A 55269-nucleotide genomic window follows, 5' to 3' on the forward strand; every position below is an offset into this window, starting at 1 on the left:
TTGGCCACATGCGCAGGCTGTCGAAGCTGCCCGACCGCGTCCGCAGCTTCTTCGGGCACAAGACTTTCCGCTACGCCGCTTGATTCAAGATCGCCCAGGCCGGATCAATAACTCAGCATTGACAGCAGCGTCGCGGCCAACAAGCCAGATAGCCGCATAGCTGCACGCCGCGCAGCACGAAGACCACCATGGCGAAGACGAAGTCAAAAGCAGCGATGTCACCGCGGATCGCCTCTAGGGCAGCCGGGGTTGGTCGTTAATGTTCGCTTCCCTTCAGTGCCAGGCTCAGTTCCGGTCTCCGCCGGGAACGCCGAACAGGACGACGTCGTAGAGCTTGCCCGGCATATCCATCTCGGGCGAGGAGGGCGGCGTGCCAGGGGCGGAGAGGCCCCCCTTGGCATGACACGGACAACAACCTCGAACCCGGCCGCCCATATGTGGCGGACCCAGTCCTCGGAAGAGCGGTCACCGCAGCCTAACCGACATGCGGGCAGCGTGGCTGGACCAGACCGCCAGGTGCGCCGCAGAGTGCAACCCAGTGTCCAGGAAGCCGGGTGCGCTACAGGAGGCTGCCAGCTGAACCGCGAGATGGACGACCTGAGGACCAGCTACCTGCGGGTCCCAAGCTACTGATCTTCATGTACAAAGGCCGGGCCCGGCCGGGGTGACGGCCGCGAAGCAGCCGCCGAGGGAAATGCACCGCCCGCTCGGGCTCGGAGCATGGCGCAGAGATTGGAATGCCTGGCGAGTAGGCGTCGGGCGCTCAAAGGGCGCCGCCCCGGGTTTCGCGGCATGCTGACGGCGGAAGGCGCGCTAAGTCTTCAGCTCCGCTCCCGGGGAGCCTTCGGGAGCGGCCTGGGGCAGGTCGAAAGCCCCCTGGACGATCCCCTCCACCGCCCTGACCTCGTCGTCGGACAGGTCGCTGAACTCCTTGGCTCGGCGCCTCTTCGGCAGGACGCCGCCGTTCTGTCTCGCAAATAGAATCAGCAGCGACAGCCGCGCGTCCGACATGTCGAACAGGCTCAGGATCTCCGACTTGGCGCGGTCGTAGGCGCGCAGGTGCGCGATCTCGCGTGGCAAATCCTCCTCGACGGTGCGGGCGATGCACGCGCAGAGGAATTCGGCGAAGTCGGTCACATCGAAGAACGCGTACAGGTCGAAGGTGTCGTTGACGATCTCGACGTTGCCCCGTTCGGTCGGCCGCCACTCGATGTGGTCCATCAGCGGCCCGGAGTGCGCTCTGAGGAGGCGCACGTAGTCCTCGATGGCGTCGAGGATCGCGGTGGACACGGGGAACAGGATGCCCGGCGGCGAGAACCCGCGCTCCGCCAGGACGTGGTGGACGAGGAACCGGTGGAGGCGCCCGTTGCCGTCCTCGAAAGGGTGCACCATGACGAAGCCGAAGGAGAGCGCTGCCGCCTGGACCGCGGGGTTGAGGCGGTCCTCGGACATCCGGGCGTTCGCCGCGATGATCCCGTCCATCAGTCGGGGAAGGTCCTGCGGACGGGCGCCGATGAATTCGGGGACCGGGTTGCCGTCCGACATGCGGTCGCCGAGGAACACGCCTTCCGTGCGGATGCCGGGGGCGACGTGCCGCCCGTCCTCGATGATAACCGACTGGAGGCGCTCAAGCTCGGCGACCGACAGCGGGCGCTGCCCCGCCTGCATGACGGCCCGCCCCCACCTCTCGATGCGGTTCCTCGGGGGCCTCTCCCCCTCAATTTGGAAACTGGCTTGGCTATCGGCCAAGAGGAGAAAACTCGCGGCCCTGGCCAGCACCCGCCGGTCCGCCCGTCCGGTGATCTCCCTAGCTCGCTCCTCGAGCCTGCGGCCGATGAACTCCTCGAGCAGCGCCGTCCGGCGGATAATCGGGCAGAAGTCCGGGGTGCCGGGCAGGTTGTCCCGGATCCGGTGCCGCAGCGAGTTCCGGGGTCGGGCGGCGAAGTAAGCCTCGGGGTCGATGGCGTCGGCGTAGTTGCCCGTCAAGGCGTCCGGGAGGTCCAGCCGCCGTCCCGTGAGCCACTCGAACAGGAACCATGCCCGCCGGGTCCAAGCACCGGTCGGCGCCGACGCCACCACTTCCTCCATCTGCCCGGCCGGGATCGCGTCGAAGATCCGCTTGAGCAGCAGGAGATCGAGGGCCTCGTGCCTCAGCGCGAAGGTCAGGTGCCCCGCCAGGGTGGGCTCCGGCCGCATGCGCCTGCCGAAGATGGTCCAGTCGGCAGCTTCCTGGCGCCCCTCTTTGATAAAAATCGGCACCACGCACGAGGCGCGCCGGACGGGGGCGTCCACACTGTACGCTTGAACCAGTGCGGCGTAGCCCACAAGCTCCCCGGACGACGGCACGAGCCGCTCGCGGAAGACTCGGGGCGTGCTGAAAGCCGTGGGCATGGTGGAAAACCGATTACGACCGACGCATTTCGATTAGGATAGCGCGATCGGGCAGCAAATCCATTAAGCAACTGATTTTGCGAATTAATTTGAGATGCCCTGAGGCACACAAGGGGCAAGCCTCTGAATCCATTGATGACGCAAGCCGAATGCCTCAGCCCCCGAGGCCGCGGGTCACCATACCAATGACTTCGTTGCGGCCTCGTGCGGCCCCTCCGGGCCCACTGCCGCAGGATCAGCTTCGCCCTCCGCGCTAAGTTGAATCAAAGGGCACCAACTCGCTCCGGTGTTAACCTTCGTACAAGCGGCCACTGCCTTCAGTGGCGGGACCGACCTGGCGCGTGCGCCCCGACGGCCGCGAAGTACGCGTCCGCCAGGACCGAACCTGCTGACGCATCGCTGCAGAGGGCCTCCAAGGCGCGCAGCAGGTGCTCAGCCGCCTCCGTCTGCCCCTCCTCCAGGGCCCGCTCGAGCGCCGCCAGGATCTGCTCCTCCAGGTTCGGGGGTGGCGGCAGCTCCTCCTCCATCGTTCAGACCGCCGGAGACCGTGCGCCCTTCCCTCGTGGGAGGGTCAAGCGCCCCCGGCCCGGCGCCGCATACATACTTTGAAATACTCGGCGGTGCCGTCCCGGCTTGGCGTCCGGACGTTCGTAGTGGAAACCGTCCTCCCCGCGCCCCACCGGCAGCGCCGGGGACAGCGGCCAAGGAGACGCACCGAATGTTCGACACCAGGATCCTTCGCACCAGCCTCACGCTGGCGCTCGGCCTCTCCCTCGCGGCCTGCGCTCAGCAGCAGAGCCCGCCGCCCGCGCAGCAGACCGGCGGCATGTCGGGCACGGGCATGGCTGGGCACAGCATGTCCGGGATGTCCGGCATGCAGGGACACGACATGCGCGGAATGGACATGCAGCAGATGATGGCGCACTGCGCCCAGATGCGTCAGCAGATGCGCCAGGGCGCGAGCATGAACCCCGACATGCAGCAGATGATGGCCCACTGCGACCAGATGGACCGGCAGATGGGCGGCATGTCCGGCGCGCCCCGTGGCCCGGTCTCGCCGAACCGCTGACACGCGAGGACGGCACCCGCCTCACCATCGGCAAGGAGTCGGAGACGTGCTCGGGAAGCCATCCCTTCTCGTGCCCAGACGCGCTGGCGGCCTGACGCGGCGGCGCTTCGTGCTGGGTGCAGCCTCAGCCGGGACGCTCACGGGCCTCGGCGCGCTCGGCCCAGGTGCCGCACTGGCCGCGCCCGGCCAAGTGCCCACGCTGAGCGGCAGCCGGTTCGACCTCGCCGTCCAGCCGACGCCGATGAACGTCACCGGCCGCCAGATTGTGGCAACCGGCGTGAACGGGTCCATCCCGGGCCCAATCCTGCGCTGGCGCCAGGGCGACACCGTCACGCTGAACGTGACCAACCGGTTGAGCGTGCCGACCTCCATCCATTGGCACGGCATCCGCTCGCCGTCGAACATGGACGGCGTCCCCGGGCTCAGCTTCCGGGGCATCCCGCCTGGGGAAACCTTTACTTACCGCATCCCGCTGCGGCAGAGCGGCACCTACTGGTACCACAGCCACTCCGGCTTCCAGGAGCAGACCGGGGTCTATGGCGCGCTCGTCGTCGAGCCGCGGGACGGCTACCCGGTCGCGTTCGACCGCGACTACGTTGTGCTGCTCTCGGACTGGACCGACGACAACCCCGAGGTCATCGTCAGCAATCTCAAGTTCCAGAGCGACTACTACAACTTTCACCAGCGCACGGTCGGCACGTTCTTCGCCGACGTGGCGCGGCACGGCCTCAGCGCGACAATCGAGGACCGCCTGCAATGGGGCCGCATGCGGATGAGCCCCACCGACATCGCCGACGTGACGGGCTACACCTACACCTACCTGCTCAACGGCCAGCCGCCCGGCTCGAACTGGACGGCGCTGTTCCGCCCGGGCGAGAGGGTGCGCCTGCGCTTCATCAACGGCGCGACCATGACCTTCTTCGACGTCCGGATCCCGGGCCTCAAGATGTCGGTCGTCGAGGCCGACGGGAACAGCGTGGTGCCCGTCGAAATCGACGAGTTCCGCATCGGTGTCGCCGAGACCTACGATGTCATCGTCCAGCCCCGCGAGGACCGCGCCTACACCGTCTTCGCGCAGTCCATGGACCGCACGGGCTTCGCGCGTGGCACGCTGGCCACTCGCCCCGGCATCGCCGGGCCCATCCCGCCCATGGACCCCCGGCCGATCCGGACGATGGTCGACATGGGCATGGGCCGCATGGACATGGGCGGAGGCATGTCCGGCATGACCGGGCACGCTGACACGACGTCCCGCGCGGCGTCCGACCGCGCCGGCGGCGGCGCGAACGGCCAGCGCGGCGCCCCTCGCCGCCCGACCTCCGGCGACCGCGGAGGAGCCATCGGCCACGCCGCGGTGCCCGCACCGGCCATGACGCAAGGAAACACGGCGAGCGGCGGCATGCCCGGGATGGACATGGGAGGCGCCCCCACGCCCGGCATGGGGCACGGCTCGATGGCGGGCATGAACATGGGCGGCGGCATGCCGGGCATGGGCATGCCGCCCGACCCGACCGCCGCCCGGCTGCGGGGCCAGCCGGGGGTGGACAACGTAGCCATGATGCCGATGAACCGTCTTTCCGAGGCGGGCGACGGCCTCGACGGGAACGGGCGCCGCGTCCTAACCTACGCTGACCTCCGGGCCGTGATTCCGGGCGACGACCCGCGCCCACCGTCCCGGGAAATCGTCCTCCACCTAACCGGGAACATGGAGCGCTACGTCTGGGGCTTCGACGGCCGCAAGTTCTCCCAGGCCGAGCCGATCCGCCTCAAGCTCGGTGAGCGCGTCCGCTTCATCCTCATCAACGACACGATGATGGAGCACCCCATCCACCTGCACGGCCTCTGGAGCGAGCTCGAGAACGGCCACGGCAACTACCGCCCCTACAAACATACCATCGTCGTCAAGCCCGGCGAGAGGCTGAGCTACCTGGTGACCGCGGACGAGCCCGGGGCTTGGGCCTACCACTGCCATCTCCTCTACCACATGGAGATGGGCATGTTCCGCGCGGTGGTCGTGGAATGAGAGGCGCAAGGTCTCCGGCGGCCAAGCTCGCCGTTTCAGCCCTGGCCACAGTCCTCGCGGCCACGTTCATCCCCGCGGCCCACGCCCAGCAGGGCGGCACCGCGTCCCCGATCTACCTGGGCTCCATGATGGCGGCGAGCGGAGTGCAGCCGGTCACGGACAACCAGATCTTTTCCCACCTCCTGCTCAACCAGCTGGAGGACCGCAGCACCGGCTCCCGCAACCGCTTCCGGTGGGAGGGCCAGGGTTGGATCGGGACCGACTACGACAGGCTCTGGCTGAAGAGCGAGGGCAACGTCAACCGCACCGGCACCATGAGCGACGGGCGTCAGGAGGCCCTGTACGGCCGGGCGATCTCGACCTATTTCGACCTCCAGGCCGGGGTGCGCACGGACCTGGACTCTTCGCGCGGCCGGACCTGGGCGGCGCTCGGCGTCCAGGGCCTCGCCGTCTACTGGTTCGACCTGGAGGCCACGGTCTACGCGAGTGACAGCGGGCACTTCGCCGCGCGTCTGGAGGGCTCCTACGACTTGCTCATCACCCAGCGCCTCATCCTGCAGCCGCAGGCGGAGCTGAACTTTTACAGCAAGGACGACCGCGGTCGCGGCGTCGGATCCGGCCTGTCGAGCTTCGATACCGGCCTGCGGTTGCGCTACGAGATCAGCCGCAAGTTCGCCCCCTACGTTGGGGTCACCTACGAGGAGAGGTTTGGACACTCGGCCGACTTCGCCCGGCGCGAGGGCGAGCGAGCCCACGATCTGCGCTTCGTGTTCGGCGCCCGGATCTGGTTCTAGGGCCGATCCGAGGTCTCGCACCCCGTTCCAGCCCGCGCGAATCTACATCTTCTCCTTCACACCTTTACGGATGAGCCACCAGTTCACGGGATAGGAAGTGACGAAGCCGCAAACCATCGCAATCTGCATCATGAACCAGAACTCGACTGAGTTGGTCTCGAGCCGTACCCCAAGGAAGTGGCGGAAGAGATAGAAGCTGGCAAAGGCCATGAAGCCGTACATACCCCCTGCCACGCGGTCAGCGACAGGGTGTCCGCCTTGAGCGCCTGGACGAGTCCCTGGCCGACCGACAAATTCCGCATCGGCTTGATGGTGAAGAATTGGAAGGCGATGCCGAGCGCGAAGGCTAAGATGTAATCGGCCACCCAGACGGCGTACATCTTCTCGCTGAACAGGGTGCGCCAGCCGAGCCAGACGGCGACGGCGGGCACGAAGAAGACCAGCCATTCGGCGAGGATGTCGCCGAGCGCGCAGCCGCTTCCGCAATGGCTGGCGCCTTTGCCGACCATCACCGGTAAGGGCGTCTCCCGCTTGCTCGGCATCTCCTCGTGGCGCTCCATGGCTGCGTGCGCCCTCTCATGCGTAGCGAGGCGCCCGCAGGCGAAGTAGCCCCACAGCGTGACGACAGTCCCGAAAAGCGCCGTCACCGGCCAGACGACGTTCATGATGCCCATATGCTGGGGGTATCGGGCGACGTCGGCGATAATGATAGACGCGCAGATGGCCCCGATCACCAAGGCGCCGATGGAGAGGTCGTGAAGCCAGGCAGGAATCATGGCTCAGCAGCTACATCCGCAGCCGCCAGCCCTCGGCCCCCGCCCGGGCGACCCGCCCGGCTCCATGACAGCGCGGTACCCGGCCCCTGTCACGGCAACGAGCAAGTCCTCCAGGCAGGCACTGCCCAGTACCATCGCGCACCCCGCCGCAAGGTCAACCTCGACGCTGATGGTGCCGGGAACCCGCGAGAGCGCCCGGTGGACGGCGTTGGCGCAGTATCCGCAGGTCATGCCGCCAATGAAGAGGACCGTGCAATCTCGGTCCTGGCCGGACAGCGCCAGGCGTTCGGGTATCATGGCTTCACTCATCTTCGACCTCCTGAATGCAGATGCAACCGAGCTGGGGTTTCCCTCTATGGCAGAGGTCAACCCCCTGGGCGCAGTCCAGGCTGCCTCTATGCCTTTTCGAGTTCCCGAGTCTGTGCCTGGCTACCCATGCAGCCGACGATAGGTGCCTCACAGCCGCACCGCCCGCAGGCGCAGCGAGTTCCCGATGACGGACACCGAGCTCAGCGCCATGGCGAGCGCGGCGACAATTGGGCTGAGCAGGATGCCGAGGAACGGGTAGAGCACGCCCGCTGCGAGCGGGATTCCGGCCGCGTTGTAGACGAAGGCGAAGAACAGGTTCTGCCGGATGTTTCGCATCACCGCGCGCGACAGCGTCCGCGCCCGCGCGATGCCCGCGAGGTCGCCTTTCACCAGCGTCACGCCCGCGCTCTGCATGGCGACGTCCGTCCCGGTGCCCATGGCGATGCCGACGTCGGCCTCGGCCAGGGCCGGGCTGTCGTTGACCCCGTCCCCCGCCATGGCGACGACCTTTCCCTTCGCCCTGAGCTCCCGGACGATGCGGTGCTTGTCCTCGGGCAAGACGTCCCCCTGGAACTCGTCGATCCCGAGCTTCCGCGCCACGGCTTCAGCCGTCGTCCGGTTGTCGCCGGTCAGCATGACGATGTGGATGCCCTCGGCGCGGAGACTTGCCAGCGCGGCGGGCGTCGTCGGCTTCACGGGATCGGCCACCGCGATGACGCCGCCCGGCTTGCCGTCCACGGCAAGGAAAAGTGCGGTGCCGCCCTCGCGCCGCAGCTCGTCCGCCTTGGCGGCCAGCTCGCCCAGGTCCACCCCGAGCTCCTGCATCAGCCGGGCGTTGCCCAACGCGACCCGGCGCCCGCCGACCGTGCCGGTCACGCCCTTGCCGGTCACCGAGGCGAAGTCGACGGGTTCCTGCATCTCGACCCCGCGCTCTTTGGCCGCGGCGACGACCGCCGCCGCGAGCGGGTGCTCGCTCGAGCGCTCCAGGCTCGCCGCCAGAGGCAGCACCTCGGCCTCGGTCAGGCTGGACACCGGGACCACGGCCACGACCTTCGGCTTGCCCTCGGTCAGGGTGCCGGTCTTGTCCACGACCAGCGTGTCGACCTTCTCCATGTGCTCGAGAGCCTCGGCCGACTTAATGAGCACGCCCGCACCGGCGCCCTTGCCGACGCCGACCATGATGCTCATGGGCGTGGCCAAGCCCAGCGCGCAGGGGCAGGCGATGATGAGCACGGAGACCGCCACGATCAGGGCGTAGGAGAGCGCGGGGCTCGGCCCCCAGACCGCCCAAGCGACGAAGGCCAGCGCCGCGACCGCAATGACGGCTGGGACGAACCAGCCCGCCACTGTGTCGGCCATGCGCTGGATGGGCGCCCGGCTGCGCTGGGCCTCGGCCACCATGGCCACGATGCGCGAGAGCATGGTGTCGGAGCCGACCTTGTCGGCCCGCATGACCAGCGCGCCGGTGCCGTTCACCGTGCCGCCGATGACCTTGGAGCCGGGCGCCTTCTCCACTGGCAGGGATTCGCCGGTGACCATGGACTCGTCCACGGCGCCTCCGCCCTCCAGCACCGCGCCGTCCACCGGCACGCTCTCGCCCGGGCGGACGCGTAGGCGGTCGCCCACTTGGACGTCGGCCAGCGGGATCTCCTCGTCCTCGCCGTTCTCCTTGAGGCGCCGCGCCACTTTTGGTGCCATGTTCAGCAGGGCGCGGATGGCGCCGCCAGTCGCCTCGCGGGCCCGCAGCTCCAGCACTTGGCCGAGCAGGACGAGCACGGTAATGACCGCGGCCGCCTCGAAGTAGACGGCCACGGTGCCGTCCATGCTCCGGAAGCCCTCGGGAAAGACGCCGGGCGCGAGCGTTGCCACGACGCTGTACGCATAGGCGGCCCCTGTCCCGAGCGCGATCAGGCTGAACATGTTCAGGCTGCGGTTCACGACCGACTGCCAGCCGCGGACGAAGAATGGCCACCCGGCCCAGAGCACGACGGGTGTCCCGAGCAGGAACTGGATCCAGACCGACACTCTCGGCGAGACGAGGTGGTGGAGGCCGAGGCCGGGGATATGGCCGCCCATCTCCAAGACGACAGCCGGGAGCGTCAGGACCAGACCGATCCAGAAACGCCGCGTCATGTCCATGAGCTCGTGGTTCGGCGCGGCCTCGGCGGTGATCTCCAGCGGCTCGAGCGCCATGCCGCAGATCGGGCAGTTGCCCGGCCCCTGCTGCCGGATCTCCGGGTGCATCGGGCAGGTGTAGATGGCGGCCTTCTGCGCCGCGGTCGGCGCGGCAGCTTTCTCCGGCTTCAGGTACTTCTCCGGGTCGGCTTGGAACTTCGTCCGGCACCCGGCGGAGCAGAAGTGGAACGTGGTCCCGCCGTGTTCGATGCGGTGCTTCGAGGTGGCTGGGTCCACCTTCATCCCACAGACCGGGTCGGTAACCAAGGCCGCGTCGCCATGGCCGTGGCCCCCGGGGCCGTGATGGTGGCCGCAAGCCGGACCATGGTGGTGGTGCTCGTGTCCGTGGCCTGAGTGCTGACCGCTCATGCTGCCGTCTCCGCGTTGGTCCGCTTCGGCGCGGGCTGGTTCCGACGATGGGCGCAACGTGGTGCTTCCCACCGTGGGAGGGTCAAGGGCTTCATTGGAGGCGCCCACAGCCCCATATCGGCCTTGACCTTACCACGGTGGGAAACCCCACCTTGGGACAAAACCGCCCCCCGGGCGGCTCTGGACGGAGGCCAGCATGAACATCGGGCAGGCGTCGGCGACCTCGGGCGTGTCGGCCAAGATGCTCCGCTACTACGAGAGCATCGGGCTCATCCCAAAGGCGGTCCGCACCGAGGTGGGCTACCGGGTTTACACCGAGAACGACGTGCAGACCCTGCGCTTCATCCGGCGGGCGCGCGACCTCGGGCTCTCCATCGAGCGCATCAAGCTGCTGGTCGGCCTCTGGCACGACCGCGGACGGTCGAGCGCCGACGTGAAGCGGGTCGCCGCCGACCACGTCGCCGAGCTCGAGGCCAAGATCCTGGAGCTGACCGCGATGCGGGACACCCTGCAGGAGCTGGCGGACGCCTGCCACGGCGACCACCGCCCCGAATGTCCGATCCTGCGCGACTTGGCGGGCGGCGGGGCGAAGTCTCGCAGGGCCCCGGCGAGCCGCAAGGCGGCGCGTGCGAGCGTTCCCGCGGAGCACTGCTGAGGAGGCGGGCGGGCTGTGTGCCCGGGCGCGGTCGGACGGCTGGCCCGCCCGCCGCCAGGCAGGCCAGGAGCGACGAGAATGACGCGGGAGGATGATGCAATGAGTAGCGGAGATACCCTGAAGCCGATGGTGGGCAGGCGGAGCGCGCTCCGCTTGGCGTTGGCCGCCATGGTCACGCTCGGCCTGGCGCGCACGGCGCGGGCTGCCCCGGCCGTGAAAGTGGAGGTCTGGAAGGACCCGAGCTGCGGCTGCTGCGAGGGGTGGGTCCGGCACATGCGGGATGCCGGGTTCAACGTTACCGTCCGCGAGGTTGCGGACGTGCGGCCGGTCAAGGCGGCCAGCGGCGTCCCCGAGGCGCTGTGGTCCTGTCACACGGCCGTGGTGGACGGCTACGTGGTCGAGGGGCATGTCCCCGCGGCCGACGTCCGGCGTCTGCTGGCGGAGCGGCCGCGCGCGAAGGGGCTGTCCGCCCCGGGCATGCCGCCCTCTTCGCCGGGCATGGACATCCAGGGCACGCCCTACGAGGTCGTCGCGTTCGGGGCACCCGAGGCCGACTGGGTCTGGGCACGCCACTGAGCGCGGCGCCGGGTCAGGCGGCCATGCTGCGGATGGCCTCGGCGCAGGCCCGCTCGCAGCGGCGGCAGGACTCGGCACAGACCCGGCAGTGCTCGTGCATGCCCGCGTGGCGCTCGCACTCCTCGCCGCAGAGGCGGCAGGCCATCTCGCAGACTTTCAGCATCTGCCGAATGATCTCCTCATTCGAGCCGGTGCGCCGCGTTGCGATGGAGCCGGTGGCGGCGCAGACGTCCGCGCAATCCAGGTTCAGGCGAATGCACTGCGTGAGCTGCTGGACCATCTGCTCGCCGAGGCAGGCGTCGGCGCAAGAGATGCAGGTCTGGGCGCAGGAGTAGCACTCCTCCAAGCAGCGGATGAGCGCGTCGTTCGTGCTGCCTCTGACGTGGGGGTGCGTAGCGATCATCTGTTGGGCGCGCATGCGATGGTCTCCTTGCCGGGGCGACGGGGCTCCCGCGCGGCGAAGCCGCGCTCCACACGTCGCGGTGCAGAACACGCCCCTCGCAGGAGGGGTTCTGTCCGCGCGCCGTCCGTTGCGGGGCGCCGTCCGGCGGGCGCTTCGGCCGAGGCGCGCAAGCCACTGATCGCCTTGGCGTTCAGTTGGCGAGAAGCGCCAACGGCACCGGGCCTCAGCAATGAAACGTCACAGATCGTCGGCAGGTCTGCGGGCCAGGATTGATGCGAATCAAGGTGGCCACCGCCGACCGGGTCCACGGTGGGCGCAACGGAGGTGCGAGATGCACGACCAACCCCAGACACCTTGGTGGCGCACCCGGGGCGGCGTGGCCCTGCTAGGGTTCGGCCTCGTCGCCGCGTTCTACGTCCTGCGCGAGCACTACGAGCACGCGCTCGGCGCGCTGCCCTACCTGCTCCTGCTCGCCTGCCCGCTGATGCACCTGTTCATGCACCACGGCCACGGTGGGCACCAGGGGCACCATCGAGCGGACGGGCGTGCCGCGCAGGACGCCGAGGGGCCCGGGAGGGTCCAGGGCGGCGCGTCATGACGCACGACGCGCCCGCCTACGGGCTCTGGACGTTGGTCGTCCTGAACTCGTTGGTCTTCATCGTCTTCGCCCTCAGCTTCGGCAAGCCGCGGACCCCGCGCGACTGGCGCTGCTTCGGCGCTTTCAGCGGCTTCATCGTAGCGCTCTTCGCCGAGATGTACGGCTTCCCGCTGACCATCTACCTGCTCTCGGGCTGGCTGCAGGCGCGCTACCCGGGCGTGGACCTGCTGTCGCACGACGCCGGACACCTCTGGTGGACCCTCTTCGGCGTCAAGGGCGACCCGCACTCCAGCCCGCTGCACACCCTGAGCTACACCTTCATCGGCGGTGGCTTCCTGCTGCTCTCCTCGGCCTGGAACGTGCTCTACCAGGCCCAGAGGGAGCATCGGCTGGCGACGTCGGGGACCTACGCCCATGTCCGGCACCCGCAGTACGTCGCCTTCATCGCTGTCATGTTCGGCTTCCTACTCCAGTGGCCGACGCTGCTGACCCTGACGATGTTCCCGGTACTGGTCGGCATGTACGTCCACCTCGCCCACGCCGAGGAGAGGGAGACGCGCCGGGAGTTCGGAGCCGAGTACGACCGCTACGCGGCCCGGGTGCCAGCGTGGTTCCCGCGGCTAGGCAGCCCTACCGGGGCGGATCGGCCGACCTCCGGATGACGACATTGTCGGGGCTCACGAACAGGAAGACTCACACATGCGGCGTGTCTTCGTCCTCTTACGGTCCGCGGTCCTGGCCGCCCTCGTCGCCGGATGCGCGGGGATTTCGGAAGCATCGCGGAACTACCAATTCCAGGTGCTCGACCAGCAGGTGAGGCCGAGCACGAACGCGGAAGTCAGGGTGCTCCTGGTGCACCTCCCGGATGGCCGCCCCGTGACCGGCGCCGTCATCACCAACCACAAGTTCGAGATGTCCATGCCCAACGCCAAGATCATAACGACGCTAATGGTCGAGGGCGTCGGTACGCCGCCGGTCGCCACTGTCGAGGAGGACAACGGCGTCTACCTCGTGCATTCCGTGGTGCCCATGGCCGGGAGCTGGACCATGGTCCTTGAGGCCCGCGTGCCCGGGGAGTCGGTGTCGATCCAGGGCAGCGTGCCTCTCCGTGTTCGGAGCTGAGTGCCGACTGTGGCCGGGAGCTGGAATCGTCTCAGGCCGCGCGCCCGCGTAGAGAAGGCGCGTCCCGGCATTCCTGCACCTCGACCGTGACGTGCGCGATTCCAAGCTCCGCTGGGATCAGCGCCTTGTAGTGCTCCGGCAGGCGCGGCGTGTGCGTCACCACCCCAAGGGTGGCGGCGTAAGCGCCCGGCGCTACCGACCAGACGTGCAGGTCATAGAGCCGATTGTCAGCCACGCCCTCGATGGCCTCGCGCACCGCCCGCAGGACTGGCTCCGGCGCCTGGTGGTCAAGCAGGATGCGGCTGGTGTCCCGCAGCAGCCCCCAGGACCAGCGGGTCACCAGTGCGGCGCCAAGGAGGCCCATTAGCGGGTCCATCCACCACGCGCCGAGGAACAGGCCCGCCAGCAGGGCTGCGATGGCCAGCACCGAGGTCAGGGCGTCGGCCAGGACGTGGAGGTAGGCCGCGCGCAAGTTCAGGTCGTGCCCGTTCTCATGGCCGTGGTAGTGATGGCTTTCGTCGTGGTGGGCGTGGTGTTCATGGTCGTGGTCGTGACTGCCGCCATGCCCGTGGTGGTGGCCGTGGTCGTGGGCGCCGAGGATGAGGACCGAGGCTGCGTTGACCGCAAGGCCGAGGACCGCGACGGCGATGGCCCAGCCGAAGGAGATGGGCACCGGGGCGAGCAGCCGGGTGACGCTCTCCCAGACCATGGCCAGCGCGAAGGCGGCCAAGAGGACAGCCCCGGTGTATCCGGCGAGCGCGTTGACCTTGCCCGTGCCGTAGGCGAAGCGCGGGTCGGCCGCGTGGCGCCGGGCATACGCGTAGGCGAAGGCGCTGATGCCGAGGGCGGCGGCGTGCGAGCCCATATGCAGCCCGTCGGCGAGGAGCGCGACGGAGCCGAAGGCCAGCCCGGCCGCGACCTCAACCGCCATCGTGGCCGCCGTGAGGAGGAGCACAAGCAGGGTCCGCCGCTCACCTCCGCGGGGGCGGTCCTGGCCGAAGGTGTGGCCGTGCCGCCAGGTTTCCATCGAGTGTGTGTGCATGGAGGTTGCCTAACGCTGAAGCCGGGCTGGGTTCAAGGCGCCGCGGCGGCTTCACCGGGCTCAGCCCATGCCCTGCATGCCGCCCGGCGAGGTCGAGACCATCTCGGCGGCCGCCCAGAGCACCAGCAGGGCGACGACCGCCTCGGCTGCCACGGAGCGAGCCAGCCTCGCCCCCGCCCCCGGCGCGCGGGCCGCCAGCGCCGGGGTCAGCCGAAAGCGGTGCCACACCGCGAAGCCGAACAGGACCGCCACCAGGGAAACCTTGGAGAGGAGCGCCCAGCCGTACCAGGAGCCGAGGAGCTCGCCGACCCCGCCGAGGATCCGCAAGGCGAGCAGCAGGCCCGCAGCCACCAGCACCGGCACGGCCGCGGACGCAACGCGGGCCCAGTCCTCGACCAGGCGCGCCGCCCCCGAGCCGTCCCGCCGGGCCGCCCAGGCAAGCGGCAGCAAGCTACCGACCCAATAGGCGGCCACGAGAAGGTGGACCAGCAGCAGGCCAGAGAAGAGAGGTCGCGGGGCGAGCTCGGTGGTGTGGCCGAGGAGCGTGTAGCTGGCGCAGACCACGACGCCCCCGGCCGCCGCCGGGACCGTCCAGCGCGGTCCCAGGCCCAGCGACGCTACGAGCAGCAGGCCGACCCCGCCGAGGCCGTAGGAGGCGCCCGCGCGGGACGCGAGCACCACGCCCCAGACCTCGGGGTCGAGGAGGGTCTCGCCGCCCGTCAGCTCGCCCTCCTGCGCGGCCAGGACGCCGCCCCCCGCCACCAGGCCCAGGAGGGCGGCGCCCACCGCCCAGCGCCGCAGCCGGGCGCCGTCCACGGCCTCCCGGCGGGCACCGAACAGCAGGGCGAAGAAGGCGAGGCCCGCGCCGCCGAGGCTCCCCGCGTAGTAGGCGGCCCGCAGCGCCACGGCGAGGCCGCCCCAGCCGACCTCCCCCGTCCGTAGCAGGGCGAGGATCACCGGGCGCCGGGCTCAATGCGGAAGGCGACCGCGCCGCCGCCGACGTGGCCGTCCTCGGACGCGCCGCGCCACTCGACGCGGTAGCCGCCGGGCGCCAGGCGGTCCTGTACCGTGGCGCGGACCTCCTGCACCGCGGCGGTGCGCGCGCCCTCGCGGGCCAGCTTCCTCTCGTGCCCCGCCTCGTCCAGCAGCCGCAGCGTCATCACCCGCACCGGCTGGTGGAACATCAGGACGATGGCGGGCGGGGCCGAGCCGAGCACCGCGCCGTCGGCGGGCTCGGAGTGGTGAACCTCGGAATGCGCCAGCGCGGGGCCCACCACGGCGAGGCTCAGGGCAAGGGCGGACACGGCGAAAAGGACGCGCCGCCGGGGATGGAAACCAGTCATCTCGGACCTCGGTCTGTGTCGAAGGGCCGCCGCGCGACGCGGCGGTTCAGGCGATGGAATGGCGCCTGCCCAACGCGACGGGCAAGACGTGGAGGCCCGCCCTGCGGGCGCCAGCAATACTTCGAAATGCTGCTCCTGACGGAGCGTCGGCGCAGGCGGCGACGCGGCGCCGCAGCCTGTCGACCTCCGCCTCGGGGCCGAGCAGCGTCGGCACTGTCCGCAGCACTACCTCGGCGGTTCCGCGCCCCGCTTCGGCGACCTCGATCTCAAAGCGGGGCCTGCGCCGCCAGGGGGCCAAGCTCCCGGGCATCCCGAGCGCCGTGATGCGGATGCCCGTCCCGACGGTGTCCACCTCCAGCCGGAAGGGGCCGCCCGCGTATTCCTCGGCCAGGCAGGACGCCAGGCGCGGCGCACTGGCGCTGGCCTCAAGCACCGCGGCGAGCGGGCGGCCGCGCAGGTCGGGCGCCGCGCAGGCGCCCAGGAACAGCAGCGGCAGGAGCGCGGCGGCCCACCCCGGGGCGGGACGGCGCGTCAATGGACGTGCGGCCGGTCCGCCTGGGTGTGGTCGTGGCCGGACGGCGCAGCCGGTGCCGCGGAGGTGGCCTGGGGGACGCCTCCCAGGCCCCCGCCCGTGGCGTGGGCCGGAGCCGTGGCCCGCGACATGCCGCCCGGCGCCCCGGCGCAGGCCGCCAGCGAGACCGCCGCCGCGGCAAGGAAAAGCGTGGTCAACCTGCGCATGCGTCCTCCGTCGTCCGGCATGGGCCCGTGTTCGCAACGCGGCGCCCACGCCCAAGGCCCCCGAGGCCGTTTTACCCGTGGGTCGGCGCGCCGCCCTAGTGGCGCACCTCCGGTCCGCCGTCGCCGGAGTTGCCGACGATCATGCCGCCGGACGGACTGCCGAGGTTCGCGCCGCCCATGAGGCTGTGGTCCATCTCGTAGCCGTCGCCCTGCGCCGAGAGCGTTGGCGCCGCTGTCCCCGGGTGCTGCCTGGGAACCGGGGTGCCACCCATGAGGCCGTGGTCCATCTCGTAAGCGCCACCGCCCTGGGGCGTCAGAACGGGCTGCGCAACACCAGCGTGCGCGCCGAGCAGAAGGGCGACGCTGGCCGCCGCGGCGAGCACGGCGAACTTCTTAGTCATTGGGGATCTCCACTTTGTCGCGCACCGCAAGCCGGTGCGCCGCTCGAACAGGATTGGCCGCCCGACGACGTAGCGGCAACGGAGCTCCGCGCCACGGCAATGCTTTGTAAGGCGGACTGCCCCACGGCTCAGAAGAAGATGCGGATGCCCGCCACCACGGTTGACTGCGAGGGCTTCTCGCCGATGCGGCGGTTGAGGCCGGTCGAGCCACCGTTGAAGCTCTCGTACGAGTACCCGATGTACGGCGCGAACTCGCGGGTGATCTCGTAGCGCAGCCGCAGCCCCACCTCCGTACGGTAGAGCCCGGGCGCGATCAGCGCGTCGCGGTCCCAGCCGGTCGAGAAGTTCAGCTCCGCCTCGGGCTGCAGGATGAGGCGGTTGGTGATGAGCAGGTCGTAGGACGCGGCCGCCCGCGCGAGAAAGACGCCGCCCTCGCCGAAGAAGCCCTGCAGCTGCACCTCGAAGAAGCCCGGCGCCAGCCCCTGCAGCGCCACCATCCCGTAGGTCCGCGACGGCGTGCCCTGGGACGGGTTGATGCGGAAGTCGTGCCGCACGCCCCCCTGGATGTCCCAGTAGTAGCCGACCAGACGGGAGTAGAGCAGTTGCACCTCCGCGCGCTCCAACCCGCCGCGGTCGCGGTTGGTCTCGCCGCGCGTGTTGACCCAGGCCCGGTGGTAGTCCGTACCGTAGTAGGCGGAGCCCTCCCAGGCGTAAATGGGGCTGCCGCGGCCGTTGCTGCGGATCTCGTTCTGGTCGAGCAGGACGGCGCCGAAGTAGAGCGGCGGGTGCCCGGCGTCGATGCCGTGCGTCTCAGGAGCGAGGAGTCCTCCTCCCGGGGCGGGAGACGGGTTCGTAGCGGTCGCCGCGAGCGCGCCGTGATCGGCGTGGCCGCTTTGCGTCTGCGCCCAGGCCGAGCCGGAGGAGAGCGCGGCGGCGAGCAGGCCCGCCGCCGCGACCTTCAACGTGCTGGAGATCATGCTGGTCTCCCGCCGCTCAGTGGTCGTGACCAGCGGGCATGGCGACCGGCGTGGGCTGCTGTGCGGACGCGACGGGCGCGCCGTCGCGGGTGACGCGGAAGATCCGCATCATGCCGGACTCCATGTGGTAGAGCAGATGGCAATGGAAGGCCCAATCGCCTTCCGCGTCGACCAGCACGTCCACGTCGAGCGACGTCCCAGGCTTGATGTTGACGACGTGCTTGCGCGGGTTGAAGGCGCCGTTGCCGAGGTCAGGGACCATCCACATCCCGTGCAGGTGCATAGGGTGGTTCATCATGGTCTCGTTGGTGAAGCGGATGCGCAGGCGCTCGCCGCGCCGGGCGACGATGGGCTGGGCGCGCCAGAACTCGTTGCCGTTCATCGACCAGATGTAGCGCTCCATGTTCCCAGTCAGCCGCACCTCGATGATGCGGTCGTAGGGCCGCCACTCCGGGTCGGGGCGCAGCGGGCGCAGGTCGCGGTATGAGAGCACGCGGGCGCCGGGCGGCGCGCCGGTGTCCTGCACGACCGGGTCGGCCATCGCCATCCCGCCGTGCCCCGCGTGCGCCTGCATGCCGCCCGCGGTGGTGGTGGCCAGGGTGCCGGGGCCGTGCGCGCCAGCGGCGCCCGGAGAGCCGTGACCCATCGCCGCGTGGTTCATTCCCATGGGGGTGGATGAACCCGTGCCGCCGTGACCCATCGCAGCGTGGTCCATGGCTTGGCCGCCCGGGGGTGCCGCCTGTCCCTGCATCTGGCCGCCGCCGGTCCCGGACATGTCGCCGTGGCTCATCCCGGAGGACGGCCAGACATGCCCCGGCTGGTCCCGCTCCGGCCGCGGCGTGCCGCGGTCGAGGCCTGTTGGGCCGGGGTTCATGAACATGTCCGTCATGGTGAGGACCGGGCGCGGGCGGTGCTGCGGCAGGGGCTCGACCGGGGCGTCCATGCGCGGCGCCAGCCGCGTTCTGGCCCAGCCGGTGCGGTCCATGGTCTCGGCAAGGATCTGGTATTGCCGATCCTCGCGCGGCTCGACGATGACATCGTAGGTCTCGGCGACGGCGATGCGCAACTCGTCGACGACCACAGGGCGGATGTTGTTCCCGTCGGCCTGAACGACGGTCATCCTCAGCCCCGGGATGCGCACGTCGAAGTAGGTCATGGCCCCGGAGTTGATGAGCCGAAGCCTCACCCGCTCACCCGGGCGGAACAGCAGCGTCGCGGGCGTCTCCGGGCGGAAGCCGTTGACCAAGTAGCGGTAGGTCGCGCCGGTGATGTCGGCGATGTCGGTCGGATCCATCCGCATCTCGGCCCAGTCGAGCCGGTCGCGGACGATGGCGCGGCGCGCCTCGCCGCTCGGCGCCCGCCCTAGGTCGCGCAGCAGGTCGACCAAGGTGCGCCGGTTCCAGTTGTAGTAGCCGGGGTCGCGCTTGAGGTTCTGCAGCACGCGCGCGGGCCGCTCGTCGGTCCACTCGGAGAGCTGGACGACGTGGTCGCGGTTGTAGCGGAAGGGCTCGGGCTCGCGCGGCTCGATGACAATGGGCGCGTAGAGGCCGCGCTGCTCGTGGTCGAGGTTGTGGGCGTGGTACCAGTACGTCCCGGCCTGGCGGACGGGAAAGCGGTACTCGAAGGTCTGCCCGGGACCGACGCCCTGCGTAAAGCCCGGGCTGAAACCCGGGGAGCCGTCCATCGACGCGGGCAGGATCAGCCCGTGCCAGTGGATGCTGCTTTCCTTGTCCATCCTGTTCGTGACCCGGACCACCGCTTCCTCGCCCTCGCGCAGGCGGAGCAGCGGGCCGGGGAACTGGCCGTTGACCGTCACCGCCGGGCGGTCGGTACCGTCGACGTTGACCACCCGCTCCTCGAGCGTCAGGTCGTACCGCTGCGCCAGCGCGGGCGCCGCCACGGCCACCAGCACCGCCCCGGCCAGCGACAGCTGCCGCAACGCGGTCCAGAATCGCGAAATCCACATCATCCCGGCACCTCCGACCCCGGGTGGCGGTTTGGCCATCCGGGGCTTCCACATCAGCGCGGAAAGCTGGCCCGCGCCCTCCCCGCCCGCAACGCGCGAGCAGCGCCGGGACATACTTCGTAATGCGGCAGGCGCTGAGATCCGGGGTCGCGCGACACCGGTTCGGGGGCGGCACGTTGACATACTACGTCATAAACGCGGCCCGAACCTTGACGGGCACACCGTTGTTCTCGGCCCGCCGCGCCCCGCATAGCCACGGCCCCCAGCGCGGTCCCAGCACTGATCGGAGGAGCACAGCATGGCGGATGGACTGCTCGAACTGGCTGAACGAGTGCTGGGAGGCGGGACCGCGACCGAGCGGACCGAGCGCGAGCAGTTCTCGACCTCCTTCGTGGGCATGCCGGACCACCAGCTAGCCGTGGGCGGCAACGGGGCGGACAGCTTCGGCGGCACCGACGCGGCCGACCACTTCTGGGGCCTCGGCGGCGCGGACCAGCTCGGCGGCGGCCCGGAGGGCGACGTCCTGATGGGCGGCGAGGGGCCGGACCTGCTCTCCGGCGGCCCCGGCATGGACCACCTGCACGGTGGCGGGGGCAACGACACCCTCTACGGCGCCGCGGACGCCGACGCCCTGATGGGCGGGCCGGGCGACGACTACCTGGATGAGGGCCCCGGCCACAGCAGCATGGACGGCGAGGAGGGCAACGACACCCTCGTGGGCGGCCCCGGGCCGGACGCCTTCATCGTGCGCCACGGCTCGGGCGACGACGTCATTCGCGACTTCACCGCCGGACCCGGCGTCGGTGACCACATCGCCCTCGAGGAAATCCGCTGGGAAAACCTGACCATCAACGACACCGCCGCCGGGGTGAAGATCAGCTGGGACGGCGGATCCGTGCTGCTCGAGGGCGTGCAGAAGTCCGAGCTCTCGCAGGACGACTTCATGTTCTACAACGAGCCCGACTTGCCGCCGGGCGCCCGCGCGCCGGACAGGCCCGTCGAGGAGCGCCCGAGCACGAGCGTGCCCGGGCCGGAAATCACCGGTGCCCTGCCCGCGGCGGACCAGAGCCTGGTTCCCGGCCAGGGCGACCCCGCCCACACCATCGCCTTCGACATGTACGCGGCCGCCATAGGCACGGAGCATGGCGACCTGCTGGTCGGCAGCGGCGACTGGGACCAGATCTTCGGGCGCGGGGGGGACGACATCCTGCTCGGCAAGGGCGGCGACGATGTCCTCGACGGCGGCGAGGGCAACGACCTGCTGTCGGGCGGCGACGGCCCGGACCAGCTCGAGGGCGGCCAGGGCAAGGACACCCTGGTGGGCGGCGCCAAGAACGACGAGCTGATGGGCGGCGACGGCAACGACTGGCTCGCCGAGGGCGAAGGCCACGGCATGCTCAACGGCGGGAAGGGCGACGACATCTACCTGGGCGGCGCGGGTTCGGACGCCTTCATGGTCTCGCGGGACAGCGGCCACGACGTCGTGCTAGACTTCCGCGCGACCGGCCTGGCGCAGGGCCTCTTCGACCACATCGCCTTCATGGACGTCGACGCCAAGGACGTGACGGTCGAGGACACCGGCCTCGGGGCCAAGGTCTCCTGGGACGTGGACCACGTCGGTGGGGCGGACGGCTCGATCTTGCTCCTCGGGGTGGCCAAGGGGAACCTGCGGCAGAGCGACTTCATGTTCCCGACCCCGCAGTTTGTCGAGGGCATCAGCGACGTCGGGTCCTGGTACATCTTCGCGTAGCGGCCCGTGCGCCGGTCCGGGCCCCGCCGGACCGGCGCCCCGCCCGCAGCCGTGTCCCGCCGCGGTCGCCGCCCGAGTGGACCCCAGGGCGCCGCCGGAAATGCGACAAAACATGTACGAGGCGCCCTCGCCCCAGCGCCGAGCTTGACCTTCCCTCCATGGCAGGGTCCACCTCGAGGGCCGGATGGAGGTCGGCATGGTTGTCTTCAGGGTTCCGAACATGAGCTGCGGCGGCTGCGCCCGGGCGGTGCAGGCCGCCCTACGCACCGCGGCCCTCGGGGCCGAGGTCGAGGTGGACCTGCGGCGCCGGGAGGTCTCGGTGGCGGGCGCGCCGGACGCGGACGGCTTGGCCCGCGCGCTGCGCGACGCGGGCTTCGCGGGCGAAAGGCTCGATGTCTGATGAGGGCTGGAGCGAGGCGGCCTGGCCGGGCATGAACGCGGCCCGCAGGGGAGGCTCGCCCCCGGAGCCGCCCGGCCGACCCAGCCTGGCGCCGGAGGCGCACGTCCTCGTCGTCGAGGACGACGCGCCGATGCGCCACCTCATCGGCAGGCTCCTGCGCGAGAACGGTTTCCGCGCCACCGGTGTCCGCGACGGCCGGGAGATGCGGGAGACGCTACGGCACGCGGAGGTCGACCTCATCCTGCTCGACGTGATGCTGCCCGGCGAGTCCGGCCTCGACCTGCTGCGCGAACTCCGCAGGGAGCAAACCTCGCTGCCGGTGGTCATGGTGACCGCCAAGGGGGCGGAGGCGGAACGCGTCCTCGGCCTCGAGCTCGGGGCAGACGACTACCTGCCCAAGCCCTTCGGGCGGCGGGAGCTGCTGGCGCGCGTCCGCGCGGTGCTGCGCCGCGCCCGCCCGACGGCGGCCGGGCCGGAGGAGGCGGCGGCGCACCGCGGTGCCCGCCAACTGCGCTTTGACGACTGGACGGTCGACACGGCGCGGCGGGAGGTGCTCGCCCCCGGCGGCGCGGTGGTGGACTTCTCCGGGGCCGAGTACGACCTGCTGCTCGCTTTCCTGGAGCACCCGCATCGGGTGTTAGCGCGCGACCAGATCCTGGAGTTGTCGCGCGGGCGGCTGGCGGACCCGAACGACCGCAGCGTGGACGTGCTGGTCAGCAGGCTGCGCCGGAAGCTCGAGGGGGAGGGCGGGACCGCGATGATCAAGACGGTCCGGGGCTCGGGATACATGTTCCTCCCGCAGGTGGAGCGGCTCGCTTGAGGCAGGCACCGGGCTGGAAAAGGGCGCTGGTGTGGCTCTCGCCAGCGACGCTGGCGGGCAGGACCTCGCTCGCCCTCCTCGCCGGGCTATTGGTGTTCCACTTCGGGAGCGTCTGGCTGCTGGAGCGGGGGGTGCGCGACGCCCTGGAGGAGGCGCGCGAGGTCCACGTGGCCGACCATGCGGCGATGGCGGCCCGTGTCCTCGGCGCCCTGCCGAATGAGCTGCGCGGGGCCGCCGCGCGCGCTCTTTCCACACCCGCCTTCGAGGCCGACTGGAGTTGGCGCGCCGCCGCGAACCCAGCCGCGGACGACGCGGCCCTGGCGCCGCTCCGCGCCAGGCTGGTTCAGCGCGCGCCAGACCTGGCGGGCCTCCACCTCCGTCTCGGCCTCGCCCCGGCGGAGGACGGCGGGCCGCGGCGCATCCGGGGTGCGATGCGCCTCGCGGACGGCAGCTGGGTCTCCTTCGCCGCCCCGTCGCCTGACCTCGCGCCGGTCCCTACCCACGCGTCGGTCGCCTCGCTCACCGCGATGGCGTTCGGCATCGTGCTCGCCTCCGTCCTCGTGGTCCGCTGGATCACCACCCCGCTGCGGCGCCTGGCAAAGGCGGCGGAGGGTTTCGGCCGGGGCGCGGCGCCGGTGCCGTTGCCCGAGGACGGGCCGCGCGAGGTGTGCGAGGCCGCCCGGGCCTTCAACGCCATGCAGGCGCGCATCCACCGCCTCGTCGCCGACCGCACGCAGGCGCTGGCCGCCGTCAGCCACGACCTGCGCACCCCGATCCAGCGGCTGCGGCTGCGCGCGGGCTTCCTGGACGACGGGGAAGCGCAGCGGGCCATCGACGCCGACCTCGACGAGATGGAGGGAATGGTCGGCTCGACGCTCGCCTACCTCCGGGGAGAGACGGAGAGCGAGGAGCCGCGGCAGGCCGACCTCGCCGCCATCCTGCGCACCCTCAGCGACGATGCGTCCGACCGCGGCGCCTCGGTGACCTACGCCGGGCCCGACCGGGCGGTGCTGTCGCTCCGGCCGCTGGCGGCCAAGCGCGCCTTCGCCAACCTCATCGACAACGCGGTCAAGTACGGTGGCGGCGCGCGCGTCACGCTCTCGGACGTCTCGAAGGACGCGACGGTCTGGATCGAGGACGACGGGCCCGGCATCCCGGAGGCGGAGCAGGAGGCCGTGTTCGAGCCATTCCACCGCCTCGATGCGTCGCGGAACCGCGGCACCGGCGGCTCGGGGCTTGGCCTGACCATCGCCCGGCAGGTGATCGCCGCCCACGGCGGCACGGTGTCGGTCGCCAACCGGCAGGGCGGCGGCCTGAGGGTGACGGTGCGGCTGCCGCGGTCGGGCGCGTGCGCCGCAGGCGCCGAGGCCAAGACCGGGCAACGCGCGTGAACACACCCGCGCCAGGACCCGACAGACCCGATAGGAGGACGAGGACATGCTGCAGCGCCGCCACCTGCCCGTCGCTCTGGCCGCGGTGGGCACTCTTCCGTCGGCCGCCCTAGCCCAAGGCATCGGCAGCCCTGGCCCCGCCATGCCCGGGACGGGGCACGGCACGATGACGCCGCGGGACTGCGTCCTCGTCTGCGTCAGGTCCCACGCCATGTGCCTCGAGACGGCGCGCTACTGCACCGAGCAGACCAGTGGGCACATCGCGCCGGGCCACGTGGCGCTTCTCCAGGACTGCGCGGAGATGTGCCAGCTGACCGCCAACTCCCTGCTCCGCCGCTCGTCGCGGCACTCGGTGGTGTGCAACGCCTGCGCCGAGCTTTGCGAAACCTGCGCCAAGGACTGCGAGGCGTTCACGGGTGACGAGCAGATGAAGCGCTGCGCAGGGGTCTGCCGGGACTGCGCCGAGAGCTGCCGCGACATGGCGCGGTCGCCCGTTTGACGGGGTCGGGCGCTGGCGCCCGGCCGCGTTCCGGACGACGGATGGTTGGTCGCAGACTTGCTGTTGCGGGATGAAAACACCCCGTAAGGCTTCCGTCCTTCGCGCGTCTCACTCATCGCAGCGTTCGCGGTTCCGGACCCGGTGCCGAACGGACGCGGCGGACTGAAGGAGAGAAGGCCACCATGGCACTGACGATCACACGGCTCGCCGCCATCGGCGCACTGGCCGCCACGCTCGCCGCTGGCGCGGCGCTGGCGCAGCCCACCTTGTCACCGCAAGGCGGCAGCGCCGGTCCCGAGATGGACCACAGCCGCATGGGCGGCCAGGGCCAGGCCCAACGTCCAGGTGGACCGGCCCCCACGCTGACGCCGCAGGGCGGGAGCGGCAACGCCGAGATGGAGCACAGCCGGATGGGCGGCGCCAACATGGGCGGCCCCTCGGGCGGCAGGATCACCGGCAACACCGGCGGCGGCCCCGAGGTGCAGCACGGCCCCGCGCCGACCACCACGCCATCCCCCACGCAGCGGCGGTAGCCAGAGCGGCGCCGCGCCCGTCGCCTTCGTGGGCGGGCGCGGCGCTCAGTGGTGCTTGTACCAGCCGACGCCGCGGATGTTGGTCCAGGCGTCGGTCTGGTGGCAGAGGAAGCACTGATCCACGCTGGCGTGCTCCTGCCCGGTGATGGTCCGATCCATCATCTCGAAGTGCATCATGTAATGGCTCGGCGGCGCCTGGTGGCACTGCGCGCAGTCCCGCGAGCGCGGCGACGGGTGCCGGAAGCCGCCCACGCTCCAGGCCGCGGTGGTATGGCAGCCTTGGCAGTCGCGCCCGAACAGCGTTCGGTGGGGGTCGCGGTTGGCGTGGCAGCCCACGCAGTCAAGCCGGTTCGCCTCCCCCGCGGGAAGGTCGCGCGGCCACGGCGTCGACCCACCCAGGTCCGCGACGCTGCCGCCGAGCAACTCACGCAGGCGAGCCAAGGTGTGCTCGATGCCCTCCCCCCCTGCCCGCGCGTCGCGCGCCGATGCCTCCGCCACCCGGGCGTGGCCGGTGCCAACCAGCACAGTGTGATCCATGTTGACGGGCCGACGGCCGCGGCCCTGATGCTCGACATGGCAGCCGCCGCATTCGCCGATGCTGGCGTGGAACGCCGTCGAGGGCTTCGTCACCAGGTCGGGCGCCGCGGTGGCGTGGCAGGTCAGGCAGGACGCCGCCTCCACTCCGCGGGTCGGCACGTGGCAGGACTCGCACCGCGCGCCGAGGAACTCGTGGGCGGCGGAGAGAGGCCCCGGGCTGGCCGCGGCCGCCCAGAGCGGGACGCCATCCGACCCGGCGCGGTGCACCGCCACGGGCACCGCCACGGCCACCGCGAGGCCGACCACCGCCAGGGCGGAGTAGAGCAGGGTCGTGGCCTTCATGGGAGCCACCTGAGGCCGTAGTAGACCCCGCTCCAGACGTGCAGTGCGAGCAGCGGGTAAAGCGCGATCGCCGCCGCCACGTGCAGCACGGTCCAGCGCGAGAGGGCCCGCTTCAGCGCCTCGCGTCGGCCGATCGCGTGCTCCAGGTCGGCGATGGCCGCCACGAGGGCGCGCACCGAGACGTCGGGTAGCCCTGCCAGGGCGACCGAGCCAGCGGCACCCTCCGCGGCGAGCCGGTCGTAGCGGGTCCGGAGCGCCCCGAGCTCCAGCCGCTGGTCGCGGACGTCGGTCCCGACCTGCACAAGGTAGTAGCGGCCGACGAAGCCGCTCAGCACGACGGCCAGCATGACGGAGACCAACGCGATCCCGAGCGGGCTCCGGTAGTGGTGCCCGGTGTGGAGGATCCCGAGCGCCGCGCCGACCGCGCCCGCGTAGACGTGGAAGGAGAGCATCGCGCCCAGCGCGGCGCGCCGCCGCAGCCAGGGAACGCGCTTGGCCAGCGAGTAGGCGAGCAGCAGGAGCATGCCCATCGCACCGGCAATCCCGAGCATTCCTCCGGCCAGACTGCCCGGGAAGCGCGGCGCGGCGTGGAGCAGGAAGCCGGGCGCGAACAGCGCCACCATGGCCACCAGCAGGCTGACCGCGGGCCGCTCCCTGGTGCTCAAGTCAGGCCTCCACCTCGAGGTCGCCGACCGACTTCGCTTGGCAGGCCAGGATGACGCCGCGCGCCTTCTCCTCCGGCGGCAGCCCCTCCTCGACCTCCATCGCCACCGCGCCCTTGAGGAGCGGCACCCGGCAGGCGCCGCAGATGCCGACGCGGCAGGAGTAGTCGATCTCCACCCCGATGACCTCAGCCGCCTCCAGGACGGTCTGGTCTGGCGCCAGCGCCCCGGTCTTGCCCGACCTGGTGAACCGCACCTCGGCCGTGGCGACCCGCGGCAAGGCCTCCGCTGCGGGCGTGGGGGCGGGCCCAGGCAGCGGCGCCGGGGCGGGCATCGGCAGGGGCGCTTGGGTTCCCGGCGCGACGCCCCGGGCCGGGCCGAACGCCTCGGTCTTGACCTGATCTTTCGGCACCCCGAGTTCGGCGAGCGCCGCCTTCACCGCCTCCATCATCGGCGGCGGCCCGCACAGGTGGACGCGGCGCCTGGCTATCTCGGGGACGGAGCGCGCGATGAACTCCTTGGATATGGGCCCCGTGGCGCCCATCCAGGCAGTTCCCTCGGCGCGCGACATCGTCGCCGCCACGTGGAGGTTCGCGTGCCGCTTCTGGAGGTACTCGAGTTCCTCGCGGAAGACGAACTCGTCGGGGCTGCGCGCCCCGTAGAGGAAGAAGACCTCACAGGGGTAGGAGCGGTCGGTGAGGTAGCGGGCGACGCTCATCATGGGCGTGATGCCAACCCCGCCCGCGATCAGGACTATGCTGGCCTCCTCGCCCATGAAGGTGAAGACGCCCGAGGGCGCCGACACCTGCACGGCGTCGCCGACCGCGACGCGGTCGTGTAGGTGCCGCGAGATGAGCCCCTGCTCCTCGCGCTTGACCGTGACCTCGACGTGGCTCCGCCGGGTCGGCGAGGAAGCGATGGTGTAGGAGCGCCTGGTCGTCTTGCCGTCGAGCTCCGCCGAAACGGTCAGGAACTGGCCCGGCATGAAGGTGAAGGGGATGTCCCCGCCGCCGGGCTCCACCAGCCTGAACGTCTTGACCGTGGGCGTCTCGCGGAAGATGGCCACGACCCGCAGCGCGCCGGACCACGGCCGCCTCGCGGCGGCAATGGCCGCGGCGGGCGACGGCGCGGCGCTGGCCACGGCGGCTGGAGCGGCCGCCACCCTGGGCACTGGAAGGGCGGCGGATCCGGTGGCAGGCGGCGCGGGGCTGGGCGGCCCTCCGGAGATTGGCACCGGGCCCGGGGCGGCCTCGGCTACGGGCACGGAGAGTCGCTGGACCAGCGCGTTGACCCGCCGCATGCGCGTGTGTTGGATCAGCAGGGTCCCGGCCAGGAAAGCAACCAGGAACGCCATCGAGGTCAGGTGGTACCAGGACAGGCCCCAGGGGCCTCCGTCCACCGCTGTCGGCGCCAACTCGGCGAGCGACGGCAGGCTGAGCTGGTCCCTGAACCAGGTGAGGGCGAGCTGCCGCGGCGGCGTTCCCGCCTCGATGGCGCGCAGCGCCGCCGTCCCGCTCTCGAGCTGCAGCAGCCCCTCGCGTAGGCCAGCCGCGGCCTGCTGCATGGCCGTTGCGTCGTTCGCGGCCAGCGCGTGGTGGAGCCGCGCCTGGCCCGAGGCGATGGCCTGGGAGCCCCATCCGGTGCGCCGCTCAGCCTCGGCCTCGATGACGCGGCGCGCCTCGGCCGTGAGCGCGGGCATATCGAGGAGGGTGGCATAGAACGGCCGCCCCGGGCCGACCATGCAGCCCATCATGCCGCCGCATCCCGCGCTCGCCTGCGGAGCGGGCATGGACGGTGTTGCGCTCGCCGGAGGCGCGGGCGCGGCGGGCTGCCCCGGGTGGTGCGCGCCGTGGTCGCCGGGGTCGGTCTGCGCCACCGCGGTCCCGATCAGCGCCACACCGACGAACGCCGTGAGCCGACCAGCGCACTTGAGGCCCCACCACACGTCCTCAGAAGGCTCCGATGAAGGGCAGCATGGTGGCGGCAGCCGTACGCTTCTGGGCGTCGTCGAGCTGGCGGTAGAGCGTGTCGAACGCCATCCGCGTCATGTGGATGGCCTCGGTGCGCTCCCGCAGGTGGCTCTCGAACGACGCGAGCCGGGCCATGGGGTCAACAGCCCTGGAGCTGTCCTGCAGGGCGGCGCGGGCGGCGTCGAGGTGCTCGCGCCCGGCGCGGAGCGTGTTGGCGAAGGCGTCCCAGGCGGGCGCCTGCGTCTCCGTGATGCGGAGCTCCGTGCGGAGGAACGCGATGCGCCCCTCGAGACGCGCAGCGGAGCTGCCCATCGGCTGCGCCCCTCCAGACATCGAGCCGTCCGGCATCGCCCCTCCGGGCATCGGGGCCATCCCCTGCTGCCCGGAGCCCCGGCGCATTATGTCACGCATCATCGCCATCATGTCGCACCCGGTCATCGGCTGCTGCCCCTGGCCCATCGGCATTTGGGGTTGGGCCTGCCCGGGCGTGCCGCCGCCCATCCGCATCATGTCGTCCTCCATCGCACCGCTCGGCGCCATGCCCGGCATCGGCGCGGCACCCGGCGCGGCCCCACCCATCGGCATCATGTCCATCATGGCGAACCGGACGGGGGCGTCGCGGTCCGCCGCAGCCGCTTCAAACGGGAGGAGCGGCACGATGACCGCGAGCGCGACCGCGGTGAGTGTTGGCGGTTTTCTCGGCATGGCTGTGGTCCTTCCTCCGCTGGCGGCACCGGGCCGCCTCTCGACCATCAGGACGCGGAACCTCGGCGCGCCTTACAGCGGGAACGGCATAGGCAACCCGGCGCAACGGGCGCCGTCGCCAGAGAATTTGTGACAAAAGATTGCCTGAGCGCGCGCTGCTCCGGGAAAGGATGGCGCCCATTCCCGTGGGTACCTAAGCGCTGAGGGCGATCCCGCGGCCACGCCACCGCACATCCGGCGAGGAGTAGTCATGCGCGACCACGACGGCCCCCTCCCCTGCGCCGGGTCGGCCACTTCGCACGCCGCCGTCCGTGCCTCCATCGCAGAGGAGCAAGCCAAGCTGCGCGGCGTGGTCATCCGGCATCTGCACGGTGACCGCCACGGCGCCGAGGACGTCCTGCAGCGCTTCGCCCTGCGGGCGCTTGAGCGCGCTGGGGAGCTGCGCGACCCGGAGCGCGTCCACGGCTGGCTGGCACGTGTGCTGTCATCCACACTTGCCGATTACGGACGCGAACTCGCGCGCCGACGGGAGTGCTCGGAAGATCCCCAGGAATTCGCGGAGGTGCTAGTCGCCCCGGAGCCGGAAGCCGCAGCCTGGGTGTGCGACTGCATTGAGCCGCTCTTGGGCGCGATGCGGCCCGACCAGGCGGCCCTGATCCGGCGCCTCGACCTCCACGGCGAGTCGCGGGAGGGCGTGGCCGCGGAGCTCGACGTCCTACCGAACGCACTGCACGTGAGACACCACCGGGCGCGGCGGGCGCTGGCCACGCTGCTGCTCGCGGCCTGTGTCACCTGCCCCGCGGAGAGCTTCATGCACTGCGCCTGCCCGAAGCCGCCAACGGTGGAAGAGGCGCGGCGGGCACGCGTGACCGCGTAGGCGAACGCGCGTGGCGATCGAAGAGGCGCCGTACGGCCGAACCTTGATTTGGCTCAAAGGCGAAACGGCGCAGGGGCGACAGGATCGAGTGCGCCCGGGTGGGGCCGGATGCTGGAGGTGGCGCCGTTGCGCCACCACACCGCGGTTGCAGAAAAGCAACTGCATCGGAGAGAGGAGAACCGCATGACGAGACTTCGGAAGAGCACCGGGGTGGGCCTGGTGCTGCTGGCGGCGGGCTTGGCTGCCTGCGCACCGCAGCAACAGGTCACGCCACCGGCGGCCGTGGCCCCCGCCGCGGCCAGCGGTGCCACGACCGCCCCTCCCCCGGGTGATCACCAAGCGATGATGGCCCACTGCACCGAGATGCGACAGCAAATGCGTCAGGGCGCGCAGATGTCGCCGGACATGCAGCGGATGGCGACCTACTGTCAGCACATGGACCATACGATGGGCGCCCAGCGCGGCCGGTCCGGCCCGTACCCGTAAGCCGGTTCCGGCGCGGCCGGGCGAGGCCGCACCGTCCTCGATTTGGGTCTGCGCTGCGGCGCCCCTCAGACCAGCGCCCGCGAGATCGCTTGAATGGGCTTCATGCCGTGACCAAACTTGGCGATGGTTTCCCGGTGCGCCTTGAGCTCGCCATAGGGCAGATATCGCACCTTCAGGTCGGCCACCCGCGAGAAGGCGGGCCGTGCCAGTTGCTCGCGGACCTCGCCTTCGCGGCCGTCCGGCGCGACCAGGAACATGCCCTCGAGCGCGTGCGCCTCCGCCCCAAGGGCAAGATCGAGCATCCGGACGATGCCGGAGTAGATGGAGGTAGTGTGCTCTACCTCGTAGGCGGCGACGATGCGCCGCGTCCCTTTGTCCAACCACAGCACGTCGATCAGCCGAACGGCATCTGCTCCGGGCCCAGCGTCGAACCCTGGCAGGGCGCTGAGGCAACCGTCCCCGAGCTTGCCGCCGCCGAGCGGGCGACTGCGGTCGTTCGCGGCGATCCAAACGTCGTACCCCAAGGACAGGCCGAGATCGCGTAACCAGCCCTGCACCTCGGTGTGGGTGTGGTCAGACTCCCTAGCCTCAGCGAGCACCCTGGCGACCTTCGCACCCTCGTCGCGCACGCGAGCGAGGTCCGCCTCCCAGGCGGCCCGAGCGCCCGCGTCGTCCTCACGCGGCGGTGTCGGGTAGCGACCACTGCCGACGTCGAACAGCAGGCCGCCGACGGCGCCAAGGTCGTTTGAGAGCAGGCCGCGGTGAGCGGCGTTCAGCGCGAGGATGCCCTGCCGCATCGCCAGGTACTCGTCCCAGCGGCCGAGCTTCACCTTGGCGCCGGTCAGCGCGTTGTAGCCGTTTACGATAGCCGTGTTGAACGGCGGTACGATCGTGGGGTGCAGGAAGTAAAGCAGGTTTGCGACCGCCGGGCCGAGGCCCTTTATACCCTTGGCGTCGATCTCGCGGATAGCCGCGACGACCTGCTGCTCGACGGTGCAGCAGACGCAGGTGTCGAGCAGGCGGCCGAAGGCGAGCTGGTTGTCCGGGTTCTCATAGATGTCCGGTATGCGCAGCTTGGGCTTCCACAGGAAGGCGTGGTCCGCCCCTTTGAAGATCTGCCGCTGCTCGGCGATGGAGTGAACCACCGTCTCCAGCGACGAGCCGCGATAGGCGACACCAAAGGTCCCGGCCTTGATCTCGGCCACCACCTGCTGGATGCCGCGGCGAATAGAGCGGAAATTCTTGACCCGCTCCTCCCAAAGAAACCAGGTCCGGTACGTGCCGCCAGGATCGTCCCGCCACTTGTTCAGTAAGGCGGCTATCGGGCTGGGCGAGTTCGCAGCTGCTCCTCCAGGTGCCGATAAAGCTGTCGAGGTCTGCATGTCCTAGCCCTGGATCCGTGAACCGTTACTGTGGACGACGATGATGGCGCCCCCTGCTCGCCAATAGAGAGCAGCATGCCTGCTCGGAGAGCCACTAGCTCACCTTTCAGTACAGAGAGAACGGGTCGGGATATGGATAACGGCCACCTCGGGAATCTTCCGTCGCATCGCGGTCGCTGTAACCCGCCGCACAGGTCGTGGCAGAAGTTAGGGGCAATTTCCGCGATGTAGCCGCAACCGTCTCCGCCGCTGCCGGCAAGGAGGCGAGCCCGGCATCTTAGCACCTTAGCACCGAGCCTCGAAGTGCCGCTAGTCGGCGCTGTGAGCATGGCGTGTGTTCGGCGACGGCGCCTAGCGTGCGTGATGTCTGCCCCCCTTGAGGGTTGAGAGCTGAAGTGCGGCCGAGGTCGACCTCCACACCTAGCGTAGAAGCGCAGGGGCACGGCTTCCTCGCTGACCCTTCCGCCGCGGATGGTCCGCTCCGCTCACGCGCTTGGCAAGGGTACGCGCCTGCGCTTCTCCCTTGGAGGCGGCCGGGTTCCCGAGGCAAGCCATGCCTCGGCCTCTGTTCTGAAATGGAGGATAGCCGCCTCCAGATCGTCGTCGCGCAGGTCCAGTTGGTGCCGCAGAGACTGCTGCGCGATGCCGAACCGCTCCGCTACCTGTGCGACGGAGCGGAACTCATGGCCGAACGCCACCATCTGCGTACTGAGCGGCAGCTTGTCGCCGTGCAACGCCTCGATCTCCGGCCACACCGCCTGGACCCTCGCTAGCGTCCACGGCTTGCCACGTAGCGTCGGCAGGCCCAGGCGGTTCAGCTCGTCGGCAATCTCCCTTTGACTCGCCCTGTTGCCGCACATCCGGACGAAGACAGGCAGGATGCACTCCCTGACCATGTCCTCCCATGCACTCCGCTGCTCCGCTCGGTGGTCCCGTAGCGCGCGGTTCCACCCCGCGCGGGCGCAGTGCGGGCAGCCCGACATGGTTCCGGTCGTTCTAGCGGCAGGCGGCGCGTCCCACTCGTGGGTGGGATCGGCGCGGCAAATCCACCAAGCGGGGGCGTTCGAGGCGTAGGCGACGTCCTCGGGCGTGATGCCGCCGTTCCTGGTCGGATGCCACTCCGCCGCAACGTCGGGACGCCTCTCGGCGAGGCTCCCGCCCTCCCGCGGCTTGCGGAGGTTCTTCAGCAGCTCGAGGTAGCGTGCCTCGGCCACGAAGGCGCCGCCAGCGGCGTAGTCCTCCAACGTCCGCCTTGCGCCAGCAGAAAGCTCGGCGTGCGCCAGCAGCTTGGTGACGAAGGCCGCCATCTCTTGGAAGATCAGAAGCCTGCCCGACACGTGGACGTCCCGCTCGGACAGGAGAGGTAGAGGCCGCTCGCGCATCCGGAAGAGCAGGTAACCGTTCGAGGTGAGGCGTCTCTGCTTCTCGGCGTCGCGGGACGCGCCCTTGGGTCCACCATGGAAAAACTGACCGTCGTACTCGAAGGCAATCCGCAGATCCGCCACGAGGACATCAGCCTCGTCACCATGCACCGCCTCCCTGTGGCGCACGCCGGGCAAGAGGCACGACATCTCGGACAGGACGCGCAGCTCGTTCCGTGACGACTGGTAGAAGCAATGGGGGCACCCGGTTCGGTTTTTGCCGGTGCGGGCTGAGACGACTGCTGGCCACTCATGCTCGGGGTTCACTGGGCAGAGCCACCACACCTTCTTCTTCGAGCCCCTCGAGATTTGGCTCGGACGAAGGTCCCCGTTCCTCGTCGGGTGCCACTGAGCCGCAATGTCCGGCTCCAGAGCTTCGAGGTTCGTCTTGGGGGTCACTCGCTTGCCGGAGCAGAAGGGGCAGCCGGTGCCAGTGGTCGCCGTCATGTTGGCCACCGACGCAGGCCACTCGTGGCCGGGGTTCACGGCGCAGCGCCACCAGACTTGCTTCTGGGAACGCGGCCTGAGGTCCTCGGGCCGCAGCCTCCCGTTCTTGGTTGGATGCCACCGCACCGCAACGTCGGGCCGCAGATCCGCAATGCTTTCCCCGGCGGCGGTTCTCTTGCCGTTGCAGAAGGGGCACCCGTTCCGGGCGCTTCTTGTCCGGTCGTACACGGCCGCTGGCCACTCGTGGCTAGGGTTCGCGGCGCAGCGCCACCAGACCTCTTTGTTTGATTGGACTGTCACGTCCTCAGGGCGCAGGTCGCCGTTCCTCTCCGGGTGCCACTCGGCAGCCGCGTCCGGCCGCAGAGCGGCGAGGCTTTCCTCCGGCACCACGCGCAGCCCCCTGCAGAAGGGGCAGCCGCGGCTTTTGCGGCGATTGGCCACAATGGCGTCCCAGACGTGCCGAGGATTCGATGGGCAGACCCACCAGGCTTTCCGGTTCGAGTGAGGTGACACGCCATCGGCGCGAAGGTCGCCGTTCCGCTCTGGGTGCCACTGCGCGGCTAAGTCCGGATCGGCGGCGGCGAAACTCTCATCCGAGAGAACCCGTAGCCCCTTGCAAAAAGGGCAGCCGTCCTCCGTCGTGCTCAGTGTCCTCGCCCCTATGATCGCGTCCCAAACGTGGCGCGAGTCCTTGGAGCACGTCCACCACGCGCGCTCCTGTGAGCCTGGAGTCACATCCTTGGGGCGCAGACCGCCGTTCCTCGTCGGATGCCAGCGTGCCGCCACTTCGGGACGCATGGCCGCCAGGGATCCTGGTGGCGGGCTGCGCGAGACGTCGCTTGTTGCATCAAAGCAAAGGCCCAGCGACGCTTGCCGTTCGTCCGCCGGTCGGTGTGCCCTCAGGGCACGCCGCGCTGGGGCGGCCGCAGTCGCAACAAGGTCGAGTCCAAGCGTGGATTGGTTTAATGTTGCGGCCTGGCGTGGCAGGCGTTGGCGTCGGCGTCGGGACATTCGTACGACTGTTTGGATGCTCGAAGTTTACGCCGTCCCCGGCCGTGCCGAAAGCTGTGGAAGTCGGAGGCGTCGCGCCGCGAAAGCGCGTGCCGCCCGTTCGGGGTTTGACCGCGAAGAACTTATTGGGACCATGGGCGAGCGGCTAGAATCCGCTTTAGAATGAAAACGAAATGCCAAAGAGGGGCGGGAAGCGGTCCCTCGATGCGGTTGCCCCTCCCCGAAGGCCCCGCTCCAGGCCGCCCGTGCTGACACCAGCGAAACAGGCCTATGCGAGGCGACAAGTGTGCGGAGCAGACCGCCCCGCAGTCGAGGCGTTTGGTAGCGTTTCGACATCGATGGCCGACGGGGTCAGTGCCGCCAGACCTTCACCGCGGAGATCAGCAGAATGGCGGCCAACAGCGGCAGCAGCAGGCCTGTCGGCACGAGACCGAGTAACTGACCACCGATGAAGCTGCCGATGAGAGAGCCCATCGCCATCGCAACGACGAAGCGGGCGTGCCGCCCGAGCACGGCGAAGCTGCTGTCGCGGCTGTAGCGGGTGAAGCCAACGACCATGGTGGGCAGGCTCACCGCAAGCGAGAGGCTGCCCGCCAGCCTCGGATCGGCGCCGAACAGCAGGATCAGGGTTGGAATGAGCAATTCACCACCCGCGACGCCCATCAGCGACGCCACCATGCCGATCCCGAAGCCGGCAACCACGCCGGCCAGGATCTGCGCGACGCCTGTGAGCATGGCCTCGCCGGCCGTTGCATCGTGGCCGAACAGCAGCACGGCCGCGATCAAGGCCAGCAGCACAGCCAGGATCCGGTAGAGCGTCTGCGAGCGGAGACGCGTCGCCCAGCCCGCCCCGATCCAGGCCCCGAGCAGGCTCCCGGCCAGCAGGTTGAGGATGACGGGCCACTCCGCCGCCACGGCCTCGAATGGCACCCAGCTCATGCGGAATGGCAGCGCCGACGCGACCACAACCAGGCTCATCGCCTTGTTGAGGATGACCGCCTCGAGCGCCGCAAAGCGGAAGATCCCGATCAGCAGCGGCAGGCGGAATTCGGCCCCGCCGAGGCCAATGAGACCGCCGAGCGTGCCGATGACGGCACTGCTGCCGAAGGTTGCCGGCAGCGACCGTACCTTCACCTGCGTCTCATCTGCCTGGGTCATGCCGTGCATCTCGATATGGTCAAACGACCATAGCGCTCTTCCCGGCGACACGGCGAGAGAGGAGACTGCCGTCAGACTTTTGGACCGGTCTCGGGCAGCGCGCGGGCAGCGATGGCCACCAGGTCGTCGTGAGCCAGCGCCAGCGCCTCCCGCTCGATCCGCCGGTAGTGGCCGATGAGTTCGGCCCCGAAGGCCGTGAGGCGGGCGCCACCACCACGCGCTCCGCCCTGCGCCGCGCTAACGACCGGCGAATCGAAGGCTTGGTTTATGCTGTCGAGCAGCGACCAGGCTCGCTTGTAGTCCATCCCCATGTCGCGGGCGGCGGCAGCAATCGAGCCGGTGTCGCGGATACTCTCCAGCAACGCCGCCTTGCCGGGGCCGATCCGCGCCCCGGACGCGAGCAGAATGCTGATCTTGAGTGTTGCCATCACCGGACCTTACCGAACCTTCAGGGCTAGAGCGCGGTCCTTGACCACCACGGGCGCACCGGGACATGGGGCCGGCACCTGCCCATTGGATGCCGGGGCGTGGCTCGGGAAGCGGGAAGGTCTGCTCCGGGTCGGACCTTCCCGTTGCGCCGCTGGCCATGGTTCACAGGGAGCAGAGGCGGTCAGCGGCGGAAGGAACGGTCCAGCCTGCTGCCTCTAAGCCAGGACAGATCGCCATAGGGGGCTAACTTGTGCTTCGGCGGCTGCCGCGCCGGGACAGCGTACTCGGTGGCGGCCCCGTCCTCGGTAATCTGCGCCAGCTGGCGCCCGAACTCCTCCACGTCGCCGAAGTAATTCGGGTACGCCGCCTTCAGGCTTTGGATCTTGTCCACCTCGACTAACACCACCGTCTGCCGCTCGCCGGCCCCGAGCTGGTCGCCGCGGACCTCCGCGCTCTCGTAGGACGCCGTTGCCATGCGGGGCGCGCTGTGCGGCTCGACGCGCACCGTGGCCGTCGCGTGGTCATAGCGGATAAGGAAGTGCGTCGGCTTGTAGTTCGGGTCGAGGGCCAGGTCCGTCCCGCGCACCCCGTGGCGGATTTGTTCGAGGTGCCTCGGCGCGTCGAGCTCGGCCGCCAGGCGGCGAATCTCCGCTATCCGCTCGGCCTTGCCGGGGATGCCCGGCGTCGGGGGACAACCCTCGGCCTCCGCGAACTCCGCCGAGACGAACGCGAAAAGGCGGAGCCACTCCGCGCTCCCCTCGCGGTTCTTGAGCCCCTCCCCGCGGAACAGGCCCACGGCTTCGACGGCGGTCGCCCAGGCGTGCTGGAGGCGCGTCCTGATTTGCACCTCGACACGCCGCCCGTCATACCTGCGTTCGGCGCCATTCTTGGCGCGGAACGCGACGATCAGGTGGTGGCTCCGGTACCCGTCCGTCTTCGGCCCAGCGATGTAGTCATCCTCCCAATGAAGCTCATGCCGAAGGTCGGTGCGCAGAGCGGCGACGAGCTCGCGCACATCCCTGATGTCGTCGAGGATGGCGCGGCAGCCGGCGAGGTCTTGAAGCTGGTTGAGCTTGCGGGGCGCCCGCAGGAGCTTGCCGCGGATGGCCTGCATTCGCTTGAGGCGGGCGGCGGTGATGCCGTGCACCCCTGCCGCCTTCATGTGGTGGACGACCGAGTAGCGTACGCTCCGCATCGGAAAACTGTGAAACTCGCGCCAGCCGTGCGCGACCTGGAACGCCCGCCGGATGCGGTCCTCGGTGTCCGGCGACCAGGCAAGCCCGCTGGCGATGACGTCGCCGGCGCGCGCCACCTCCTTGCCGCTGTGCTCGAAGCCGGGTTGGCAGGCTGCGCTCGGGTTCATTCGCGGGTTGTGTCGCACGCGCTCCGGAAGCTCTGGGGTCCCGCAGCGAATCGAGTCGCCGCTGCTGGGCCCGTGAATGATAGCCCAAAACGGCGCGCCGCGCATCCTGGCGGCGAAGGCGCGCGGGCCCCGCACGTTAGCGCGTTCCCGCGGGCCTCCCCAATCCCTCTTTCCGCATCGGGTCGCACCCTGCGGCAGCGCCCGTCCTCACGGAGCTACGACGAGGGAGGGCGGATACCGGTCATTCCCGATCGGCTGCTCGGGCCATCTCATTGCGACACCATGACGCAAGGTTGCCTGCCGGAGTGCGTAGTCCCGGGTCTGGTGGCGTGTTCTCTCGTAAGCGGGAGAACGCTGAGGCCGAGGAAGCGATCGTGGCCGAGTTCCGCCAGAGGACCCTCCTGCTGCTCGATAACGTCCTGGGCAGCTTGCGAGAAGCAATTCCGAGCTTCAGCCGCTCGGCGCGATATCGCTCCCTGGTGTGCCAGACATCTCCCGCTTGCTTCGCGATGAGCAGAAGGCATCGGAACGCGGTCGCTTCGCCGAGCCGCCGCCGGGATTCAGCCCGGCGAGGCGACCCCGCCGTTAACCGCGTTCGGTGACCAAATATATCAGCGCCTCCGCGTCCGGGTCGGGGTTCTCTATAGCGTGCGCGACATCGGTTCGGCAGCTGCAGCTGTCGCCAGCCGACAGCTCCGCCGTTTCCTCGCCCACGGTGACGCACAAGCGGCCTTCGGCGACATGGACATGCTCGATCGTGCCGGCCGCATGGCCGGGCGAAACGCCAAGGCTCGTCGCGGGCGGAATTCGGAAGCGCATTAGCTCGATCCGGCTGTCCGGCAGCGCTGGGCCCAGCCGGTCCCAGGGCGCAGGACGCGCGCCGTGCGCCGTCGCGCCCTGGCGCAGCACGCCGATGCGGGAAGCGGCGCCGTCACCGCCTTCGACCAGCGCGGCGACGCCGACACCAAGCGCGCGCGCCAGCCGGACCACCGTCACGACGGTCGGCGATTTCGCTCCCCGCTCGATGTCCGAGATCATGGACGCCGAGATGTCGCTGCGCGCCGCCAGGTCGCGCAGGCTGAGCCTTGCCGCCTCGCGGTGGTGCTTCACGGCCTGGCCGGTGCGGCCGAGGATGTCGTCCTCTAAAGTTGACATATTGTCCTTTATAGTGCACGACGGACCCTGCCGGCAAGGCGAGGAGACAAGGCCATGGACAGGATCGAGTTCGAGACGGCGCTCCGCCAGGACGGGTTCCGTCCCGTCAACACCAGCCAAGCGCCGAACCTGATCACCCCCAATCACTGCCATGACTTTGACACCCGGGTCCTGGTGCTCGGCGGCGAGATCACGATCACCCGTGACAACGCGGCGACCGCCTTCCGCGCTGGCGAGTGCTTTGAGGTCCCGGCAGGCTCCATGCACGCCGAGCATGTCGGGTCGGAGGGCGTCGCTTTGCTCGCGGGTCGCCGGCGCCATGGGGTCCTGACCGCCGCCGCCTTTGAGAGCGACCTGCGGCGCGAGGGCTTCGAGGTGGTGCATGGCGGGCTGAAAGCGGGTTCAGGCGAGGAGCTTCACGCCCATGACTTCGACGCCCGCATCATGGTGCTGGGCGGGGAGATCACGGTCTGCCGCGACAACACCGCTATGACCTTCAAGGCGGGCGAGCATTGCGAAATTCCCGCGGGTTGCGTTCACGCAACCCAGGTCGGTCCGGAGGGCGTCGCATTCATGGTGGGCAATGCTTACCGCCGAGCCGCGGCAACCTGATTCGGCCGACGTGCCGACTGGGCTGCGGCTAAAGGCCGGTGGGCGTGTCGGCTGCGACCTAATCGGGCGGAAAGCCGACCCTGAGGGCTTACGGCTTGCCCGAGCGCCGGGCGGTCGATGACGAGCCCAAACGGCCCGCTCCCACCGAATCTGACGCTTCGACAATCCTTGAATTGTCGTTTGAGATGTGGCCAGGATACCTATAGTTCGATTTTTATCGAAGGATGGGATCCACCCATGGACGCCACATCGGCTGTCGCCGCCTTCGCCGCTTTGGCGCATGAGCATCGGCTCGCGGCATACCGTCTGCTGGTCGAGGCCGGCCCAGACGGATTGTCTGCAGGCGCCATTGCGGGGCAGCTCGGCCTGCCCCCGTCCAGCCTGACCTTCCACCTCCAGCAGCTGCTGCATGCCGGCCTCGTCAGCCAGCGCCGGGCCAGCCGCCAGATCATCTACGCCATGGTCGCAGTGGCTATGAACGGGCTGATGGCCTTCCTGACCGAGAACTGCTGTGGAGGCCAAGCCTCCTGTGCTCCGGCCTGCGCCCCGGCAGAGCTTTCCCTCAGCGCATAGCCAGACCTCCGCGGCCTGAGGGCATCGCCATGACCGACAAGACCTACAACGCGCTATTCCTCTGCACCGGGAACAGCGCCCGCTCGATCCTGGCCGAGGGTCTGCTGGATCATTGGGGCCGCAGACGCTTTCACAGCTACAGCGCGGGCTCCTTCCCCGAGGGGCAGGTACGACCCGAGGTGAAGGCTGCTCTCCGAGGCGGGCATGCGCACAGAGGGGCTTCGGTCGAAAAGCTGGGACGAGTTCGCCAGGCCGGATGCGCCGGTGATGGACTTTGTCTTCACCGTCTGCAACCAGGCTGCGGGTGAGGTCTGCCCGGTCTGGCCTGGCCAACCCGTCACCGCCCATTGGGGCATCCCGGATCCTGCGGCCGTCGACGGCTCGGAAGCAGAGCGCATGCTCGCCTTCCGCGAGGCGTTCCGAGCACTCGAGACCCGCATCAAGCTGTTCCTTAGCCTGCCCATCGCTTCCTTGGACCACCTGGCCTTGACTAGGAAGGTCGAGGAGATCGGCCGCCTTGGGACGCGCAACACCGAGGGGAAGGCATCGTGACCGTCACCGTCTACCACAACCCGGCCTGCGGGACGTCCCGCAACACGCTGGCGCTCATCCGCAACAGCGGTGTGGAGCCCGAGGTTATCGAGTACCTGAAGACGCCGCCCTCTCGGGAGATCCTGGCCGACCTCATCCGCCGCATGGGCGCCCCGGTGCGCGACGTCCTCCGCCAAAAGGAAACCCCCTACGAAGAGCTCGGCCTCGGCGACCCGTCCCTGACCGAGGACCAGTTGCTCGACGCCATGATGGCGCACCCCATTCTCATCAACCGGCCCATTGTGGTGACCCCGCTCGGCGTGAAGCTCTGCAGGCCCTCCGAGGCGGTGCTCGACATTCTGCCGAACGCGCAGCGCGGCGCCTTTGCCAAGGAGGACGGCGAGCAGGTCGTGGACGCGTCCGGAAGACGCGTCTCGAAGGGAGAGGCGGCATGAGCGTGGTCGCCCGGGGCGAGGCCGCCATCCAGCGCCGTCGGGAGGCGATGGGCACATTCGAGCGCTATCTTACCCTCTGGGTCGCGCTCTGCATCGTCGCGGGCCTCGCGTTCGGCGCCGTCATGCCCGGCGTTTTCCACGCCCTCGGCGGGCTGGAGGTGGCACAGGTCAACCTGCCCGTTGCGGCACTCATCTGGCTGATGATCGTGCCAATGCTGCTGCGAGTGGACTTCACCGCGATGAAGCAGGTCGCGCGGCACTGGCGTGGCATCGCCGTCACCCTCGGGGTGAACTGGCTGGTGAAGCCCTTCTCCATGGCCCTGCTGGGCTGGCTCTTCATCGGCTGGCTGTTCCGGCCCTGGCTGCCCGAAAACCAGATCGACAGCTACATCGCCGGGCTCATCCTGCTCGCCGCCGCCCCTTGCACGGCCATGGTGTTCGTCTGGTCGCGCCTGACCGACGGTGAGCCAAACTTCACCCTGTCACAGGTGGCGTTGAACGACGCCATCATGGTGGTCGCCTTCGCGCCGGTCGTCGGCCTCCTGCTCGGCCTGTCGGCCATCACGGTGCCCTGGAACACGCTGCTGCTTTCGGTGGTCCTCTACATCGTCGTCCCGGTTGTCGCGGCGCAGCTCTGGCGGCAGTCCCTGCTCGCCTCGGGCGGCGACGCGGCCCTGCAGCGCACGCTGAAGGCGCTTCACCCAGTGTCGCTGGTCGCGCTGCTGGCCACGTTGGTCCTGTTGTTTGGGTTCCAGGGCCAGCAGATCCTGGCGCAGCCGCTGGTCATCCTCCTGCTCGCGGTGCCCATCGTCATCCAGGTCTACCTGAACGCGGGCATCGCCTACCTGCTGAACCGCCAGTGCGGCTCGGCCCACAGCGTCGCCGGGCCGTCCGCCCTGATCGGCGCCAGCAACTTCTTCGAGCTCGCCGTCGCCGCCGCCATCAGCCTGTTCGGGTTCGAGAGCGGCGCGGCCCTCGCCACCGTGGTCGGCGTGCTCGTCGAGGTGCCCGTGATGCTGTCGGTGGTCCACATCGTCATGCGCACGCGAGGCTGGTACGACCGCGGGGCGCGCAGGGCGGCCTGACGGTCCCAGACCATGAGGGCGCGGCGCCTGTATATTTGCTCTTTTGCGAAACGGACGGGTGCCGCAGGCTCCGGGGCATGGACACCCACGACCTCTCCCCGGCCAGCAGGCCGCTCCCGACCCTCCGCGTCAGGCCATCGACGGAGGCCGACGTCGGCGCCATCGCCGCCATCTACGGGCACCACGTCCTGCACGGCACGGCCAGCTTCGAGACCGAGGCGCCCGGGGAGGAGGAGATGCGGCGCCGCCGGGCCGACATCCTCGCCCGCGGGCTGCCCTACCTGGTCGCGGAGGACGGCGACGGCACGGTCCTCGGCTACGCTTACGCCAGCGCCTACCGACCGCGCGCCGCCTACCGGAACACGGTCGAGAACTCCGTCTACGTGCGGCACGACATCATCGGCCGCGGCATCGGCCGCCTGCTGCTCGCCGAGCTGATCGCCCGCTGCGAGGCGCTCGGGCTGCGGCAGATGGTCGCGGTGGTGGGGGACAGCGCCAACGTCGCGTCGGTCCGCCTGCACGAGGCCTTCGGCTTCCGCCTCATCGGCACGCTGAGCGCGGTCGGCCGCAAGCACGGCCGCTGGCTCGACACCGTGCTGCTCCAGCGCCAGCTCGGCGAGGGCGACCGGACGGATCCCGCCGAGGGCGGCTGACGCCATGCGGATGGGCCGACCTGGAACAGCCTCCGCTTGGACGGCGCCCGCCGCGGGCAGCCCCGCCTTCGTCGCGGCAATCGTCGTGGCGCAGGTGTTGACCCAGATCGGCGCCTTCACTCTCCCGGCCCTGCTGCCCGGCTACATCGAGCGATGGAGCCTGTCGAAGACCGAGGCCGGGTGGCTCGTCGGCATCTTCTTCGCCGCCTACGTCCCCGCTGTCCCGGTGTTGCTCTCCCTGACCGACCGTGTCCCGGTGCGCCGCGTCTACCTCGTCGGCACCGGCCTGACGGCGCTCTCGCACCTCGGCTTCGCCTTCCTGGCGGAGGGGTTCTGGTCCGGGCTGCTGATGCGGGCGCTGGCAGGTGTCGGCTGGGCGGGCGCCTACATGGTTGGCCTCAAAGCACTCGCCGACCCGCTGGAGGGCGCGGCGCAGTCGCGGGCCGTCTCTTGGCACGCCGCCGGGGTCGGCATCGCAGGCGCCGTCTCCTTCGCCGCCGCCAGCCTGTTCGACGCCCTGGGCGGGCCGAGCGCCGCCTTCGCATTCGGCGGCGTCGCCGCGGCGATCGCTTTCGCCATAGCCGCGGCCGTGATGCCCCGTGACCTGCCGCAGCGTCCGGATGCGGCCCCGCGTGGGGCGCTCCTCGGCTTCCGGCCCGTCTTCCGGAACCGCCGGGCGATGGCGTGGATAGTCGGCTACACGGTCCACACCTGGGAGATGGCCGCCCTGCGCGGCTGGGCCGTGGCGTTTCTGGCCGCGACGGCGGCCCGGCTCGGCGCGCCCGGGTGGATGCCGTCGCCCGCCGTTCTCTTCACCGTAGCGGGCCTTGCGGGCGTCGCGGTCTCCGTCACTGGGAACGAGGTCGCGCAGAAGTACGGCCGCTCGCGGGTGGTGCTATGGGCGATGACGGCTGCGGCCGCGCTGTCTGTGGCCACGGGGTGGACGACGGGCGTCTCCGTCGTGTTGGCCACCACCGTTGTCGTGCTCTGGAACGTCGCCATCTATCTCGACAGCGCGTCGCTGACCGCCGGGACGGTGCAGGCGGCCGACAAGCACCTCCGGGGCGCCACCATGGGCCTGCACTCGATGGCAGGCTACGCGGGCGGGTTCCTGGGGCCGCTCGGGGTGGGGTTCTTCCTCGACCTCGCGGGCGGCGACGGCGTGCTCGGCTGGGGACTGGCTTTTGGGCACCTCGCGGTGGTGACGCTCGCCGGACTTGCCGTCCTGCGGCGGCTCGGCCAAGCGCACCAATCATCCGGTTGACGGCTACAGCGGGACGTCGCTGAGCGAGAGCAGGAAAACTTCGTGCATGGCCCCTGGCCTACCTCCACCTTCGTCGCGCCACGCGAGGGCGTGGAGGTAGCGGCGGCGCTGGTGGCCCTCGATCAGCCAATAGTGGGCTTCCGGCCGCTCGCCCATGTTCGTCAGGAGGCCGCCCGGGGCCTCCAGGATGACCGGCGGGATGTTCCAGGTCCCGGTCGCGTCCATCGTCCGGCCCGGCTCGAAGCCCTTGCCGTGGAACACTTCGTAATTGAACTCGGGATGCTGATCGCTGTCCGGCCAGCCCCAGGCGACCTCCTGCAGGATGCGCTCCGTGGACCATCGTTCGAGGCGGCACGAGAGTCGTTCGAGTGGGAGGTGGCAGAACGGGGAATGCCGCCAATACTTGTAGACCCACTGCTCCGCAACGAGCGGATGCAGATTCGCCAAGCGATGGCGGACTCTCGCCCACCAGGTTTCAAACGGCTCCTTGTCGACACCGCTTTCCCCAATCGGCTCCAGCGAGGCATCCCAAGCGAGGGCGTGGCGCGGACGAACATCAACCAGCATGGGGCCGCAGTAGATGGATCTGAAACACACCTCAAGCAGGTGGCGCTCGCGGTGGATCAGGTGCCCGCGTCCTGCCTCTGAGCGCCATCGCCACTAGGGGCAAGACGAGCCCGACGTGCAGCAGCGCCGCCGCGAACAGGAAGACCAGCGTCCCGTTCGGCCCGACGCGTTCCAGCAGCCACGTCCCGACCATCGGAGCCGCGGCCGTTGCCAGCAGGGTCGGCAGCCCGATGCGGCCCATGAGGATGGCGTAGCCCTCGCGGCCAAACATCGCCAAGGGCACCGTCCCGCGCACGATGGAGCGGATGCCGCTGCCCATGCCGTAGAGCACGATGCAGGCGGGCGCGATGCCCGGCGCGGCGACGAGCAGGCCGAGGCCGACCGCGACCAGCACCGACGAGGCGACTAGGCTCCAGACCGGGTGCGCCTTCTTGCCGAAGGTCATCTCGAGCACGCGCCCGCCGACCTGCGCCGGGCCAATCAGCGCGCCGAGGCCGACCGCCGCGGCGAGCGCCACGCCCTGGGCTTGCAGCAGCATGAGCAGGTGAACGCCGACGACCGTCATGGTGCCGTAGGCGAGGGTGAAGCCCGCGGCGAGCAGGAGGAAGGCGGCGCGCTGCTCCGGCCCCACGTGCCCGGGCGGCGGCGCATCCGCCGTGGCGGGCTTCGGCGGTCGCTCCTCCTCGCGCGGGAGGACGAGCAGGTAGAGGGGCAGCACCACCGCGACGAGGAGCGCCGCGTAGGTCAGGCAGGCGCCGCGCCAACCGAGATGGGCGGCGAGGAAGGCGGTCAGCGGCCAGCAGACCGTCGACGCGAAGCCACCGAACAGCGTGACCTGGGTGATGGCCGGGCGCGCGTCCTCGCCGTAGAGCCTGCCGAGCGTCGAGAACGCGGGGTCGTAGAGGCCGCAGCCCATCCCAAACCCGATGACGACCCAGGCTGCGACGAAGAGCGGCAGCGTCGGAGCGACGCCGATGCCGAGCAGGCCGAGGGCGAGCAGGACGGCGCTCGCCCCCAGCACTGGGCGGCCGCCGTGGCGCTCGATGAGGTGTCCGACCCGGGGCGACACCAGGCCAGAGACCAGCAGGCCGACGGAGAGCGCGCACACCACCCAGCCGAGCGGCCATCCCGTGTCAGCGGCGATCGGCCCGGCCAGGACTGCGGGCAGGTAGTAGCTGCTCCCCCAGGCCAGGATCTGCGCGACGCCGACGGCCGAGACGACCATCAGCCGCGGGCGGCTTGCGGCCGGATCCGCCGGGGCCGCGCCCCGGGCAGCGGCAACTTGGCTCATTCGGCCGGTTCGACCTGGGCGATGTCCCGGCGGGCCCCGCTCCCGCAGCAGGGCGCGTCCTCGGCCAGCTTGGGCTTCGGCGCGCAGCAGCTGCCCTGGGGCGTCGCGGGCGTGCAGCAGGAGAACTCGGCCTCCGCCGTCCCGGGGAGCACCCGACTGGAGCTACAGACGCCGGTCTGGGGCAGGTCGAGCTCGACCCGGCGCGCCGCTTCGACGTCGCCCGCGAGGAAGGCGGCGATGGAGCGCACCTGCTCGTAGCCGGTCGCGAGCAGGAAGGTCGGCGCCCGGCCGTAGGAGGCCATCCCCGCCAGGAACAGGCCCGGCTCGGGCTGCGCCAGCTCCTCGGCGCCGTGCGGCCGGACGGTGCCGCAGGAGTGCAGGTTTGGGTCAATGAGCGGCGCCAGCACCCGCGGGCACTCCAGCGCTGGGTCGAGGTCCGTTCGAACCTCGCGCAGGATGCCGAGGTCGGGCCGGAGGCCGGTGGCCACCACCATCTCATCGACCTCGACGGCGCGCCCCTCCGCGCTCAGCACGGTCAAGGAACCGCCGTCCCGACGCCGGATCTCATCCACAGCGAAGGGGGCCAGCAGCTCGACCTCGCCGGTCTCGACTAGGTGCCGCAGCCGCTGCCCTAGGACGCCGCGTTCGGGCAGCTGGTCGGCGGCGCCGCCCCCGTAGGCCCGCGTCAGGTCAGCGCTCCGCGCCGCCCAGAGGACGGTCGTGCCGGGCACATGGCGCGCCAAGTCGGCGAGGTCGATGAGGGTGCCGACGGCGGAGTGGCCGGAGCCAACCACCAGCGTCCGCCTGCGGCCGAAGCGGCGGCACTCGGCGCCGAGGACGTCGGGCATGCCGTAGCGGATCCGGTCGGCCGCCTCGCGCTCGCCGAGGGCGGGCAGGCCAGAAGACCCGGCCGGGCTCGGGTTGCCCCAGGTGCCGGTGGCGACGATGACGGCACGGACGAGGAGGCGGCCCTGCTTTCCTTCCGGGTCCGCAAACCGCACTTCGAAGGGCTGCCGCTCGCGCCCGGCGTCGCGCACCTTGCCGGCACCGGCGCGGGCGACGCCGGTCACCCGGGCGCCCAGCCACAGGCGCGGCGCCAGCTCCGGCAGGCGGGCGAGCGGCTCCAGGTAGCCCTCGGCGAGGTCGCGGCCGGTCGGGAACGCCTCCAGGTCCGGCGCCGTCCAGCCGTGCTGCTCCAGCAGGGCGCGGGCGGCCTTGTCGATGTTGTAGCGCCAGGGGCTGAACATGTAGACGTGGCCCCAGTCCCGGGGCGCCGCGCCGACCAAGGGCGCCGCCTCGAGGACGACCGGCTCCAGTCCGCGCTCCAGCAGGTGCGCTGCGGCGGCGAGTCCAACCGGGCCACCGCCGATGACGACCACTGGTAGTTGAGCGATGTCAGTTGGGACTCCGGTCCTGGTTTCAGTGCGGCGGGCGCTGGAGCAGCAACTCATCCTAGATCCTCCGTCGGCATGCCTCGATGGGCGATGTATAGGAGCAAATGAGAGCTCAGCAGTTGCAGCCATGCCCCTTCCCCTCGCGGGCGGTGGCGGCACGGCCGGTTTCGGTAAGCGCTGTGGTGGCGTCCATCCATGCCTCCAGCCCGATACGGAAGGCTTCACGGCCCCTCTCGGTCAGGGTGTAGACCTTGCGCTCGCGGCCGGAGACGACCTCGGTTTCCGAGGTGACGTAGCCGCCCTGCTCGAACTCGCGCAGCGTTGGGTAGAGGGCACCCTCGGAAGGAGAGCAGCAGCCACGGGTCGTGCGCTCGACCGCCCGGGCGATGTCGTAGCCGTGGGCTGGACCATCGTGCAGCACCTGCAGCACGAAGAAACGGCTGAGAGCCATCTTGATCGTCCCAGCCCAGTACGCGCGGTCTGTGAAGTCTGGGGGCGGCCGGGGGGCGGCACGGATGGCTGGCTGCTCAGACATATCGAGATCCTATGCCTCGGATGGCGATGCTTCAAGTATGAAGATGGCTGAACCGCCGCTTTGGGTCGAGGCCGTGTGAGAACGCGGATTTCCGGCTCACGACAGTCCGTGAAGTGGCTCTGGCGGGACGCGAGGCCGAAGGAAACGGCGTCCGCGACGTTTTTTGCGGTCCGCGCTTTTGTGGGACTGGTTGAGGCGAGCAACAAGGACGGCCGTGTCCGTGTGTCGCCTGGCGGGTCCTATCAGGCCCGGATGGCCGCCATCAGCGGCCCGACACCCAGGATGGCGATCACCCGTTTCATGTTGTAAGCCAGCACGTGCAGGCTCATCTCCGTGCTGACCCGCTTGAGGGTGCGGGTGAGGAAGTGAGTGGCGCCCATCCAGGCCTTCAGCGTGCCGAACGGGTGCTCGACCGTCTGCCGCCGCACCCGCATGGTATCCGGTCGCTGGTCCAGCCGGCGCTGCATGGCATCCAGCACGCCCTCGTGCTCCCAACGTGTGACGCGACGCATCTTGGCCGGCGTGCACTGGGCCTTGATGGGGCAGTCCGGGCACTTGGTAGTCCAGTAGTGCCGCAGCAGCTTGCCATTCTCGTCGATGCGGTTGAACCACTATTTCATGGTCTCGCCAGCGGGGCACCGGTAGGCGTCCTGCTCGGGCAGGTAGACAAAGTCCTGCTTGCCGAAGCGTCCATCGGCCTTGGCACCGGAGGTCATCGGCTTGGGTACGAGCGGTGTGTTGCCGGCCTGGTCGCAGGCAACGATCTCCTCGCCGTCGAAGTAGCCCCGGTCCGCGATGACCGTAAGCACCTCGTGGCCCATCGCCTCGCACGCCTGCTTCGACATCCCTGACAGCTGGGCGCGGTCGTGACCGACATTGGTCACCTCGTGCGCCACGATCAGGTGGTGCTTGGTGTCGACGGCGGCCTGCACGTTGTAGCCGACGATGCCGGTTCCCCGGCCGCTCGTTGCCATCGAACGGGCATCCGGATCGGTCAGCGAGATCTGCTGGTCCGGCGCGGTGCGGACAGCTGGCTCCATGTCGCGGAACCGCTGCACCTGCTCGCGGAGCGAGGCGATCTTCTCCTTCAGCCGGGCCGACTTCGCCTTCAGGACCTCATCCTCATGCCGATCGGCCGCCTCCATCGCGGCCAGGTAGCGCGCGATGCTGGCCTCGATCTGCTCGATCCGCTTCTGCAGCTTGTAGGGCGTGAAGTTCTTGTCGCGGTTGTTGACCGCCTTGAACTTGCTGCCATCCACCGCGACCACCGCCTCGGAGAACAGGTTGAGCTTGCGGCAGATCAGCACGAACTGCCGGCAGGCTGCCCGGATCGCCGGACCATTGTCCTTGCGAAAATCGGCGATGGTCTTGAAGTCGGGCGTCAGCCGGCCCGTCAGCCAGATCAGCTCGAGGTTGCGCTGCGTCTCGCGCTCCAGCCGCCGGCTCGACTGGATGCGGTTGAGGTAGCCGTAGAGATAGATCTTCAGCAGCGTCGCCGGATGATAGGCGGGGCGGCCGGTCGCCTCGGGCACCACGCCCTGAAAGCCCAGGGCCGCCAGGTCCAGCGCATCCACGAAGGCCTCGACTGCCCGAACCGGGTTGTCCTCGGCCACGTAATCGTCCACGCAGTCGGGGAGTAGCGTCGTCTGCCGGCGGTTACCACCCTCGACGAAGCGCTTCATCCCGGTTCACCCTGATCAGCACGTCGCCAGCCTATCATTCCAGGCTGTTTTCACACACCCTCGGTCGATCCCGGCGGAAGCCGGAGGGCGGCCACACTACCGCGCAGATGCGCGGAGAGTACGCCTTCGCGTGCCAAGCGGGCCGCATTCGCGACCTCGGCCGGTGTGTGCCGGCCGCAGGTCAGGAAAGCACGAGGCAAGCACGCGGAAGGGCGCCGCCGGCTACTCCGCTCGGAGCAGCACGCCGGGCCGCGCCCCCGTCTCCTCACCCTCCTCAAAGACCGGCAGGCCGGAGACCATCGTCATCCCGTAGCCCTCGACGCGCTGGATCAGCCGCCGCCCGCCGGCGGGCAGGTCGGTGACCATCTCCGGGTGGTGCGCACGGAGCCCTGCGAGGTCGATCAGGTTCAGGTCCGCCTTCAGCCCCGGCGCCAGGCGGCCGCGGTCGGAGAGACCCATGAAGTCCGCCGTCTCGCTGGTCATGCGCTTCACGACGAACTCCAGCGGCAGGCGCGGCCCGCGGGCACGGTCGCGCACCCAGTGGGTCAGCATGAAGGTCGGGATTGCGCCGTCACAGATCGACCCGCAATGCGCGCCGCCGTCCGACAGGCCGAAGACGGTGTGCGGGTCGCAGAGCAGGTCGCGGATCACCGCGTGGTCGCCGGTCGCATAGTTGGCCAACGGGAAGAAAAGCATCTGCCCGCCGTCTCCGGTGGTCAGGTAGTCGTAGCAGTAGGCCTGCGGCGTCTGGCCCGCACGCGCGGCCATGGCGGCGATGCTGCGCTCGTCGGTCGGCTCGTAGTTCGGCGGCTCGCCAAGCACGAACATCCCCTCCCAGCGCGTGGCGATGAAGCGGGAGAGGGGTGGCAGCAGCCGCAGCAGGCGAGGCGAGGCGTCCTCGGCAAGGATGCGCGCGCGCGTCGCCGGATCGCGGAGGCGGGCCAGCCGCTGCGGCAGCGGCAGGGTGGCAAGCTCCGCGAAGCTCTCGCGCAGGATGAAGGGGTTGAGGTCGGTCGAGAGGCCGAGCAGCAGTCCCGCCGGTCGGCCGCCGACCTGTCCGGTCAGCGCAAGCCCCTCGGCGCGGGCGGCGCGGATGGCCGCGGTGATGCGCGGCAGGCGCGCGCGGTCATGCGCGCGGTCGAAATGCAGGAAGTAGAGCGGCCGGCCGCTGGTGCGGGCGAAGTCGCGCATCCAGGCGAACTCGGCGTCCACGTCCTCGAAATCGGCATTGAGGCCGAGCGCGCCACGGCCTGCGGCCCTGAGCGCGCGCGCCAGCCCCATCAGCTCCGCATGGTCGGAATAGCGCCCCGGCACCTGCTCCCCGGCGCGGGTCATGTGCTGGTCGGTGCGGCTTGTCGTGATGCCGAAGGCGCCGGCGCGCAGAGCCTCGGCGGCAAGGCGCTCCATCGCGGCGATGTCCTCGGCCGTTGCCGCTTCGCGCCGGATCGCGCGCTCGCCCATGACGTAGACGCGGAGTGGATGGTGGGCGAGCTGCGTGCCGACATCGACGGTGCGAGGCATGCGGCCCAGCGTGTCGAGGTACTCGCCGAAGCTCTCCCAGTCCCAGCGCAGGCCTTCCGTGAAGACAACGCCCGGGACCTCTTCGACGCCCTCCATCAGATCGATCAGCGCTTGGTGGTGCTCGCGGCGGGCCGGGGCGAAGCCAACGCCGCAGTTGCCGAAGATCACCGTGGTCACGCCGTGGTTCGAAGAGGGCCGCAACACCGGGTCCCAGGTCGCCTGGCCATCATAATGGGTGTGAATATCGACCCAACCCGGCGTGACCAGCCGGCCACCGGCGCGGACCTCCCGCCGCCCGGCCGCGGCCTTGCCGCCGACTTGAACAATCCGATCGCCCTCGACGGCAAGGTCGCCGGCGAAGGGCGCGGCGCCCGTGCCGTCCACGATCAGCGCGTCGCGGAAGACGATGTCGTGCATGGCGGTTCTCCCCTGGATTTCAGAGGAGTGTGTCAGGCGAGGCGGCGCCTGTCACACCAACCCTGGTGAGGCGTGCCCTGCGGCGGACGCAGTCGGCTGACCGCCCGAATGGGCGCGGCGGCAAGTGCCGCCCAGCCAAGCCGCCGGAGACGGCAGCTGATTGGGGCTACGACCGCGCCAGCAGCGCTAGCGGCTGGCGGGTTGGCGCTCGGCGTGAGTTTATGTGAGACATGCTGGAGAGTTTCCGTTGGGTCGAACTCGGCGGCTCCGGAAAACTCGGTCCAGAGCCTGTCCAAGCTGCGCAACGAGAGCGACCGCTTGGTCCTCCACGCTGCCCGGCGCTACAGCCCGACCAGTCCGGCCGGGCTCTCGCCGACGAGTTTGGCGCGGCGGACATAGCCGCGCATGGTGCGGATGTCCTTGTGGCGGCTGTGCTCCATGATGGCCTCGTCGCGCGCGCCCGCCTGGTAGGCCTCGGTGATGAAGCCCGCGCGCAGCCCGTGCAGCGACAGCCGCTCGAGCCCGGCGGGCTTGATGCCGGCCAGGCCCAGCCGTCGGGCCAGGATCCTGGGCAGGGCATAGGGGTGCAGCGCGGCGGTCTCCACGGTGCCCCAGCGATCGATCTTGCGGAACACCGGGCCGTAGCGGCAGTCGCTGGCCTGCAGCCAGGCCTCCATGGCCCGCACCGGGCAGGTCTCGGGCTTCTTGCCGCGCGGCAGGCCGAGCTCGGCCCCCCTGCCCTGCTGGTCGGCCTTGGCGCGCGGGATCAGCAGGCGAAGGCCCTCGGGCGTGAACGTCAGGTGCTCGCGCTGCACCCTGACCAGCTCGCTCCGCCGCAGCGCGGCCGCGAAGCCGAGCAGCAGGAGCGCCCGGTCGCGGGTGCCGGTCAGGCCATCGCTGCAGGTGGCGACCAGCTTGCGGATCTCGGCGGTGCCGATCGCCGCGGCGCGGCGCTGGGGTGTGCCGTGCTGGCGGGCGATGCCGGCGAGGGTGTCGCGCAGGGCCGGGTGCGACCCCGACCAGGGGTGGCCGGCCATGCGGTGGGCCCGGCCGATGGCGGCGAGCCGGCGGCGCAGGGTGGCGCCGGCATGGGTGGTGGCGAGCGCCGCCAGGTAGCCGGCCACGGTGACCGGTGCGGCCGGCAGGGACGCCACGCCCTTCGCGCCGCACCACGCCGCGAAGTCGGCCCAATCGGCGGCGTAGGCGGCCAGCGTCGCCGGCGCGAGGGCGGCCCGGGCGTAGCCGGCGGCGCGGGCGCGGTCGGCATCGGGCAGCGGGACGAGCTCGGACATACGGCCAATTCCAGCAGCTTGTGGGAATTGGGGCAAGTGCCAATACAGGCTCCAGAAGGGCTCTTCTGGAGCGTGAGCGCGTCAGGGCGCGGCGGCGCCAGGGCGGCAGACATGCCGGGATTGCGTAGCAGACGCCTCGCCGATGGCGAGGCGCCGCTCCCGGAATGCGGCCTTATCAGAGGTGAGGCGGGCAGAGCCGGAGAACACCTGCGGCTGGCAGGGCGCTTGTGGGGAGCGTGAAAGACGGACCCGCCGCCCGGACGCTGATCGCGCGACACGGTCGCAGCCCTCCTGGCCATCATAGCCGGCCGAGAACCAAGCGAAACCCGTGCTGAGTAGTCACGGCAAAGGCTCCGTCGCCCCTGACGGAAAACTGGACAGCCCCGCCGCATGACAAGGCGGCGGGGCAATGTTTGCCACAGCAGAAGCCAGTCGCTCGCAGGACCTACGCGACCTGTGCCTGCCCCTCAACTTGGCGCTGTGGCTGCGGGCCGCGGAGCACGTTGTTTCCGGCACTGCCGACCTCGATCCGGCGCGGCCGCATCGCCTCGGGTATCTCGCGCTTGAGCTCGATCGTGAGCAGACCATCGGCGAGATCGGCGCTCGCCACCTTCACATGGTCGGCCAGCTCGAAGCGGCGCTCGAAGGAGCGGCCGGCGATACCGCGATGCAGCACTTGGCGCTGCTGCTCACCACCGCTTGCCTCGGCGCGGCTCCGCCGCTCGCCCGTGACGACCAACATGTTCTGCTGGGCCACCACGTTCAGGTCGTCGGGCTTGAAGCCGGCCACCGCGAGCGTGACACGGTAGCTGTCCTCGCCGGTCCGCTCGATGTCATAGGGCGGGTAGTTCTCGTCGACGCCGCCGTGCGCCGCGTGCTGCAGCAGGTCGAACATCCGGTCGAAGCCAACGGTCGATCGGAACAGCGGGCTGAAGTCATACTCGGTCCTCATCTCCACATCCTCCTTGCGAAGCAACATGGACACGGGCGGCGCCGAATTTCCGGCAGCTCCCACCGGACCCCATTCGGGCGTCCGGCGGCCATGAATCAAGGATTGCTGGAGCGTCGTTCAAGGCCCTCGCGACGGCTTAATTGCAGCAGGACGGCTATCGCGGGGCATCCACCAAAGCAGCCTTGGCGTGGTCTGGCGGCGGCCAGCGTCATCCGCGTGCGCTGGCCGTTCCCCGTGTCATCAATCACACCCCTGGGTCGCTGCCGCTTGGGACGTTCAGCACACTGGCGCCTAAATGACGACTGCCTTCTCGGTCAGTTACTCAGCAAAGGATGATGGGCCGTGCCCCACCCTCACCGTTTCGAAATGCGGCACGCCAATGTACTGCGCGCTAATCTCGGCGTCATCGGTCATGAGGCGCGATCGTGGATGATCACCGCTCGCGGCGAGAGCTAATCGACCTTGCCGGCATGCGGTTCGGCCATTTGCTGGTGATCGAGCGGGCCGAGAGGCCGACCACCAGCAGCCCGAGCAAAATAGCTGACGGTTGGTGGCGCTGTAGCTGCAGCTGCAGCGCCGAGGTGGTCCTGCGTGGTGCTCGCATTCGGCAAGGCACCTGGACTTGCCGCGACCATCGTTATTCCTAAACTCCGGCGTCGCCGGGCGCGCCCGGTACGTGCACCCCCAGCCGCGTTGCCGCGGCCTGGAGAAGTGCCACGTCACCCTCGCGCCACTGATGTCGGGTGAGTAGGCTAGTCGCTTCGCGCGCCGGCATACCGAGGGCCTCGCCGATCGCGGTTGGCGCGGTGATGCCGCGCTCCTCTAGCTCCCGGCCGATCAGCATGCGTAGGCGGATCGTGGTCAACCGGTCGGCCTGACGGGCGCGGCGTTCCTCGGGTTTGAGTTTGGGCGTCGCGGGGGACGATGGCGGCGGCTGATCGTGGCTCGGGTCCATGCGCTTCAAGTAGTCACGGTGATGGCTGCCATCACCCTTGCCGCCCAGATCCCTGCCCTTCCCCGCACCTGACCCCACCACCGATGGTTTCGCGTTCCCGCGGAACCGTCGCAGTCCGCGGACCTTCAGCCGCCGATCGAAGAGGCTCGGCGTCTTCGGCTGCTCTCCAAAACTGACGGTTGGGCCGCCCTGGAATATGGATGCGCGCACCGCGGACGACCGCTGACCGGCAAGCCGTGCGGGACGCCATATCGCAGCCTTATCGTCCGTCACAACCCGCGCTGAACCAAAGTGTATCGGCCAGCGGCAGGTAGCAGCGCAGCCGCACCGTGCTGTCCGGGCCAATGGCGTCGGGGTCGCCGCTGGTCATGCCAGCCCCTTCGGCACCGTCCGCATGTAGGCCGGCAGCCGGCGAAACTGGGGCT

General features: G+C 70.1%; 54 protein-coding genes and 3 pseudogenes. 25 read left to right on the forward strand and 32 right to left on the reverse strand.

The annotated features are described in order from the left end of the window. Positions 1-813 precede the first annotated feature (813 nt). Together E2C06_RS12950 and E2C06_RS12955 are read right to left on the reverse strand one after the other, a co-directional pair. Positions 814-2391 carry a Fic family protein gene (locus tag E2C06_RS12950; RefSeq protein WP_133289031.1) on the reverse strand — a complete coding sequence of 526 codons (1578 nt, stop codon included), beginning with the start codon at positions 2389-2391 and terminating at the stop codon, positions 814-816. 317 nt (positions 2392-2708) lie between these two features. Next, positions 2709-2918, reverse strand: coding sequence for a hypothetical protein (locus E2C06_RS12955; RefSeq protein ID WP_133289032.1), 210 nt, complete (start codon positions 2916-2918; stop codon positions 2709-2711). Between the two features lie 191 nt (positions 2919-3109). Between E2C06_RS12955 and E2C06_RS12960 the strand changes: the two genes are divergently transcribed. The 3 genes from E2C06_RS12960 to E2C06_RS12970 all read left to right on the forward strand — a co-directional run bounded on the left by E2C06_RS12960 (position 3110) and on the right by E2C06_RS12970 (position 6277). Continuing rightward, a complete protein-coding gene (locus tag E2C06_RS12960) occupies positions 3110-3460 on the forward strand; it encodes a hypothetical protein (protein WP_133289033.1) in 351 nt (116 codons plus the stop codon). A 70-nt stretch (positions 3461-3530) separates the two neighbouring features. Then, positions 3531-5483, forward strand: a complete 1953-nt coding sequence (locus E2C06_RS12965; RefSeq protein ID WP_277751820.1) for a copper resistance system multicopper oxidase — start codon at positions 3531-3533, stop codon at positions 5481-5483. Continuing rightward, entirely contained in the window at positions 5480-6277 is a 798-nt protein-coding gene (locus tag E2C06_RS12970; protein WP_133289034.1) for a copper resistance protein B, read from the forward strand. The genes E2C06_RS12965 and E2C06_RS12970 overlap by 4 nt, the downstream gene beginning before the upstream one ends. 42 nt (positions 6278-6319) lie before the next feature. Here E2C06_RS12970 and E2C06_RS40590 read toward each other — a convergent pair. From E2C06_RS40590 to E2C06_RS12985, 3 genes and pseudogenes are all read right to left on the reverse strand, one after another. After that, positions 6320-7053: pseudogene (locus E2C06_RS40590) on the reverse strand (DUF4396 domain-containing protein). A 3-nt stretch (positions 7054-7056) separates the two neighbouring features. After that, a complete protein-coding gene (locus E2C06_RS40780; RefSeq protein ID WP_206664525.1) occupies positions 7057-7362 on the reverse strand; it encodes a heavy-metal-associated domain-containing protein in 306 nt (101 codons plus the stop codon). A 147-nt stretch (positions 7363-7509) separates the two neighbouring features. Next, positions 7510-9906 (reverse strand): heavy metal translocating P-type ATPase, encoded by a 2397-nt coding sequence (locus tag E2C06_RS12985; protein ID WP_133289035.1) that lies wholly within the window; start codon positions 9904-9906, stop codon positions 7510-7512. A 196-nt stretch (positions 9907-10102) separates the two neighbouring features. Between E2C06_RS12985 and cueR the strand changes: the two genes are divergently transcribed. Further along, on the forward strand, positions 10103-10561 hold the full coding sequence (cueR, locus tag E2C06_RS12990) for a Cu(I)-responsive transcriptional regulator (RefSeq protein WP_133289036.1): 459 nt from the start codon (positions 10103-10105) through the stop codon (positions 10559-10561). A 99-nt stretch (positions 10562-10660) separates the two neighbouring features. Beyond that, the gene (locus E2C06_RS12995; protein ID WP_165982365.1) at positions 10661-11137 is read left to right on the forward strand and encodes a DUF411 domain-containing protein; all 477 of its coding nucleotides are present in this window, start codon (positions 10661-10663) and stop codon (positions 11135-11137) included. A gap of 13 nt (positions 11138-11150) precedes the next feature. On the opposite strand, the gene E2C06_RS13000 is transcribed toward E2C06_RS12995, so the two are convergent. After that, positions 11151-11555: a four-helix bundle copper-binding protein gene (locus tag E2C06_RS13000; protein ID WP_133289037.1), complete on the reverse strand. Its 405-nt coding sequence runs from the start codon at positions 11553-11555 to the stop codon at positions 11151-11153. Positions 11556-11871: 316 nt separating this feature from the next. On the opposite strand from E2C06_RS13000, the gene E2C06_RS13005 reads away from it, so the two are divergent. From E2C06_RS13005 to E2C06_RS13015, 3 genes are read left to right on the forward strand one after another with little or no spacing between them, the layout of a single operon-like run. Beyond that, entirely contained in the window at positions 11872-12138 is a 267-nt protein-coding gene (locus E2C06_RS13005) for a DUF2933 domain-containing protein (protein ID WP_133289038.1), read from the forward strand. After that, positions 12135-12800, forward strand: a complete 666-nt coding sequence (locus E2C06_RS13010; RefSeq protein WP_133289039.1) for a methyltransferase family protein — start codon at positions 12135-12137, stop codon at positions 12798-12800. The genes E2C06_RS13005 and E2C06_RS13010 overlap by 4 nt, the downstream gene beginning before the upstream one ends. A gap of 37 nt (positions 12801-12837) precedes the next feature. After that, positions 12838-13260, forward strand: a complete 423-nt coding sequence (locus E2C06_RS13015; protein ID WP_133289040.1) for a hypothetical protein — start codon at positions 12838-12840, stop codon at positions 13258-13260. 31 nt (positions 13261-13291) lie between these two features. Here the strand turns inward: E2C06_RS13015 and dmeF are convergent, their stop codons facing one another. The 7 genes from dmeF to E2C06_RS13050 form a co-directional block, all read right to left on the reverse strand. After that, positions 13292-14302 carry a CDF family Co(II)/Ni(II) efflux transporter DmeF gene (gene dmeF / locus E2C06_RS13020; protein WP_133289041.1) on the reverse strand — a complete coding sequence of 337 codons (1011 nt, stop codon included), beginning with the start codon at positions 14300-14302 and terminating at the stop codon, positions 13292-13294. 60 nt (positions 14303-14362) lie between these two features. Continuing rightward, positions 14363-15259: a CopD family protein gene (locus E2C06_RS40280; RefSeq protein WP_133289042.1), complete on the reverse strand. Its 897-nt coding sequence runs from the start codon at positions 15257-15259 to the stop codon at positions 14363-14365. Beyond that, positions 15256-15606, reverse strand: coding sequence for a copper resistance CopC family protein (locus E2C06_RS13030; protein WP_165982366.1), 351 nt, complete (start codon positions 15604-15606; stop codon positions 15256-15258). The genes E2C06_RS40280 and E2C06_RS13030 overlap by 4 nt, the downstream gene beginning before the upstream one ends. 85 nt (positions 15607-15691) lie before the next feature. Further along, the gene (locus E2C06_RS13035; RefSeq protein ID WP_133289044.1) at positions 15692-16180 is read right to left on the reverse strand and encodes a hypothetical protein; all 489 of its coding nucleotides are present in this window, start codon (positions 16178-16180) and stop codon (positions 15692-15694) included. A gap of 298 nt (positions 16181-16478) precedes the next feature. Further along, a complete protein-coding gene (locus E2C06_RS13040) occupies positions 16479-16784 on the reverse strand; it encodes a hypothetical protein (RefSeq protein WP_133289045.1) in 306 nt (101 codons plus the stop codon). Positions 16785-16912: 128 nt separating this feature from the next. After that, entirely contained in the window at positions 16913-17761 is an 849-nt protein-coding gene (locus tag E2C06_RS13045) for a copper resistance protein B (RefSeq protein WP_133289046.1), read from the reverse strand. A gap of 16 nt (positions 17762-17777) precedes the next feature. Continuing rightward, on the reverse strand, positions 17778-19730 hold the full coding sequence (locus E2C06_RS13050) for a copper resistance system multicopper oxidase (protein ID WP_206664526.1): 1953 nt from the start codon (positions 19728-19730) through the stop codon (positions 17778-17780). A 295-nt stretch (positions 19731-20025) separates the two neighbouring features. Between E2C06_RS13050 and E2C06_RS40285 the strand changes: the two genes are divergently transcribed. The 6 genes from E2C06_RS40285 to E2C06_RS13080 all read left to right on the forward strand — a co-directional run bounded on the left by E2C06_RS40285 (position 20026) and on the right by E2C06_RS13080 (position 25120). Continuing rightward, positions 20026-21477, forward strand: coding sequence for a calcium-binding protein (locus E2C06_RS40285; protein ID WP_133289047.1), 1452 nt, complete (start codon positions 20026-20028; stop codon positions 21475-21477). Positions 21478-21673: 196 nt separating this feature from the next. Continuing rightward, a complete protein-coding gene (locus tag E2C06_RS13060) occupies positions 21674-21877 on the forward strand; it encodes a heavy-metal-associated domain-containing protein (protein ID WP_165982367.1) in 204 nt (67 codons plus the stop codon). Continuing rightward, on the forward strand, positions 21870-22697 hold the full coding sequence (locus tag E2C06_RS13065) for a response regulator transcription factor (protein ID WP_277751822.1): 828 nt from the start codon (positions 21870-21872) through the stop codon (positions 22695-22697). The genes E2C06_RS13060 and E2C06_RS13065 overlap by 8 nt, the downstream gene beginning before the upstream one ends. A 29-nt stretch (positions 22698-22726) precedes the next feature. Then, positions 22727-24088, forward strand: a complete 1362-nt coding sequence (locus E2C06_RS13070; protein ID WP_241671253.1) for an ATP-binding protein — start codon at positions 22727-22729, stop codon at positions 24086-24088. 46 nt (positions 24089-24134) lie between these two features. Continuing rightward, the gene (locus E2C06_RS13075) at positions 24135-24587 is read left to right on the forward strand and encodes a four-helix bundle copper-binding protein (RefSeq protein WP_133289049.1); all 453 of its coding nucleotides are present in this window, start codon (positions 24135-24137) and stop codon (positions 24585-24587) included. A 182-nt stretch (positions 24588-24769) separates the two neighbouring features. Beyond that, positions 24770-25120, forward strand: coding sequence for a hypothetical protein (locus E2C06_RS13080; RefSeq protein ID WP_133289050.1), 351 nt, complete (start codon positions 24770-24772; stop codon positions 25118-25120). A gap of 45 nt (positions 25121-25165) precedes the next feature. On the opposite strand, the gene E2C06_RS13085 is transcribed toward E2C06_RS13080, so the two are convergent. The 4 genes from E2C06_RS13085 to E2C06_RS13100 all read right to left on the reverse strand — a co-directional run bounded on the left by E2C06_RS13085 (position 25166) and on the right by E2C06_RS13100 (position 29336). Then, positions 25166-25999, reverse strand: coding sequence for a cytochrome c3 family protein (locus E2C06_RS13085; RefSeq protein WP_133289051.1), 834 nt, complete (start codon positions 25997-25999; stop codon positions 25166-25168). Beyond that, positions 25996-26664 carry an iron reductase gene (locus E2C06_RS13090; protein ID WP_133289052.1) on the reverse strand — a complete coding sequence of 223 codons (669 nt, stop codon included), beginning with the start codon at positions 26662-26664 and terminating at the stop codon, positions 25996-25998. The genes E2C06_RS13085 and E2C06_RS13090 overlap by 4 nt, the downstream gene beginning before the upstream one ends. Position 26665: 1 nt before the next feature. Further along, positions 26666-28414 (reverse strand): FAD-binding oxidoreductase, encoded by a 1749-nt coding sequence (locus E2C06_RS13095; RefSeq protein WP_206664527.1) that lies wholly within the window; start codon positions 28412-28414, stop codon positions 26666-26668. Between the two features lie 196 nt (positions 28415-28610). Continuing rightward, the gene (locus E2C06_RS13100; protein ID WP_165982368.1) at positions 28611-29336 is read right to left on the reverse strand and encodes a Spy/CpxP family protein refolding chaperone; all 726 of its coding nucleotides are present in this window, start codon (positions 29334-29336) and stop codon (positions 28611-28613) included. A gap of 250 nt (positions 29337-29586) precedes the next feature. On the opposite strand from E2C06_RS13100, the gene E2C06_RS13105 reads away from it, so the two are divergent. Together E2C06_RS13105 and E2C06_RS13110 are read left to right on the forward strand one after the other, a co-directional pair. Beyond that, positions 29587-30213 (forward strand): RNA polymerase sigma factor, encoded by a 627-nt coding sequence (locus tag E2C06_RS13105; protein ID WP_133289055.1) that lies wholly within the window; start codon positions 29587-29589, stop codon positions 30211-30213. A gap of 108 nt (positions 30214-30321) precedes the next feature. Continuing rightward, the gene (locus E2C06_RS13110; protein ID WP_133289056.1) at positions 30322-30699 is read left to right on the forward strand and encodes a hypothetical protein; all 378 of its coding nucleotides are present in this window, start codon (positions 30322-30324) and stop codon (positions 30697-30699) included. Positions 30700-30764: 65 nt separating this feature from the next. Here E2C06_RS13110 and E2C06_RS13115 read toward each other — a convergent pair whose 3' ends face one another. The 5 genes from E2C06_RS13115 to E2C06_RS13135 form a co-directional block, all read right to left on the reverse strand. After that, entirely contained in the window at positions 30765-32081 is a 1317-nt protein-coding gene (locus tag E2C06_RS13115) for a type II restriction endonuclease (protein WP_241671254.1), read from the reverse strand. Between the two features lie 485 nt (positions 32082-32566). Next, positions 32567-34747 (reverse strand): zinc-ribbon domain-containing protein, encoded by a 2181-nt coding sequence (locus E2C06_RS13120; RefSeq protein WP_165982369.1) that lies wholly within the window; start codon positions 34745-34747, stop codon positions 32567-32569. Between the two features lie 564 nt (positions 34748-35311). Then, the gene (locus E2C06_RS13125) at positions 35312-36118 is read right to left on the reverse strand and encodes a sulfite exporter TauE/SafE family protein (RefSeq protein WP_133289058.1); all 807 of its coding nucleotides are present in this window, start codon (positions 36116-36118) and stop codon (positions 35312-35314) included. 71 nt (positions 36119-36189) lie between these two features. Further along, complete coding sequence (locus tag E2C06_RS13130; protein WP_133289059.1) at positions 36190-36546, reverse strand: winged helix-turn-helix domain-containing protein; 357 nt, start codon at positions 36544-36546, stop codon at positions 36190-36192. A gap of 182 nt (positions 36547-36728) precedes the next feature. Next, positions 36729-37910: a RelA/SpoT domain-containing protein gene (locus E2C06_RS13135; protein WP_165982370.1), complete on the reverse strand. Its 1182-nt coding sequence runs from the start codon at positions 37908-37910 to the stop codon at positions 36729-36731. A gap of 359 nt (positions 37911-38269) precedes the next feature. On the opposite strand from E2C06_RS13135, the pseudogene E2C06_RS13140 reads away from it, so the two are divergent. Further along, positions 38270-38389 (forward strand): annotated as a pseudogene (locus E2C06_RS13140) (IS481 family transposase); the annotation flags it as partial. A 106-nt stretch (positions 38390-38495) separates the two neighbouring features. Here the strand turns inward: E2C06_RS13140 and E2C06_RS37550 are convergent. Next, a complete protein-coding gene (locus tag E2C06_RS37550; protein ID WP_193560455.1) occupies positions 38496-39020 on the reverse strand; it encodes a helix-turn-helix domain-containing protein in 525 nt (174 codons plus the stop codon). A 99-nt stretch (positions 39021-39119) separates the two neighbouring features. On the opposite strand from E2C06_RS37550, the gene E2C06_RS37555 reads away from it, so the two are divergent. From E2C06_RS37555 to E2C06_RS13180, 8 genes are all read left to right on the forward strand, one after another. Next, entirely contained in the window at positions 39120-39677 is a 558-nt protein-coding gene (locus tag E2C06_RS37555) for a cupin domain-containing protein (RefSeq protein ID WP_165982372.1), read from the forward strand. Between the two features lie 237 nt (positions 39678-39914). After that, complete coding sequence (locus tag E2C06_RS13155) at positions 39915-40250, forward strand: ArsR/SmtB family transcription factor (RefSeq protein ID WP_133289063.1); 336 nt, start codon at positions 39915-39917, stop codon at positions 40248-40250. Between the two features lie 29 nt (positions 40251-40279). Then, complete coding sequence (locus tag E2C06_RS41205) at positions 40280-40558, forward strand: arsenate reductase/protein-tyrosine-phosphatase family protein (protein WP_456305177.1); 279 nt, start codon at positions 40280-40282, stop codon at positions 40556-40558. After that, complete coding sequence (locus tag E2C06_RS41210; protein WP_456305178.1) at positions 40518-40802, forward strand: hypothetical protein; 285 nt, start codon at positions 40518-40520, stop codon at positions 40800-40802. The genes E2C06_RS41205 and E2C06_RS41210 overlap by 41 nt, the downstream gene beginning before the upstream one ends. Next, positions 40799-41236 carry an arsenate reductase (glutaredoxin) gene (arsC, locus tag E2C06_RS13165; protein ID WP_206664528.1) on the forward strand — a complete coding sequence of 146 codons (438 nt, stop codon included), beginning with the start codon at positions 40799-40801 and terminating at the stop codon, positions 41234-41236. The genes E2C06_RS41210 and arsC overlap by 4 nt, the downstream gene beginning before the upstream one ends. Beyond that, positions 41233-42321, forward strand: a complete 1089-nt coding sequence (arsB, locus tag E2C06_RS13170; protein WP_456305179.1) for an ACR3 family arsenite efflux transporter — start codon at positions 41233-41235, stop codon at positions 42319-42321. Before arsC ends, arsB begins: the two co-directional genes overlap by 4 nt. 77 nt (positions 42322-42398) lie before the next feature. Beyond that, entirely contained in the window at positions 42399-42974 is a 576-nt protein-coding gene (locus E2C06_RS13175; protein ID WP_133289065.1) for a GNAT family N-acetyltransferase, read from the forward strand. A 4-nt stretch (positions 42975-42978) separates the two neighbouring features. Continuing rightward, on the forward strand, positions 42979-44238 hold the full coding sequence (locus E2C06_RS13180) for an MFS transporter (RefSeq protein ID WP_133289066.1): 1260 nt from the start codon (positions 42979-42981) through the stop codon (positions 44236-44238). Between the two features lie 3 nt (positions 44239-44241). On the opposite strand, the gene E2C06_RS13185 is transcribed toward E2C06_RS13180, so the two are convergent. The 9 genes and pseudogenes from E2C06_RS13185 to E2C06_RS37560 form a co-directional block, all read right to left on the reverse strand. Continuing rightward, the gene (locus E2C06_RS13185; RefSeq protein WP_133289067.1) at positions 44242-44805 is read right to left on the reverse strand and encodes a hypothetical protein; all 564 of its coding nucleotides are present in this window, start codon (positions 44803-44805) and stop codon (positions 44242-44244) included. A 31-nt stretch (positions 44806-44836) separates the two neighbouring features. Further along, positions 44837-46096, reverse strand: a complete 1260-nt coding sequence (locus E2C06_RS13190) for an MFS transporter (protein WP_133289068.1) — start codon at positions 46094-46096, stop codon at positions 44837-44839. Further along, the gene (locus tag E2C06_RS13195; protein WP_241671255.1) at positions 46093-47475 is read right to left on the reverse strand and encodes an FAD-dependent oxidoreductase; all 1383 of its coding nucleotides are present in this window, start codon (positions 47473-47475) and stop codon (positions 46093-46095) included. Before E2C06_RS13195 ends, E2C06_RS13190 begins: the two co-directional genes overlap by 4 nt. 127 nt (positions 47476-47602) lie before the next feature. After that, on the reverse strand, positions 47603-47941 hold the full coding sequence (locus E2C06_RS13200; RefSeq protein WP_241671256.1) for a PadR family transcriptional regulator: 339 nt from the start codon (positions 47939-47941) through the stop codon (positions 47603-47605). Between the two features lie 326 nt (positions 47942-48267). Further along, positions 48268-49707, reverse strand: a pseudogene (locus E2C06_RS13205) (IS1182 family transposase). A gap of 222 nt (positions 49708-49929) precedes the next feature. Next, complete coding sequence (locus E2C06_RS13210) at positions 49930-51645, reverse strand: N-acyl-D-amino-acid deacylase family protein (protein WP_133289071.1); 1716 nt, start codon at positions 51643-51645, stop codon at positions 49930-49932. Between the two features lie 341 nt (positions 51646-51986). Then, complete coding sequence (locus tag E2C06_RS13215; RefSeq protein ID WP_133289072.1) at positions 51987-52937, reverse strand: site-specific integrase; 951 nt, start codon at positions 52935-52937, stop codon at positions 51987-51989. A gap of 445 nt (positions 52938-53382) precedes the next feature. Continuing rightward, positions 53383-53889 carry an Hsp20 family protein gene (locus E2C06_RS13220; protein WP_133289073.1) on the reverse strand — a complete coding sequence of 169 codons (507 nt, stop codon included), beginning with the start codon at positions 53887-53889 and terminating at the stop codon, positions 53383-53385. Positions 53890-54532: 643 nt separating this feature from the next. Next, complete coding sequence (locus tag E2C06_RS37560) at positions 54533-54853, reverse strand: hypothetical protein (RefSeq protein ID WP_165982373.1); 321 nt, start codon at positions 54851-54853, stop codon at positions 54533-54535. Positions 54854-55269 lie beyond the last annotated feature (416 nt).

The sequence above is a fragment of the Dankookia rubra genome (genome assembly GCF_004355005.1).
In the GTDB taxonomy this organism is placed as follows: Bacteria; Pseudomonadota; Alphaproteobacteria; order Acetobacterales; family Acetobacteraceae; genus Paracraurococcus; species Paracraurococcus ruber_A.

Coding starts and splice junctions, on each gene's coding strand:
- E2C06_RS12950 (WP_133289031.1), bottom strand. CDS start 2,391: ATGCCCACGGCTTTCAGCACGCCCCGAGTCTTCCGCGAGCGGCTCGTG.
- E2C06_RS12955 (WP_133289032.1), bottom strand. CDS start 2,918: ATGGAGGAGGAGCTGCCGCCACCCCCGAACCTGGAGGAGCAGATCCTG.
- E2C06_RS12960 (WP_133289033.1), top strand. CDS start 3,110: ATGTTCGACACCAGGATCCTTCGCACCAGCCTCACGCTGGCGCTCGGC.
- E2C06_RS12970 (WP_133289034.1), top strand. CDS start 5,480: ATGAGAGGCGCAAGGTCTCCGGCGGCCAAGCTCGCCGTTTCAGCCCTG.
- E2C06_RS40780 (WP_206664525.1), bottom strand. CDS start 7,362: ATGAGTGAAGCCATGATACCCGAACGCCTGGCGCTGTCCGGCCAGGAC.
- E2C06_RS12985 (WP_133289035.1), bottom strand. CDS start 9,906: ATGAGCGGTCAGCACTCAGGCCACGGACACGAGCACCACCACCATGGT.
- cueR (WP_133289036.1), top strand. CDS start 10,103: ATGAACATCGGGCAGGCGTCGGCGACCTCGGGCGTGTCGGCCAAGATG.
- E2C06_RS12995 (WP_165982365.1), top strand. CDS start 10,661: ATGAGTAGCGGAGATACCCTGAAGCCGATGGTGGGCAGGCGGAGCGCG.
- E2C06_RS13000 (WP_133289037.1), bottom strand. CDS start 11,555: ATGCGCGCCCAACAGATGATCGCTACGCACCCCCACGTCAGAGGCAGC.
- E2C06_RS13005 (WP_133289038.1), top strand. CDS start 11,872: ATGCACGACCAACCCCAGACACCTTGGTGGCGCACCCGGGGCGGCGTG.
- E2C06_RS13010 (WP_133289039.1), top strand. CDS start 12,135: ATGACGCACGACGCGCCCGCCTACGGGCTCTGGACGTTGGTCGTCCTG.
- E2C06_RS13015 (WP_133289040.1), top strand. CDS start 12,838: ATGCGGCGTGTCTTCGTCCTCTTACGGTCCGCGGTCCTGGCCGCCCTC.
- dmeF (WP_133289041.1), bottom strand. CDS start 14,302: ATGCACACACACTCGATGGAAACCTGGCGGCACGGCCACACCTTCGGC.
- E2C06_RS13040 (WP_133289045.1), bottom strand. CDS start 16,784: ATGACTAAGAAGTTCGCCGTGCTCGCCGCGGCGGCCAGCGTCGCCCTT.
- E2C06_RS13045 (WP_133289046.1), bottom strand. CDS start 17,761: ATGATCTCCAGCACGTTGAAGGTCGCGGCGGCGGGCCTGCTCGCCGCC.
- E2C06_RS13050 (WP_206664526.1), bottom strand. CDS start 19,730: ATGATGTGGATTTCGCGATTCTGGACCGCGTTGCGGCAGCTGTCGCTG.
- E2C06_RS40285 (WP_133289047.1), top strand. CDS start 20,026: ATGGCGGATGGACTGCTCGAACTGGCTGAACGAGTGCTGGGAGGCGGG.
- E2C06_RS13060 (WP_165982367.1), top strand. CDS start 21,674: ATGGTTGTCTTCAGGGTTCCGAACATGAGCTGCGGCGGCTGCGCCCGG.
- E2C06_RS13065 (WP_277751822.1), top strand. CDS start 21,870: ATGTCTGATGAGGGCTGGAGCGAGGCGGCCTGGCCGGGCATGAACGCG.
- E2C06_RS13075 (WP_133289049.1), top strand. CDS start 24,135: ATGCTGCAGCGCCGCCACCTGCCCGTCGCTCTGGCCGCGGTGGGCACT.
- E2C06_RS13080 (WP_133289050.1), top strand. CDS start 24,770: ATGGCACTGACGATCACACGGCTCGCCGCCATCGGCGCACTGGCCGCC.
- E2C06_RS13085 (WP_133289051.1), bottom strand. CDS start 25,999: ATGAAGGCCACGACCCTGCTCTACTCCGCCCTGGCGGTGGTCGGCCTC.
- E2C06_RS13095 (WP_206664527.1), bottom strand. CDS start 28,414: ATGATGGGCTGCATGGTCGGCCCGGGGCGGCCGTTCTATGCCACCCTC.
- E2C06_RS13100 (WP_165982368.1), bottom strand. CDS start 29,336: ATGCCGAGAAAACCGCCAACACTCACCGCGGTCGCGCTCGCGGTCATC.
- E2C06_RS13105 (WP_133289055.1), top strand. CDS start 29,587: ATGCGCGACCACGACGGCCCCCTCCCCTGCGCCGGGTCGGCCACTTCG.
- E2C06_RS13110 (WP_133289056.1), top strand. CDS start 30,322: ATGCTGGAGGTGGCGCCGTTGCGCCACCACACCGCGGTTGCAGAAAAG.
- E2C06_RS13115 (WP_241671254.1), bottom strand. CDS start 32,081: ATGCAGACCTCGACAGCTTTATCGGCACCTGGAGGAGCAGCTGCGAAC.
- E2C06_RS13120 (WP_165982369.1), bottom strand. CDS start 34,747: ATGCGTCCCGAAGTGGCGGCACGCTGGCATCCGACGAGGAACGGCGGT.
- E2C06_RS13125 (WP_133289058.1), bottom strand. CDS start 36,118: ATGACCCAGGCAGATGAGACGCAGGTGAAGGTACGGTCGCTGCCGGCA.
- E2C06_RS13130 (WP_133289059.1), bottom strand. CDS start 36,546: ATGGCAACACTCAAGATCAGCATTCTGCTCGCGTCCGGGGCGCGGATC.
- E2C06_RS13135 (WP_165982370.1), bottom strand. CDS start 37,910: ATGAACCCGAGCGCAGCCTGCCAACCCGGCTTCGAGCACAGCGGCAAG.
- E2C06_RS37555 (WP_165982372.1), top strand. CDS start 39,120: ATGGACAGGATCGAGTTCGAGACGGCGCTCCGCCAGGACGGGTTCCGT.
- E2C06_RS13155 (WP_133289063.1), top strand. CDS start 39,915: ATGGACGCCACATCGGCTGTCGCCGCCTTCGCCGCTTTGGCGCATGAG.
- E2C06_RS41205 (WP_456305177.1), top strand. CDS start 40,280: ATGACCGACAAGACCTACAACGCGCTATTCCTCTGCACCGGGAACAGC.
- E2C06_RS41210 (WP_456305178.1), top strand. CDS start 40,518: ATGGACTTTGTCTTCACCGTCTGCAACCAGGCTGCGGGTGAGGTCTGC.
- arsB (WP_456305179.1), top strand. CDS start 41,233: ATGAGCGTGGTCGCCCGGGGCGAGGCCGCCATCCAGCGCCGTCGGGAG.
- E2C06_RS13175 (WP_133289065.1), top strand. CDS start 42,399: ATGGACACCCACGACCTCTCCCCGGCCAGCAGGCCGCTCCCGACCCTC.
- E2C06_RS13180 (WP_133289066.1), top strand. CDS start 42,979: ATGCGGATGGGCCGACCTGGAACAGCCTCCGCTTGGACGGCGCCCGCC.
- E2C06_RS13185 (WP_133289067.1), bottom strand. CDS start 44,805: ATGCTGGTTGATGTTCGTCCGCGCCACGCCCTCGCTTGGGATGCCTCG.
- E2C06_RS13190 (WP_133289068.1), bottom strand. CDS start 46,096: ATGAGCCAAGTTGCCGCTGCCCGGGGCGCGGCCCCGGCGGATCCGGCC.
- E2C06_RS13200 (WP_241671256.1), bottom strand. CDS start 47,941: ATGGCTCTCAGCCGTTTCTTCGTGCTGCAGGTGCTGCACGATGGTCCA.
- E2C06_RS13210 (WP_133289071.1), bottom strand. CDS start 51,645: ATGCACGACATCGTCTTCCGCGACGCGCTGATCGTGGACGGCACGGGC.
- E2C06_RS13215 (WP_133289072.1), bottom strand. CDS start 52,937: ATGTCCGAGCTCGTCCCGCTGCCCGATGCCGACCGCGCCCGCGCCGCC.
- E2C06_RS13220 (WP_133289073.1), bottom strand. CDS start 53,889: ATGAGGACCGAGTATGACTTCAGCCCGCTGTTCCGATCGACCGTTGGC.